Source organism: Streptomyces sp. NPDC031479, assembly GCF_055581065.1.
The window spans coordinates 1-56871 of sequence record NZ_JBVIKC010000026.1 but is presented as its reverse complement, the minus strand read 5'-3'; the positions used below and the strand labels follow the sequence as shown (position 1 = coordinate 56871).

General features: G+C 69.3%; 55 protein-coding genes and 3 pseudogenes (1 of these 58 only partly in view). 37 read left to right on the top strand and 21 right to left on the bottom strand.

The window, feature by feature from the left end; genetic code table 11:
* A protein-coding gene (locus ACZ5D2_RS25820) for a conjugal transfer protein (protein WP_468932373.1) crosses the window boundary here: on the bottom strand, nt 1-123 show its 5' end (the start). It extends 822 nt beyond the left edge of the window; 123 of the gene's 945 nt are visible here — the first part of the coding sequence; its start codon is at nt 121-123; the stop codon falls past the left edge of the window.
* 452 nt (nt 124-575) lie between these two features.
* Between ACZ5D2_RS25820 and ACZ5D2_RS25815 the strand changes: the two genes are divergently transcribed.
* Nucleotides 576-1106 carry a hypothetical protein gene (locus ACZ5D2_RS25815; protein ID WP_468932370.1) on the top strand — a complete coding sequence of 177 codons (531 nt, stop codon included), beginning with the start codon at nt 576-578 and terminating at the stop codon, nt 1104-1106.
* Between the two features lie 328 nt (nt 1107-1434).
* On the opposite strand, the gene ACZ5D2_RS25810 is transcribed toward ACZ5D2_RS25815, so the two are convergent.
* Nucleotides 1435-1914: a hypothetical protein gene (locus tag ACZ5D2_RS25810; protein ID WP_468932367.1), complete on the bottom strand. Its 480-nt coding sequence runs from the start codon at nt 1912-1914 to the stop codon at nt 1435-1437.
* 81 nt (nt 1915-1995) lie between these two features.
* On the opposite strand from ACZ5D2_RS25810, the gene ACZ5D2_RS25805 reads away from it, so the two are divergent.
* From ACZ5D2_RS25805 to ACZ5D2_RS25795, 3 genes are all read left to right on the top strand, one after another.
* Complete coding sequence (locus tag ACZ5D2_RS25805; RefSeq protein WP_468932364.1) at nt 1996-3249, top strand: helix-turn-helix domain-containing protein; 1254 nt, start codon at nt 1996-1998, stop codon at nt 3247-3249.
* Nucleotides 3246-3815, top strand: coding sequence for a flavoprotein (locus ACZ5D2_RS25800; protein ID WP_359929080.1), 570 nt, complete (start codon nt 3246-3248; stop codon nt 3813-3815). The genes ACZ5D2_RS25805 and ACZ5D2_RS25800 overlap by 4 nt, the downstream gene beginning before the upstream one ends.
* Nucleotides 3816-4052: 237 nt before the next feature.
* Nucleotides 4053-4799: an NUDIX hydrolase gene (locus ACZ5D2_RS25795; RefSeq protein ID WP_468932361.1), complete on the top strand. Its 747-nt coding sequence runs from the start codon at nt 4053-4055 to the stop codon at nt 4797-4799.
* A gap of 10 nt (nt 4800-4809) precedes the next feature.
* Here ACZ5D2_RS25795 and ACZ5D2_RS25790 read toward each other — a convergent pair whose 3' ends face one another.
* Nucleotides 4810-6183 (bottom strand): hypothetical protein, encoded by a 1374-nt coding sequence (locus tag ACZ5D2_RS25790; RefSeq protein ID WP_468932359.1) that lies wholly within the window; start codon nt 6181-6183, stop codon nt 4810-4812.
* Nucleotides 6184-6375: 192 nt separating this feature from the next.
* On the opposite strand from ACZ5D2_RS25790, the gene ACZ5D2_RS25785 reads away from it, so the two are divergent.
* From ACZ5D2_RS25785 to ACZ5D2_RS25740, 10 genes and pseudogenes are all read left to right on the top strand, one after another.
* The gene (locus ACZ5D2_RS25785) at nt 6376-7167 is read left to right on the top strand and encodes a 2-keto-4-pentenoate hydratase (RefSeq protein ID WP_468932356.1); all 792 of its coding nucleotides are present in this window, start codon (nt 6376-6378) and stop codon (nt 7165-7167) included.
* A gap of 61 nt (nt 7168-7228) precedes the next feature.
* Entirely contained in the window at nt 7229-8095 is an 867-nt protein-coding gene (locus ACZ5D2_RS25780; RefSeq protein ID WP_468932353.1) for an acetaldehyde dehydrogenase (acetylating), read from the top strand.
* 14 nt (nt 8096-8109) lie between these two features.
* A complete protein-coding gene (gene dmpG / locus ACZ5D2_RS25775) occupies nt 8110-9138 on the top strand; it encodes a 4-hydroxy-2-oxovalerate aldolase (protein ID WP_468932351.1) in 1029 nt (342 codons plus the stop codon).
* Complete coding sequence (locus tag ACZ5D2_RS25770) at nt 9135-10115, top strand: beta-ketoacyl-ACP synthase III (protein WP_468932348.1); 981 nt, start codon at nt 9135-9137, stop codon at nt 10113-10115. The genes dmpG and ACZ5D2_RS25770 overlap by 4 nt, the downstream gene beginning before the upstream one ends.
* A complete protein-coding gene (locus ACZ5D2_RS25765; RefSeq protein ID WP_468932346.1) occupies nt 10112-10342 on the top strand; it encodes an acyl carrier protein in 231 nt (76 codons plus the stop codon). Before ACZ5D2_RS25770 ends, ACZ5D2_RS25765 begins: the two co-directional genes overlap by 4 nt.
* Before the next feature lie 8 nt (nt 10343-10350).
* A complete protein-coding gene (locus ACZ5D2_RS25760) occupies nt 10351-11196 on the top strand; it encodes an HpcH/HpaI aldolase/citrate lyase family protein (RefSeq protein ID WP_468932343.1) in 846 nt (281 codons plus the stop codon).
* Nucleotides 11193-11723 (top strand): MaoC family dehydratase, encoded by a 531-nt coding sequence (locus ACZ5D2_RS25755; RefSeq protein WP_468932340.1) that lies wholly within the window; start codon nt 11193-11195, stop codon nt 11721-11723. The genes ACZ5D2_RS25760 and ACZ5D2_RS25755 overlap by 4 nt, the downstream gene beginning before the upstream one ends.
* A gap of 12 nt (nt 11724-11735) precedes the next feature.
* Nucleotides 11736-12908, top strand: a complete 1173-nt coding sequence (locus ACZ5D2_RS25750; protein ID WP_468932337.1) for a GNAT family N-acetyltransferase — start codon at nt 11736-11738, stop codon at nt 12906-12908.
* A 183-nt stretch (nt 12909-13091) separates the two neighbouring features.
* Nucleotides 13092-13184 (top strand): annotated as a pseudogene (locus ACZ5D2_RS25745) (helicase associated domain-containing protein); the annotation flags it as partial.
* A 46-nt stretch (nt 13185-13230) separates the two neighbouring features.
* Complete coding sequence (locus ACZ5D2_RS25740) at nt 13231-13662, top strand: helicase associated domain-containing protein (RefSeq protein ID WP_468932490.1); 432 nt, start codon at nt 13231-13233, stop codon at nt 13660-13662.
* An 11-nt stretch (nt 13663-13673) separates the two neighbouring features.
* Here ACZ5D2_RS25740 and ACZ5D2_RS25735 read toward each other — a convergent pair whose 3' ends face one another.
* On the bottom strand, nt 13674-14945 hold the full coding sequence (locus ACZ5D2_RS25735; RefSeq protein WP_468932336.1) for an IS256 family transposase: 1272 nt from the start codon (nt 14943-14945) through the stop codon (nt 13674-13676).
* A 195-nt stretch (nt 14946-15140) separates the two neighbouring features.
* On the bottom strand, nt 15141-15485 hold the full coding sequence (locus ACZ5D2_RS25730) for a DUF6233 domain-containing protein (protein ID WP_381523600.1): 345 nt from the start codon (nt 15483-15485) through the stop codon (nt 15141-15143).
* Between the two features lie 751 nt (nt 15486-16236).
* Between ACZ5D2_RS25730 and ACZ5D2_RS25725 the strand changes: the two genes are divergently transcribed.
* Nucleotides 16237-16458, top strand: a complete 222-nt coding sequence (locus ACZ5D2_RS25725; RefSeq protein ID WP_468932333.1) for a cupin domain-containing protein — start codon at nt 16237-16239, stop codon at nt 16456-16458.
* A 191-nt stretch (nt 16459-16649) separates the two neighbouring features.
* On the top strand, nt 16650-17936 hold the full coding sequence (locus ACZ5D2_RS25720) for a flavin monoamine oxidase family protein (protein WP_468932330.1): 1287 nt from the start codon (nt 16650-16652) through the stop codon (nt 17934-17936).
* Between the two features lie 54 nt (nt 17937-17990).
* On the opposite strand, the gene ACZ5D2_RS25715 is transcribed toward ACZ5D2_RS25720, so the two are convergent.
* From ACZ5D2_RS25715 to ACZ5D2_RS25675, 9 genes and pseudogenes are all read right to left on the bottom strand, one after another.
* Nucleotides 17991-18545, bottom strand: coding sequence for a potassium channel family protein (locus ACZ5D2_RS25715; protein WP_468932327.1), 555 nt, complete (start codon nt 18543-18545; stop codon nt 17991-17993).
* A gap of 367 nt (nt 18546-18912) precedes the next feature.
* Nucleotides 18913-19605 (bottom strand): hypothetical protein, encoded by a 693-nt coding sequence (locus ACZ5D2_RS25710; RefSeq protein WP_468932324.1) that lies wholly within the window; start codon nt 19603-19605, stop codon nt 18913-18915.
* 66 nt (nt 19606-19671) lie between these two features.
* Nucleotides 19672-20193: a hypothetical protein gene (locus tag ACZ5D2_RS25705; RefSeq protein ID WP_468932321.1), complete on the bottom strand. Its 522-nt coding sequence runs from the start codon at nt 20191-20193 to the stop codon at nt 19672-19674.
* Nucleotides 20190-22250, bottom strand: a complete 2061-nt coding sequence (locus tag ACZ5D2_RS25700) for a tyrosine-type recombinase/integrase (RefSeq protein ID WP_468932318.1) — start codon at nt 22248-22250, stop codon at nt 20190-20192. Before ACZ5D2_RS25700 ends, ACZ5D2_RS25705 begins: the two co-directional genes overlap by 4 nt.
* 434 nt (nt 22251-22684) lie before the next feature.
* A complete protein-coding gene (locus tag ACZ5D2_RS25695; protein WP_468932315.1) occupies nt 22685-23854 on the bottom strand; it encodes a tyrosine-type recombinase/integrase in 1170 nt (389 codons plus the stop codon).
* A 371-nt stretch (nt 23855-24225) separates the two neighbouring features.
* Nucleotides 24226-24660, bottom strand: a complete 435-nt coding sequence (locus tag ACZ5D2_RS25690) for a LysR family transcriptional regulator (protein ID WP_468932487.1) — start codon at nt 24658-24660, stop codon at nt 24226-24228.
* Nucleotides 24661-25795: 1135 nt separating this feature from the next.
* Nucleotides 25796-26920, bottom strand: a complete 1125-nt coding sequence (locus tag ACZ5D2_RS25685; protein WP_468932312.1) for an NAD(P)/FAD-dependent oxidoreductase — start codon at nt 26918-26920, stop codon at nt 25796-25798.
* Between the two features lie 368 nt (nt 26921-27288).
* Nucleotides 27289-28377 carry a DNA polymerase Y family protein gene (locus ACZ5D2_RS25680; RefSeq protein ID WP_468932310.1) on the bottom strand — a complete coding sequence of 363 codons (1089 nt, stop codon included), beginning with the start codon at nt 28375-28377 and terminating at the stop codon, nt 27289-27291.
* Nucleotides 28378-28382: 5 nt separating this feature from the next.
* Nucleotides 28383-29726: pseudogene (locus tag ACZ5D2_RS25675) on the bottom strand (helix-hairpin-helix domain-containing protein); the annotation flags it as partial.
* A 132-nt stretch (nt 29727-29858) separates the two neighbouring features.
* Between ACZ5D2_RS25675 and ACZ5D2_RS25670 the strand changes: the two are divergent.
* From ACZ5D2_RS25670 to ACZ5D2_RS25650, 5 genes are all read left to right on the top strand, one after another.
* Nucleotides 29859-30146, top strand: coding sequence for a hypothetical protein (locus ACZ5D2_RS25670; RefSeq protein ID WP_468932307.1), 288 nt, complete (start codon nt 29859-29861; stop codon nt 30144-30146).
* Nucleotides 30147-30248: 102 nt separating this feature from the next.
* Nucleotides 30249-31400 carry a tyrosine-type recombinase/integrase gene (locus ACZ5D2_RS25665; RefSeq protein ID WP_468932304.1) on the top strand — a complete coding sequence of 384 codons (1152 nt, stop codon included), beginning with the start codon at nt 30249-30251 and terminating at the stop codon, nt 31398-31400.
* A complete protein-coding gene (locus tag ACZ5D2_RS25660; protein WP_359932727.1) occupies nt 31397-31612 on the top strand; it encodes a hypothetical protein in 216 nt (71 codons plus the stop codon). The genes ACZ5D2_RS25665 and ACZ5D2_RS25660 overlap by 4 nt, the downstream gene beginning before the upstream one ends.
* Nucleotides 31609-32184, top strand: coding sequence for a DUF6262 family protein (locus tag ACZ5D2_RS25655; RefSeq protein WP_359932724.1), 576 nt, complete (start codon nt 31609-31611; stop codon nt 32182-32184). Before ACZ5D2_RS25660 ends, ACZ5D2_RS25655 begins: the two co-directional genes overlap by 4 nt.
* Nucleotides 32185-32255: 71 nt before the next feature.
* Nucleotides 32256-33638, top strand: coding sequence for a Vps62-related protein (locus ACZ5D2_RS25650; RefSeq protein WP_468932484.1), 1383 nt, complete (start codon nt 32256-32258; stop codon nt 33636-33638).
* Between the two features lie 200 nt (nt 33639-33838).
* Here the strand turns inward: ACZ5D2_RS25650 and ACZ5D2_RS25645 are convergent.
* Nucleotides 33839-35953, bottom strand: a pseudogene (locus ACZ5D2_RS25645) (PHP domain-containing protein); the annotation flags it as partial.
* 169 nt (nt 35954-36122) lie between these two features.
* On the opposite strand from ACZ5D2_RS25645, the gene ku reads away from it, so the two are divergent.
* From ku to ACZ5D2_RS25625, 4 genes are all read left to right on the top strand, one after another.
* Nucleotides 36123-37115 (top strand): non-homologous end joining protein Ku, encoded by a 993-nt coding sequence (gene ku / locus ACZ5D2_RS25640; protein ID WP_468932300.1) that lies wholly within the window; start codon nt 36123-36125, stop codon nt 37113-37115.
* Between the two features lie 65 nt (nt 37116-37180).
* Complete coding sequence (locus ACZ5D2_RS25635) at nt 37181-37426, top strand: antitoxin MazE7 (RefSeq protein ID WP_388099855.1); 246 nt, start codon at nt 37181-37183, stop codon at nt 37424-37426.
* Between the two features lie 3 nt (nt 37427-37429).
* Nucleotides 37430-37810, top strand: coding sequence for a toxin Doc (locus ACZ5D2_RS25630; protein ID WP_388099854.1), 381 nt, complete (start codon nt 37430-37432; stop codon nt 37808-37810).
* A 127-nt stretch (nt 37811-37937) separates the two neighbouring features.
* Nucleotides 37938-38453 (top strand): hypothetical protein, encoded by a 516-nt coding sequence (locus tag ACZ5D2_RS25625; protein WP_388099853.1) that lies wholly within the window; start codon nt 37938-37940, stop codon nt 38451-38453.
* Between the two features lie 376 nt (nt 38454-38829).
* On the opposite strand, the gene ACZ5D2_RS25620 is transcribed toward ACZ5D2_RS25625, so the two are convergent.
* Nucleotides 38830-39162 carry a hypothetical protein gene (locus ACZ5D2_RS25620; RefSeq protein ID WP_388099852.1) on the bottom strand — a complete coding sequence of 111 codons (333 nt, stop codon included), beginning with the start codon at nt 39160-39162 and terminating at the stop codon, nt 38830-38832.
* Nucleotides 39163-40102: 940 nt separating this feature from the next.
* The gene (locus tag ACZ5D2_RS25615; RefSeq protein ID WP_468932294.1) at nt 40103-41155 is read right to left on the bottom strand and encodes a C40 family peptidase; all 1053 of its coding nucleotides are present in this window, start codon (nt 41153-41155) and stop codon (nt 40103-40105) included.
* A gap of 185 nt (nt 41156-41340) precedes the next feature.
* On the opposite strand from ACZ5D2_RS25615, the gene ACZ5D2_RS25610 reads away from it, so the two are divergent.
* The 8 genes from ACZ5D2_RS25610 to ACZ5D2_RS25575 are packed head-to-tail and all read left to right on the top strand — an operon-like array spanning nt 41341 to nt 49631.
* Entirely contained in the window at nt 41341-41814 is a 474-nt protein-coding gene (locus ACZ5D2_RS25610; RefSeq protein WP_388099850.1) for a hypothetical protein, read from the top strand.
* 3 nt (nt 41815-41817) lie between these two features.
* Entirely contained in the window at nt 41818-42105 is a 288-nt protein-coding gene (locus ACZ5D2_RS25605; protein WP_388099849.1) for a hypothetical protein, read from the top strand.
* Between the two features lie 3 nt (nt 42106-42108).
* On the top strand, nt 42109-42891 hold the full coding sequence (locus ACZ5D2_RS25600) for a hypothetical protein (RefSeq protein WP_388099848.1): 783 nt from the start codon (nt 42109-42111) through the stop codon (nt 42889-42891).
* A complete protein-coding gene (locus tag ACZ5D2_RS25595; RefSeq protein WP_468932289.1) occupies nt 42888-44372 on the top strand; it encodes a hypothetical protein in 1485 nt (494 codons plus the stop codon). The genes ACZ5D2_RS25600 and ACZ5D2_RS25595 overlap by 4 nt, the downstream gene beginning before the upstream one ends.
* Nucleotides 44369-45817 carry an SCO6880 family protein gene (locus ACZ5D2_RS25590; protein ID WP_388099846.1) on the top strand — a complete coding sequence of 483 codons (1449 nt, stop codon included), beginning with the start codon at nt 44369-44371 and terminating at the stop codon, nt 45815-45817. Before ACZ5D2_RS25595 ends, ACZ5D2_RS25590 begins: the two co-directional genes overlap by 4 nt.
* Before the next feature lie 7 nt (nt 45818-45824).
* Nucleotides 45825-47342, top strand: a complete 1518-nt coding sequence (locus tag ACZ5D2_RS25585; RefSeq protein ID WP_388099845.1) for an ATP-binding protein — start codon at nt 45825-45827, stop codon at nt 47340-47342.
* Complete coding sequence (locus ACZ5D2_RS25580; protein ID WP_468932286.1) at nt 47342-49081, top strand: type IV secretory system conjugative DNA transfer family protein; 1740 nt, start codon at nt 47342-47344, stop codon at nt 49079-49081. The genes ACZ5D2_RS25585 and ACZ5D2_RS25580 overlap by 1 nt, the downstream gene beginning before the upstream one ends.
* Complete coding sequence (locus ACZ5D2_RS25575) at nt 49074-49631, top strand: DUF4913 domain-containing protein (RefSeq protein WP_468932283.1); 558 nt, start codon at nt 49074-49076, stop codon at nt 49629-49631. Before ACZ5D2_RS25580 ends, ACZ5D2_RS25575 begins: the two co-directional genes overlap by 8 nt.
* 40 nt (nt 49632-49671) lie before the next feature.
* On the opposite strand, the gene ACZ5D2_RS25570 is transcribed toward ACZ5D2_RS25575, so the two are convergent.
* Nucleotides 49672-49995: an SH3 domain-containing protein gene (locus ACZ5D2_RS25570; protein ID WP_468932280.1), complete on the bottom strand. Its 324-nt coding sequence runs from the start codon at nt 49993-49995 to the stop codon at nt 49672-49674.
* Between the two features lie 658 nt (nt 49996-50653).
* Between ACZ5D2_RS25570 and ACZ5D2_RS25565 the strand changes: the two genes are divergently transcribed.
* From ACZ5D2_RS25565 to ACZ5D2_RS25550, 4 genes are all read left to right on the top strand, one after another.
* Nucleotides 50654-50998, top strand: coding sequence for a hypothetical protein (locus ACZ5D2_RS25565; RefSeq protein WP_468932277.1), 345 nt, complete (start codon nt 50654-50656; stop codon nt 50996-50998).
* Nucleotides 50995-52422 carry a relaxase family protein gene (locus ACZ5D2_RS25560; RefSeq protein ID WP_468932274.1) on the top strand — a complete coding sequence of 476 codons (1428 nt, stop codon included), beginning with the start codon at nt 50995-50997 and terminating at the stop codon, nt 52420-52422. The genes ACZ5D2_RS25565 and ACZ5D2_RS25560 overlap by 4 nt, the downstream gene beginning before the upstream one ends.
* 25 nt (nt 52423-52447) lie before the next feature.
* A complete protein-coding gene (locus tag ACZ5D2_RS25555; RefSeq protein ID WP_468932272.1) occupies nt 52448-53854 on the top strand; it encodes a hypothetical protein in 1407 nt (468 codons plus the stop codon).
* Nucleotides 53855-54138: 284 nt separating this feature from the next.
* On the top strand, nt 54139-54375 hold the full coding sequence (locus ACZ5D2_RS25550; RefSeq protein WP_351036995.1) for a hypothetical protein: 237 nt from the start codon (nt 54139-54141) through the stop codon (nt 54373-54375).
* Between the two features lie 75 nt (nt 54376-54450).
* On the opposite strand, the gene ACZ5D2_RS25545 is transcribed toward ACZ5D2_RS25550, so the two are convergent.
* The 3 genes from ACZ5D2_RS25545 to ACZ5D2_RS25535 all read right to left on the bottom strand — a co-directional run bounded on the left by ACZ5D2_RS25545 (nt 54451) and on the right by ACZ5D2_RS25535 (nt 56348).
* Entirely contained in the window at nt 54451-54636 is a 186-nt protein-coding gene (locus ACZ5D2_RS25545) for a hypothetical protein (RefSeq protein ID WP_468932269.1), read from the bottom strand.
* 245 nt (nt 54637-54881) lie between these two features.
* The gene (locus ACZ5D2_RS25540) at nt 54882-55262 is read right to left on the bottom strand and encodes an RICIN domain-containing protein (RefSeq protein ID WP_468932481.1); all 381 of its coding nucleotides are present in this window, start codon (nt 55260-55262) and stop codon (nt 54882-54884) included.
* A gap of 480 nt (nt 55263-55742) precedes the next feature.
* Nucleotides 55743-56348, bottom strand: coding sequence for a hypothetical protein (locus ACZ5D2_RS25535; RefSeq protein ID WP_468932266.1), 606 nt, complete (start codon nt 56346-56348; stop codon nt 55743-55745).
* Nucleotides 56349-56871: the final 523 nt, after the last annotated feature.

The window sequence follows — 56871 nt, the reverse complement described above, 5'->3', positions numbered from 1 at the left end:
AGCCTGTACACGGCTACTGCTCGGTGCCGGGGCCGGAGCCGCCTGGGCAGCACTTCCAGCCGGGGCTGCCAGAGCGACGGCCAGCGCGAGGGGGCCGGCCGCGAGCGCAGTCCAGACCCCCATCCGGGCCAGCCGCGGCCCGTAAGAGACGGGTCGGCCGACGGGGATGGTCTCCGGCCGCGAAGCCCGCAGCTGCGGCGAGACCGCGCCCTGGCGGGCGGGCCGCTCCCGTCCAGGCGGGAGAGTACGACGACGGGTCATGGGGGCGCCTTCCGAGGTGGGGATGCTTGCTCCCACACAACGGCGCCCGCTTCACCGCTTCGCTCACCACGGCAACCCCTGCTCCGTCACGGCTGGACCACAACCGTTGTGGTGAGTCCCCGGTGACTCACCACCACCTCCCCACCGCAGGTCACAGCCTCAAAGACGCCGAACTCACCGGCCTAGTGCAAAGTCACCACCCACGAACTCACCGCCTCTCGAACATCCACCGTCGACTGTTCTTCGTGTCCCTCGTGCGGAGTGCCTTTCGGCCGGGCCCGTGCCGTCCGGCCTCTGTCCGGCCTTGACTGAGCATGAACACCACGCACACCCTGCTGGCCGTCGCAGCCGCCCTCGCTGTTGCCACGCCCCCGGCTGCCGCATCCCCGGCCGCCGCCGCGCTCAGCTACCGCTGTTCGACGAGCACGCAGACGATCGACGACGCCGGATACAGCGGCCCTGCCCCCGACAACTGGGACATCAGGATCCAGGTGTGCGCGGCGCGCTCCGGAACTACCGTCTACGCCTACGCCGACATCGGCTGGGACGGGCCCGCCTTCTACGCCAGCAAGGACGCGACGATCTTCGACGGAGCCAAGATCCGGCTCCAGATCATGCAGTCCCGGCAGGGCACCGATCCCGTCGTTGCCGAGCGCGACTTCGAGATCAAAGACCGGCTGGAGAAGGCGACGTCCGGCGGGGACCGTGACGGGAACTACCGCACGCCGACGATCAGCCACCGGGCCGGGAGCGGCGCGTACGGGAACGGGGTCCTCTATGTCGACTGGCACAAGGACGGCCGCGGCTACCAAGGCCACGACTACAAGGGCTCACCGACCGTCTGACGATCCCAGTGGCCGGCACACTGACGGCGGCGCGCGCTCTACTTCACCGACCGCGCGAAGGCCTTCGCACAATGGGGCCGACGAGACGAATGCATCCGCGCCCTCCTCCAAGCCGAGTACTGGGCCCTACAGGAAACCCACGCCCGAAATCCCTCGTCTCCGGCCTGCTGCTCTCCGGACGCACCACACCCGAACTCCGAGGCATTGCCGCCCGCACCGGCGTTCTGCACAGCTAGGACTTGTCCATGGACAGCTGACAGAGGCCCCCGGCCGCTGCCGGTGAGGCGGCGTACGAGGGCCTGGGGGTGGAGGAGTACAGGGCGGGCGCCTACTCGGCGAAGGCGTTCTCGATCTTCTGCGCCTGGGCGAGGTGCCTGCTGTCGACGGCCAGGAGCGCATCCCGGAGCCGGCCGGGGTCAATGAAGTGCTCCGGGTCGTCGTCGTGGGGACCGCTGAGCCAGGCGGCAGCGTAGGTTCCGTAGCGGCCAGCGGGAACCAGCAGGTCGGATCCCCGACCGAGTACCCGCACACCCTGAAGCAGTCCGAGCGCGGCGCCGGATTCACAGGGGATGTAGGTGATCAGTTCCTGGCGGGCGTGGTCGGCGATCACCGTGAACCCGGCGTCGAGGGGCACGGGGAGGGCATCGAGCGCTTCGAGACCTCGCTGCAGAGGTGCGATGGCGACGGCGTCCCACGTCCAGCCGCACGCCGCCCACGAAGAGCTGCCGGTGCGGAGACTGCCGAGGACTTCGGGGGCAGGATCGAGGAGGGCGACCCATGTCCGGGCGCCATTCATGGAGTTGGCCATAAACGGACCGTAAGGGGAGTACAACAGATCGTAGGCACGCAGTGTGCGTGCCAATTTTCGCCGGGCCCGGGAGCCACGCTCATGGACAGTCGTCGTATCGCGGAGAACATCGCCTGCTGGCGCGCAAGGCGCCGCCTGACCCAAACCCAGTTCGGCGCGCTGATGGGCAAGAGCAAACGCTGGGTCCAGGATCTCGAAGCCGGCTCGCGTCAGGCAGATCCCCGCCTGTCCGTCCTCGAAGCGGCCGCCCGCGTTCTTGCCGTCCCTCTCGCCGTACTCCTCGCCGGAACTCCCGACGAAGCTAGCGATCACGCTCACGCTGACGAGATGGATGCGATCAGGGCCGTCCTGCACCGCCACGACATCGTCACCGGAGCCCCAGCCACCCCCGCTGACCCCATCGACGTGGAGACCCTGCGCCGATCCGTCCACCACGCCTGGCGCCTGTTCCAGTCAAGTGCCGCCTTCACCAGCCTTGGTGGCCGCATGCCAGGACTCCTGACCGATGCCACCCAAGCCGCCGCGCTCCACCAGGGCGACGACCAGCTCGCCGCATACCGCGCCCTCTCCATGACCCTCCAGCTCACCGAAGCCCTCGCGATCAAAGCCGGAGCCCCCGACATCGCCTCCCTCGCCGGCCACCGCGCGGTCATCGCCGCCGAGCGCTCCGGCGATCCCGTCATCCAGGCCTCCGCAGCCCGCCATCTCGCTGACGCCCTCACTGCCGACGGGTACCCCCACGCCGCGGCAGCCTTCGCCCAGACAGCCGCCACCCGCCTCACCAACGACCTCTCCACCCGCGGCCCAGCCGGACTGTCCACCCTCGGCATGCTCTACCTCAAAGCCGCCATCGCCCAAGCCACCGCCGCTGCCCTCACCGACCACCGCGCCACCGCCGCCGCCCGCCAGGTTCCCGACCTGCTGGACCAGGCCGACGAACACGCCCACCAGCTTCCCCGCGATGCCGACGGCAACGCCCTGTTCACTGCCTTCAGCCCCACCAACGTTTCCCTCTACCGCCTTGCCACCCACGTCAAGCTGTACGAAGGCGCCGCCGGAGCCGCCGTCGCCCAGACCCTCACCGCCGACCAGCGCGCTGCCCTGCCCCGAGAACGCCGCGCCCACCTCCTGACCGACCTCGCCCACGCCTACACCCAAGCCGGACAGCGGGAGAAGGCCGTCGACACCCTGCTGGACGCCGAGCGCGAAGCCCCCGAAGAGGTCCTCGGCCGCCCCCGTACCCATCAACTTGTCGAAGACCTCCGCCTCCTGGGCGCCGGGACCGCCGAGGGCCGCTTGCGCGCACTCGCCGGACGCTGTGGACTACCCGCGTGACCCAGACCCTGTACGTGATCTCCTGCGCAGCCCCGCCCGCCCGCCGCATCACCACTGGCATCAAAGCCGCCCAGGCCCGCGGATGGGACGTCGCCCTCGTCCTGACCCCCGCCGCCCACCGCTGGTCCATCGAAGAAGCCAACGGCGACAGCGAACTCGACGCCTGGCGAGACCTAACAGGCCACCCCGTCCGCCACACCTACAAACTGCCCTCCCAGAGCGACGTCCTGCCCGACCCCGCCGCCCTCCTCGTTGCCCCCACAACGCTGAACACCACCACCAAATGGGCGGCCGGCCACGCCGATACCCTCGCTCTCGGCCTCATCACCGAGGCCCTCGGCATCCCCGAACGCCCCGTCGTTGCCCTCCCCTACATCAACGCCGCCCAGGCCCAGCACCCCGCCCTCGCCCCCGCGGTCGCCACCCTTCGCAGTGCCGGAGTCCACTACCTGCTCGACGACGGCAACGGGCCCGGCTTCCGCCCCCACCAGCCAAAACAAGGCAACGTCGACGCCTACCCCTGGGACCTGGCCCTCGACACCCTCGACACGCTTCGCTGCTCCTGAGTGCCGCTCGCTCAGTGTCTGCTTTAGAGGGTGCAACAGCAGGTCATCGCCCTTGAGCCGGTGCTCGCCAGGGATCACCGGGTGCCCGCTTCGAGCTGGGCCGGAATGCGGCTGGCCCTCAGCTCCTGCAGGCGCACGCAGCCGCCCCTGAGGGTGAACCTCCAGGGGTTTCCTACATTCGGGGCACGGATGTCAGGAACTGCAACTGGCAAGCTGCCGGGGTTCTACGATGAACAGGTGCCTGAGACGCTGCCCCCTGCGGTTGACCTCTTCCTCGATGTGGAGCGCCTCCAGCTCACGGAAAGGGAGGAGCCGCGCCTCTCACCCGCGGACGAAGCGGCCAGAGATCACGTGTGGGAGAAAGCGGTCCAGGCCAACCCGGACCTCTTTGATGGGCCGGTGGTGGCCTGCGCCGGACTGGAGCACACGGATCCGGGCGTCCTGAGTTTGTCGTGGGTGAGGGTTACGTACCGGCATTACGCCCTGCGTCGTGTCCCTGGCGCCACGGCGCTGCCGTCGCTGTTCGTGAACGTGCTTCAGCCGACCGATGACGGCCGTGTGGTGGTGGCGAGGATGTCGTCCTCCACGGCTGCGCCTGGCCGTTGGCAGTTGCCGGGGGGCTCCGTGGAACCGCCGCGGGCGGGTGAGGGGCTTGTGGAGGCAGATCTGGCAGGCCAGGCCGCGCGGGAGCTGTTCGAGGAACTCGGGCTCGATGCCGGCGCGGAGGTGTTGAAGCTGTGGGCTGTGGCCCGGGGGGAGAACGGGAGCGTCGGTCTGACGTACCGTGCTCCGGTTCTGCCGGAACCGGCGGTACGGGCTGCCTTTGCCGCTGTTGCTGCCGCCGAGCGGGCTCAAGGGCGGGAGCCGGAGCTGGACGACATCGCCCTGGTGAGTTCGCCGCGGGAACTGGAGTTCCTGTCTGGTCCCCACGCGGACTACCTGGAGCCGCTGGTCCGGCGTTTCACCGCCCAGCTCGAACGCTGACGCACCGAGTTCAGGCGCCGGCGAGAAACTCGCGGCCGCGTTCGTCGAGCTCGGCCACGCACCGCAGTCCGCGGGCCCGGAACCGGGCGAGGTCGCCGCGCATCCTGGAGACGGCCTTGCGGGTCCGTACGGAGTGGACGCCGTCCATGTGGTCGATGGCTCGGTGCCAGGTGGCGCACGCCTGCTCGATGCTGCCTCTCTTGAGGTGCATCTCGGCGCCCGCGACCAGGTCCAGGGCGACGATCCGCGCGTAGGTGGAGGACGGGCGGGCCGTGGCGGCCAGCGCGTACTGCTCGGCGGCGGCGCGGTGGTCGCCGATGGTCTCGTGGACCTTGGCGGTGCGGGAGTACACGGATGCGGCTGGCGGCCCCCAGGCCAGCGCCCAGAACGGCACCTCGTCCCCGGGTGCGCCGGTCAGCAGGGTGCGGGCGTGGTCGGCGGCGGCCAGGGCGGCGCGGTGTTTGCCGCTCTTGGCGAGGGTGTGGGCGTGGACGACGCGGAAGAGGGCTTCGGTCTGGGCGTCGACGTGGCCCTTGGCCCGGTTCAAGCCGGTCTCGGCCAGGCCCAGGCAGTGCTCGGGGCGGTGGAGTTTGAGGCCCTGCATGGCCATGGTGCGCATCACGAAGCCGTCGTGCCCGCGAAGGCTCGATTCGGTGGCCAGGGCGTAGGACTGGAGGTAGTAGCGCTGGGCGAGGCCTTGCTGGCCGGCGTCGTAGCTCTTCCAGCCGAGCAGGTGCACGCCGCGGCTGGCGGCGGAGAGCATGTGCTGGCGGATCTCGTCGGTGCGGAATCGTGCCCGGCACAGTGGGGCGACGTCGTCGCGGAGGTAGGTGACGAGGGCGCTGCGGCCGTGCTGTCCGCCGTGGCGTTCGTCCATTTCGGAGAACGCGTTGATCATGTCGCGGACGGCGGCGACCTCGGCCATGCCGACGGTGTGGCCGGTGCGTGCTGCGGCTGTGCGGGCGGCGATGTCCTGGACGTGGTGGAGTGGCAGGGCGGCGGCGGCCGCGGAGTAGGCGGAGGCCGTCAGGAAGCGGCGGCGGTCCAACTCGTACCTCCACATGGGCAGCAGGGCGTCCAGCGGGTCGATCCCAAGGGACAGTCCGATGGTGTCACTTTCGGCCTCGGCTGTGGAGGGCAGTCCGAGGTCGGCGGGGGTCAGCAGGCGGCCAAGGCGCCGGGAGAGGGCGACCGCGAGGAAGCGGGGGGTGTCGCCGCGGGGTGCGGAGCCGCCGATCCAGTGCTCGATGTTCGACTTGTTGGTGCGTAAGCGTGTGCCGCACTCGGCCGCGACGGCGCAGACCGCCTTGGCCAGCGCCTCGTAGGTGAGGCCGGATTCCGCGACGAGGGCTCTGAGCTGGTCGTTCGGCGTGCGCGTGGTCATGGCACCTGCCTGGGATATACGCGATATACCGCTTGGCCTGCCCGTCACCGTACCGCTGCGCGGCGCCCGGCGGTTGACTCTTCATCAGGCCCGAGCCCGGCGGTCGGCATCCGTATCGACGCCGCCCCGGATCTGCTCCCGTGCCCACGTCTGCGAGCCCTACGGATGCCCCATGCCCTGGGAGGGATCTTCATGGATGAGCCTGATGACCGCTGGATCGCCGCCACCGCGGCGGCGCTGCTGACTGCGGAGTACGAAAACGTGCCGGTCGAGCCGCTGACCCGGCGCTGGCCCGGCCTGCCGCTGGAGTCCGCCTACCGCATCCAGGCGGCAACCGTGGCCCGGCACGTGGCGGCCGGTGCCCGCGTCGTCGGGTACAAGGCCGGCGCCACCTCCAAGGCCATCCAGGAGCAGGCGGGCGTCGACGAGCCGGACTCCGGTGTCCTCCTGGACGACATGGTGCTGCCCACCGGCAGCACCATGCACCGCTCCGTGCTGATGCAGCCGCGGGTGGAGGCGGAACTGGCCTTCCGGCTCGGCAGCGACCTGTACGGGCCCGGCGTCGCCCTGGAAGAGGCGCGGGCGGCGGTGAAGGAGGTGTTCCTCGCCCTGGAGGTGATCGACACCCGGTTCACCGGCTGGCAGATCACCATCGCGGACAGCATCGCCGACAACGCCTCCTGCGGGCGGGTTGTCACCGGCCCCATGGTGCCCATGGACGCGGACATGGATCTGGCGGCCGAGCCGCTCGTCGTGAGCGTCAACGGCACCGCCGTCGCCACGGGCGAGGGCCGGGCGGTCCTGGGCGACCCGCTGCTCGTCCTGGTCTGGCTCGCCGGACGGCTGCACCGCTTCGGCGAAGGCCTGCGGGCCGGTCAGCTGGTCCTGGCCGGCGCCGTGCACGCGAGCCTCCCGCTGGAGGCCGGGAGCACGGTCCGCGCCCAGTCGCCGCACCTGCCGCCGGTCGAGCTGCGCGTCCGGTAACAGCCGAGCGGCACCACTGCTCGACGCATCCTCCCTTCTCCTCTGAACGAAGGAGCGGCCGATGGCTGCTGAAGAACGACGGCGCGTCGCCGTACTCGGCGCGGGTCTGATCGGGGTCGACCTCGCGGGCAAGATCGCCCGGTCGTCGAAACTGGAGCTGGCCCTGGTGGCAGGACGCAACCGCGACAGTCTGGGCCTGCGCCGGGCAGAACAGATGGGCCATCCCACGGCCGCGGGCGGTGTCCGCGCCGTGGTGGACGCGGGGACGTTTGATGTCGTCTTCGACGCCACCAATGCCGACAGCCACGCCGAGCACTGGGCGGCGCTGCGGCCGACCGGTACCACCTTGATCGACTTGACCCCCACGGGCCTGGGAACGGTCACCGTGCCGGGGGTCACGGGGCACCGCTCGGCGGCTCACCGGCACCTCAACCTCGTCAGCTGTGGCGGGCAGGCCTCCATCCCGATCCTCCACGCCATCGCCCAACGCTGCACCCCCTCCTACATCGAGGTGGTCTCCACGGGAGCGAGCGCGAGCGCCGGTCCGGCCACCCGCCTCAACCTCGACCAGTACATCGCCACCACCTCGGCCGCGATCCGGACCTGCACCGGCACCCGGGAGGCGAAGGTGATGGTGAACATCAGCCCCGCCCGGCCCGCCCCGCCGTTCCGGGTGGCCATGACCGTTCTCGCCGACAACTTCCGCCCGGCGCCGGTGCGGACGAGCATCGCGGCCGCCGCCGACTCCGTCCGCGCGTACGTGCCCGGATTCAAGGTGACCTCCGTCGCGGTGGACCCCGGCCGGATCCAGGTCGTGGTGGAAGTGACCCCCTCCGGCCGCCACCTGCCCAGCCACGCCGGAAGCGTCGACATCATCAACGCCGCTGCCGTCCTGCTCGCCGAGCAGTCCGCTGCCGCCTCCCGATGAAGGGAACCACGCCCGTGAACAGCACGCCGAACGATCCCCGGCCCCCCGTTCTGATCCACGACCCGACCCTGCGCGACGGGCACCACGCGGTCGGCCACCAGCTCGACACCGACCAGCTCCGCGCCTACGCCACCGCCGCGAACGCCGCCCGGGTGCCGGTCGTGGAAGTCGGCCACGGCAACGGCCTGGGCGCCTCCAGCCTCCAGATCGGCCGCGCCCTCCTCGACGACACCACGATGCTCACCACCGTCCGCGAAGCCCTCACCTCCTCGAAGATGGGCGTCTTCATGGCCCCCGGCTGGGGCACCTCCGACGACCTGACGGCCGCCGTCCACCTCGGCGCCGACGTCGTACGCATCGCCGCGCACTGCACCGAGGCCAACGTCACCGAACGCCACCTCGGAACTGCCCGCGACATCGGCGCCGAAGCCCAGGGCGTCCTGCTCATGAGCCACATGGCCAGCCCCGAACGCCTCGCTGAGCAGTGCGCCCTCATGGTGAAGTACGGCGCGCAGGCCGTCGGCATCATGGACTCCGCCGGCAACTACCTCCCCGGCGACGTCGCCGAGCGGATCCACGCCATCGCCTCGGCTGTGGACGTCCCGGTGATCTTCCACGGCCACAACAACCTGGGCCTGGCCGTGGCGAACTCGCTGACCGCCGTGGACGCGGGGGCATCCGTCATCGACGCGACCGCCCGCGGGTTCGGTGCCGGAGCAGGCAACACCCAGCTCGAAGCCCTCGTGGCCGTCCTCGACCGGCGCGGCTTCGACACCGGGATCGGCCTGCGCGAGATCCTGTCCGCCGCCGATGTCGCCGCCGACCACCTGATGAAGGCCCCGCCCTCCATCGACTCCATCGCGGTGGCCGGCGGACTGGCCGGGGTGTTCTCCGGGTTCAAGCGCCCCGTCCTGGAAGCCGCTCGCGCCGAAGGCGTCGACGCCATCGACCTGTTCCTCGCCCTCGGGGAGCGACAGATCGTCGCCGGGCAGGAAGACCTGATCGGTGATGTCGCCCGGCAGATCAAGGCGGGCACCCGATGACCCGGGCCGCCGTGGTGGCCGCGGCCGGCGCCGCGCTCCCTGCGTCCGTCGTCTCCAACGAGGACCTGACCGTGCGCCTGGACACCACCGACGAGTGGATCCGGTCCCGGACCGGCATCACCCGCAGGCACGTCGCCGGAGCGGAGCAGTCCACCGCTGACCTCGCCGTCCGGGCCGCCACCCAGGCCCTGACCAGCAACGAGCCGGAGAGCGTAGACGCCCTGGTCCTCGCCACGACCACGCCGGACCGCTGCTGCCCGGCCACCGCGCCCACCGTCGCCACGCGCCTGGGCCTCACCGGGATCCCCGCCTTCGACCTGGCCGCCGGCTGCACCGGCTTCCTCTACGCCCTGGCCACCGGCGCCGGACTCATCGCCGCCGGAACCGCGCGGACGGTCCTCGTCATCGGGGCGGACCGCCTGGCCAGCCTCCCCCGCCCCGACGACCGCACCACCGTCCCCCTGTTCGGCGACGGCGCCGGCGCCCTGCTCCTGCGGCGCGGCACCAGCGACGAGCCGGGGGCGCTCGGCCCGGTCGTGCTGGGCAGCGACGGCACCGGCGCGGACCTGATCCGCGCCGACCACCCCGGCGCCCTCCACATGGACGGAGCCGACGTCTTCCGCCACGCCGTCGACCGCATGGCCACCGCCTCCCGGCAGGCCGCCAACGCCGCCGGATGGGACCTCGGTGACGTCGACCGGCTGGTCCCGCACCAGGCCAACAGCCGCATCACGGGCTTCGTCGCCCGCCAGCTCGGCGTCCCCTCCGACCGACAGCTCGGCAACGTGGGCGAGGTCGGCAACACCGGCGCGGCCTCCATCCCCCTGCTGCTGGAGCGCGCCTCGTCCGACGGACACCTCACGCCCGGACACCGCACCTTGCTCACCGCGTTCGGCGCCGGACTGACCTGGGGCGCCCTCACCCTCACCTGGCCCGACCTCTCCCGCACCCGCCGCCTGGAAGGAGTCCCGGCATGACCGGTGACCTCGCCCGCATCCTGACCGACGATCTGGGGCTGCCCGCCGACCGGCTGGCCGACGACGCCAGCCTCGACCACGCCGGTTTCGACTCCCTCGCCGTCGTCGAGCTGTCCGTCCTGCTCACCGACCGGTACGGCATCGACTTCACCGACAGCGACATCAAGACCGCCGCCAACCTCGGCCAGCTCGACCTCCTCATCACCACCAAGCGCACCGGAAGGTAGACCACCCCATGACCCACACCAGCCGCCGGCCCGGACGGGCCTGGATCATCACCCCCGGCCTGCGTACCGACCGCTTCGAGAGCGCCCGCTCCTCCGGGGCCTCGGTCGCCGTCGTCGACATCGAGGACTCCGTCGCCCTGGCCGACAAGGAGACCGCCCGCACCGCCTCCGAAGCCTTCTTCGCCCTCCCCGACCCGCCGTGCACGCTCGGGATCCGCATGAACAGCCTCACCACCCGCGACGGCATCAAGGACCTCGTCGCCCTCGCCACCTACGCCTCCCGCCCCGACCTGATCGTGGTCCCCAAGGTGGAATCCGCCCGCGACGTCGAACTCGTGGCCGCCGCCCTGGACACCGACGGCTACACCCCCGACATCTGGGCCCTGATCGAAACCCCCCGCGCCCTGAACGCGCTCCCCGAGATCACGCACGCACCCCGCCTCGGCGGCGTCATCTTCGGCTCAGCCGACTACGCCGCCTCCGTCCGCTGCGGCCTGGACTGGGACTCCCTGCGCTACGCCCGCTCGGCCCTCATCAACGCCGCCACCGCCGCAAACATCCCCGCCATCGACGCCCCCACCTGGGAAATCGACGACCCCAACGCCCTGCGCCGCGACGCCGAACGCGCCAAGGAACTCGGCTTCTACGGCAAGGGCTGCGTCCACCCCCGCCACGTAAAGGTGATCGACGACGTCTTCACCCCCACCGCCCAGGAAATCGCCGAGGCCCGCGCCATCGTCGCAGCCGCCGACGCCAGCGGAGGCTCGGTCACCACCGTCGACGGACACATGCGCGGCACCCCCTTCTTCAACGCAGCCCGCGCGCTCGTCGCCGAAGCGGACCGGACATCATGAACACCGCGCTGCCCCACGGATACCGCGCCATCGACGACGACCGGATCCGGGAGAGCGTCGGCCTCTCCTACGCCGAACTCACCCCCGGCCTGGTCATCGAGCACCGGCCCGGCCGGACCGTCACCGAACTCGACAGCCTCCTCGGCGCCGCCCTGAGCGGCAACGTCGCCCCCATCCACACCGACGCCCACTACAGCAGCCAGACCCAGTGGGGCCAGATCCTGGTCTGCTCCGGCGTCACCCTCAACCTCGTCGCCGGCATGACCGTCCGCAGCATCAGCGGCCTGACCACCGCCAACCTCGCCGTCGACCGCGTCCGCTTCACCGCCCCTGTCCACATCGGCGACACCCTCTACGCCGAAACCAGGATCCTCACCCGCCGCCCCTCGGAAAGCAGCCCCGGCAACGGCGTCATCACCTGCCACACCACCGCGCACAACCAGACGGACACCGACGTCATGGCCTTCAACCGGACCTTCCTGGTCCCCCTGGACGCCGACACCGTCCGCAACGCCACCAACTACTAAAAGGGCGGGCCCATGAACCAGCAGCTGACCTTCACCGCGGCCGACGGCGGCCTGTGGGAGCAGTACGACCAGCTCGCCGCCCGCGCCTACGGACACCCGATCTCCGACGTCACCCACCTGCGCGAGCACGCCGACCTCCAGGTCGCCCTCCGCGGCGGCCGCGTCGTCGCGGGCGGCCTCGGCCTCCTCGTCGACCAGTTCTTCGGCGGCGCCCCCGTACCCAGCGCCTGCCTCGGCGACGGCTGCGTGGCCCCGGAAGAACGCGGCGAGCACCTGGCCACCGACATGGCCACCGAGCGGCTGCGGCCCCTCATCGACCGCGGGGCGGTGATCTCCACCATCGTCACCTCCTCCACCGGCTACGCCCGGCGCCTCGGCTGGGAGGCCCCGGTCGACGTCCTCGCCTGGGCCGTGGCCACCGACGACCTCAAGAAGTCCTTCACCGGCGAGGACTTCGAAGTCGAACACGGACTCAGCGACGAAGCGACCGCCCTCCAGCACCAGCTCGCCCGGCAGTGGAACGGCCCCGTCCACCGCCCCGCCTGGTGGACCCGGTGGAAGCAGGAGAAGAGCAACCTCACCACCTACCGCTTCGCCCGCCCCGGCCTCCCCACCGGCGGCCTGCTCACCCTGACGACCAAACGTCACGAACGCCACGGCATGAGCTTGGTCGTCCACGACTTCTGGGCCGCCAGCCAGCCCACCGCCGCTGCGATGCTCGCCTTCCTCGGCCGCCACAACACCCGGGCCCGCACCATCACCTTCCGCCGCGGCGCCCTCCCGCCCTACCCGACCCTTCTCCACGGCCTTCGCCACCACCGCACCACTGCAGAGTCCTGGCACCCCTGGATGCTCCGCATCCTCGATGCACCTGAAGCCCTCCGGCTGCGCGGCTGGCCCGTCGACCTCACCGCCACGGTCCACATCGAGATTGAGAACGCGACGGGCGACGGCTGGGACCGCTGGCAGCTCCACATCAAGAACGGGTCCGCGGAACTCGCCCCCACCTCCGTTCCGGGACAGGTGACCCTGAGCCGGAGGCAGCTCGCGGTCTGGTACGCCGGCGGGTACCGCACGGCCACCAGCGCCCGCATGGCCGGAGTCCAAGCCGTCTCCGAACGAGCTCTTACGAGCATGATCCGAAGTGCAACGGATCACGAACCCTGGCTCCCCGACCACTTCTAGCAGTTGGCGGGGCCCTCCGACCTGTTGGGTCGGAGGGCCCCGCAGGCTATGTGGTGCTGCCTTGAGTCACGATGTACAGGTGGCTTCCGGGAACCTCAGTGCGGGGGCTGACGACGAAGCCGTAATGCCGCAGGATCTGGGCAACGGCGTCTCCCATCGCCCGGCACGAACAGACCATGATCAATCGACGGCTACCGGCTCGGTATGCGGATCAACACGCTGCGCCGCGCCTACGCCGCAGGACGCCTGACCCCCGAGCGGATCACGGCCCTGGAACAGCTCGGCATGACCTGGAACACCCGGGCAAGCCAACCAGGAACTCATCGCCCGTGCCCGCGCCTTCCACGCTGCCCACGGTCACCTGCGCGTGCCCCACACCCACGTCACCGACGACGGCTACCCGCTCGGCAGCGCCCTCAAGACGCGCCGCAACCGCTACGCGCACGATGACGTCGACTCCAGCGTTGTGAGCGCGCTGGACGAGCTGGGCATGATCTGGGACGTACGCGAGGCCCGCTTCGCGGACGGGCTCACCGCGTGCCGCCGCTACCGCGACCACCACGGCGACCTCGCCGTCCCCGTCAACCACGTCGATGCCGAGGGATACAACCTCGGTGACTTCATCGCCTACCAGCGGGCCTTGGCCGCAGGCAGCGTTCGCGACCCCTCCGGCCGACCCCGCACCCTGGATCCCGAGCGCCGTACCGCCCTGGACGAACTGGGCATGGTGGGGCGTGTCAGCGATCTTGTGTAAGTCGTCTGGTGTCATTGGATGCTGAGCCGGTCCTCGAAGAACAGTGAGAACTGGTTCAGTGCCTCTTTCCAGTGTGCGGCGACGTGGTTCGCGTCGCGCGCTTTGGGGTTGATCTGCTCGCGGACGGCGAGGTAGAGGACCTTCAACGCGGCCTGCTCCGAGGGGAAATGGCCGCGGTTGCGGGTCGCTTTGCGGAGTCGTGAGTTGATCGATTCGACCATGTTCGTGGAGTAGACCACCGTCCTTATGGCCGGCGGGAACGCCAGGTAGGGCGTGAACTCCGGCCAGGCCGACCGCCAGGTCCGCACGATCGCCGGATAGCGTTCGCCCAGCTCAGAGGCTGCGAACAGGTCGAGGGCCTGCTCGGCCGCCGTCTCGGTCGGGGCCGTGTAGATGGATTTCAGGGCCGGCACCAGTTTCGGGTGGTCCTTCACCGACGACAGTCGGAGTGAGGCTCTGGTCAGGTGGATCACGCAGGTCTGGACGGTGGCTTTGGGCCAGGTTGCTGTGACCGCGTCGGGCAGGCCTTTCAGCCCGTCGCAGGCGACGATGCAGACGTCCTCGATGCCGCGGTTCCGCAGCTCGGAGAGGACGGCCATCCAGGTGGTGGCGCCCTCGCCCTCGGAGCCGATCCACAGACCGAGGACGTCTTTTCGGCCGTCCATGTCGACGCCGACGGCCAGGTAGACGGGCTTCGACGTCACCGAACCCGAGCGGATCTTCACCCACAGTGCGTCGATGTAGATGATCGGCCAGACCGCGTCCAGGGGCCTGTTCTGCCAGGTCACGAGCTCGTCGACCACCGCGTCGGTGACCTTGCTGATCAGGTCCGGGCTGACCTCGACCCCGTAGATCTGAGCCAGGTGGGAGCGGATGTCGCGCACGCTCATCCCGCGCGCGTAGAGCGAGAGGATCCGGTCGTTGAACCCGGCAAGGCGGCGGGCGTTCTTCGGGACCAGCCTCGGTTCGAAGTCGCCGTTGCGGTCCCGTGGCACGGCGAGAGTGACCGCGCCGGCATCGGTCAGGACCGTCTTGGGTGAGGTCCCGTTGCGGGAGTTCCCAGACCCGTGACCTGCCGGATCTCCGCGTTCGTAGCCGAGATGTTCGCTCATCTCAGCTTCCAGGGCTCGCTCGAGGACCGCTTTGGTGATCTCCGTCAGCAGCCCGCCCTCACCGAGCAGGGCCGTCCCCGAGGCGTCAGCCTTGTCGAGCAGCCGCTCGACCACCTCGTCGACCGTCTTGTCCCCGGCCACGGACGTGGCCGCTTCGTCTTTGTCTGCCATGACTCGTCCGATCCGCCTGGCCCACAGGCCCGAGGCCGAGCCCCGGGCCAGGCTTCCACATCACGGACTTACACGATCTTTCAGACACGCTCGGCATGGTCTGGGCCGCCGCCACCCCGAAGCCGGTCGGCGCTCAGACGGCTGCGCGTTCCGCTTGGGCGCGGGTGGTGCGAGGCGATAGGAGTCGGCCACGGCTCATTCCAGCACTCCGAGGGCGGTGTCGGGCCGGCAGTGCGGGCACGCGGAGACACCCTCGGCCAGCGCCCGCCGCGCCTGGTCGGCGGTGGCGGGCTTGCAGCGGGTGCGGGTGTCCCAGCACTGGCCGGTGTGGACGCGGGCGGGCAGCCGGCCGGTGCCGATGCCGTGCTCGATGAGCCACTCGGGCGGGGGAGGGGCGGGCCGGCGTTCGCCCTGGGCGGCGATGAGCTGCTCTTCGGTGGCTATCCAGTCGCGGGTGCGCTGGAGGTCCTGGACCTGGACGCGTTCGAGGAAGCGCAGGAGGTCAAGGCGCGGGGTGCTGGCCGGTGGTGGTGCGGACATGCTGCTACTTCCCGTATTGTGCCGCCCGCGCTTGCCTGCACGCCGCGCACAGGGGCTTCTCTGGGGCTGATTGTGTGGCGTTAGCACAATGAAGCGGGTTCGCGCAGCTCAGCGCAGGTGTGGCTGACGGTACCGGGTGCAACAGGTGTGGTGCCATCGCTGGATCGGGCGACAACAGCGCATGGGTGCGATCGCGGGCGGGTCGTCGACGAGCTTCCGGCCCCCACGGCCCACGCTGCGGTCGTGATCGCCCAGGGGCAAGGACGTACTGGGCGCAACGGCGCTGCAAGACTCGACGGGCTTCGGGCGGCGCTCGCCATCCTCGCTGTCGCCGCCCTTCTTCCCGACGGGGCGGCCCTGATGTTCTCGGCGCAGCCGTCGCGGGCGCGCCCTTGGGGCGTGGCAGGTCGGAAACCTTGCAATCCGGCTACCGTGGGTGTGTGGGTCGCGTGCGTATGGCCCGAGGACCCATTCAGCATCTGCGATTCATTCGCTCTGGGTGATGCGCTCAATGCCCCGTGTGTCTGGGGGAACACCGTCCGATGTCGGCGGTGGTATCGGACGATGGCCGCCCACGCCGTCGTTGCCGACGGGCCGAAGATTGCCTGCCAGTCTCTCTGCGGAGGGAAAAGTGATGAACGCTGCGGGTTTTTCGAGCTCCTCGGTAACGGCCGCGTCGTGGGAACCCTATTTTGAGGACGGCCGGGAGACGGGGGAGATTCATTGGCTCGTCAAGGCGGAAGAGGGTCAGATGTCGGGGCTGTGGAGGATCGGCCCCGCGGAGGGTGCGGAGTTCCCCTACAAGCCCGCGGCCACCGACACGTTCCACGTGATCGAGGGCGAGGCCGAGCTGGAGACCCCTGACGGCGAGAAGATCGAGCTCGTCGCCGGGGGCATCTATTCCTTCCCGGCCGGATTCGCGGCCACCTGGAGAACCCGCTCGCCGTTCATGAAGTTCTTCGTCGTGGGCTGAGGACCAGCCATGCACGCAGCGTGACACTTGCGTCGGTGTACCCACAGGAGAACAACCGAGAAGACACGAGATTTAAGGCAGAGCGTGGCATGCGACCGGCTGCCGTCCATTCCCGGATAGTGGCTCGCGAGTCAGGCCGGACGACAGTAAGGGAGCAGAACGTGGCGACGTCAGATTCTGAAGTGGATGTCGTGATCGTAGGCGGCGGTTTCGCCGGCGTGACGGCCGCGCGTGAATTGTCCGCGCGCGGACGCCGGGCGGTCCTGGTCGAGGCGCGCGACCGACTGGGCGGCCGGACCTGGACGAAGGACCACGACGGGCATCCGATGGAGTTCGGCGGCACGTGGGTCCACCCTCTGCAGCCGCACGTGTGGTCCGAGATCCACCGCTACGACGTCGAGACCGAGACCTTCCCGGTCCTGGAGGGGCTCCGGCAGGCGGTCGTCTCCGACGGCCGCCTCGTGGACCTGTCCGACGAAGATGCCGTACGGGCACTGGAAGCGCTCGACGAGTTCTGTGCCCCGGCCACGGCCCTGTTCCCGGAGCCGTTCGCGGAAACGCTGGGCCCGGACCCGGAGGGCCTCGCTGACCGGTCGCTGCGTGAGCAGCTCGACGCCCTCAAGGCCGATCCGGCGCTGCGTGACTGGGTAGAGGGGATGTGCTGCACCATCGCGTTCGGCCCTCTCGACCAGTCCGGCGCGACCGAGGTCTACCGGATCTACGCCCTGTCGGGACACGACGCGGAACAGACGATCGCCTCGCTGTCGGCGACGAAGCTGGTGAAGGGGACACGTGAGCTGATCAACTCCATCGCCGGACAGGCCACACTCACCGATATCCGCCTCAACTCGCCCGTGCGGCGCGTCGCCCAGACCGATGACGGGGTGCGGGTCGAGCTGGAGAGCGGCGAGACCGTCAGCGCGCCGACCGCGCTGATCGCGCTGCCGATGAATGTCCTGAACAGCGTGGAGTTCGAGCCTGCCCTGTCGGAGATCAAGCGGACCGCGTCGGCCGACCGGCACGCGGGCATCGGCATGAAGTGCTTCGTCCGCGTCAAGGGCGACATCGGCAACGTGAGTATCGTGGGCCCCGAGTCCCAGCCGATCAACTGGTTGGTTACCTACGCCCACGGGCCGGAGGGCTCGTGGCTGATCGCGTTCGCCTCCAACCCGAAGACGCTGGAGCTGACCGCGTTCGACGACGTCCAGGGCATGCAGAGCGCCCTGCAACCGTTCCTGCCGGGCGTCGAGGTGGAGAGCATCGTCGGCTGGGACTGGACCAACGACCCGCTCGCACTCGGCACGTGGTGCATCTACCGGCCGGGACAGCTGACACAGGTGCTGCCGGACCTGCGCACCACCGAAGGACGCCTGTTCTTCGCGGGCAGCGACTCGTCGAACACGTGGCGCGGTTTCATCGACGGGGCGATCGAGAGCGGCTACCGCTCCGCCCGCGACATCGACAACTACCTGGCCTGAGGCGGTACCGGCCCGGAGCTGTGACGGCAGACCCCAAATGGGTTCAAGGCGGGGTCACCTGGCGGCCGGTGGGGCATCGTCCCCACCGGCCGCCGACCGGTCCCGATGCCGCCTGCCTTCCTGGACCGCGTTGAGCAGGAGCCGGGCCGCCACGCCGACAAGCAGGAAGTTGACCGCCATCTGCCCCGTGGTGAGCAGCCGGGCGGTTTGGCTGCGCGCGGTGATGTCGCCGAACCCGACCGTGCTGAACACGGTCATCGAGAAATACAGCGCATCGGTCCGCGAGAGCTCTTCGCTGAAGCTGCCCGAGACACCGCGCTCCATCAGCCAATAGGTCGTTGCGAACAGCAGCACGACGAGAGGGACGGTCACCGCCAATGCCTCCATGGCGCGCAGCCCGGGCCACGGGGACAGTGTGATCCTGCGGATCTGCCAGGCCAGAAGCAGGGCCAGCACCGCGATGCCGCCGACCAGCGCAAGGACGGGACCGGCGGTGAAAGCCGAACCCAGCGGCAACAGGTAGTAGCCGGCGACGAGTGCGCCGGCTGTCACCAGCGCACGCAGCGAGGCGAACAGCGCCTGTCTGCGACCGCTACCCGTCCTGTTCAAGGGTTCCTTCCCGATCGCACCGGATGGCCTGACCGCTCCGCTGGACCTGCTCCGCCGCCAGCCTCTCGGCTGAACCGGTTCCCGCGCAGCAGGCACACCACGGGGTCACCGGCATGGCGGCGCCGGTGTGGACGGCACGTGGGCCGACTCCCCGCACTGCTGGGTCATCCTCACCGTGTACGAGATGAAGCGACGCCGCCGAACTCACCGCCGCCGACCACCTCACACCCCACGGCCTGGTCCTGGAGATGCCGGGGATGCACGGTCCGTCCGGCCGGCAGACTGCTGTTGCCGCGACATCGACAACTACCTGACCAGCTGATCACCGGCGGCGGGGCCTGCCACAGACCCCACCGCCGTGATCCGGCTACGGGTCCTCGGGCAACGGGGTCAGGGCGGCGGGAGCGAGCACCCACAGCAGGGCCCGGCCGGTCAGCGGCGTGGTGGCGATGAGGGAGAGGTAGACCTCCGCCACCGATCCGTCGCCCCGCAGGACGTCGAGGTCGCCGGACAGCCGCGACAACAGGAGCAGGGCGATGTCGACGATGAGCCATGAGGCCAGGTTGGCGCCGATCCACCACGCCCAGCGTCTGGTGACCTTGCGCAGGACCACCGACTGCGACAGGCCGAGCAGGGGACCCAGCGCCAGGCTCTGGCTGGCGGCCAGGAGATAGGCCATCGACACGTCCTGGTCCGATTTCTGGGCGCCGATCACCGCGGGCATGATCACCAGCAGCCAGGCCAGCAGCGCCGGTCCGATGTTGGCGGTCACCCACGCCTTGCGGGGAACGGCCACCCGCTCCCGCACGATCAGCCACTGCAGCGTTCCCAGGACACCCCCGAACAGCACGGCTCCCAGTGTCGCGATCACCAGAGCCACCAGTGCGTGGCGGCTGGCGAGGCTCAGGTGCAGGACGTCGCTGCCCAGCAGTGCCAGCGCGACACCCACGCTCAGGACGATGACGAACGCGATCGAGTTGTACGCGATCCAGCGCCAGTACAGGCGGGGCTCCCACCCACTCGACGCCGGCACCTCACGGGCAGAACCAGAAGCGGTCATCACCCACTCCTACCGTGCCAAGCCCCGCCCGCAGCGCAGACCCACTGATACCCCCCGCCGACCATCTCAGCCTCGCTGGTTGAGAGCGCGGGTCAGGTCGCGGTTGGCGGCTCGGGCGGCGTCGAGTTCGGCCTGCCGTTCTTCCAGAGCGCGGGTCAGCTCGACGTTTCGTTGCTCGATCTGGGTGAGGCGGCTGTTCAGTTCGGCGACGTCAGCGGGTGCACCGAGGCCGGAGGTCCTCCAGACTTCTTCACCGAGCGCTCTCGACAGGCGTTCTTCGAGTTGCTGGACGCGAGCGGCCAGGCGTGCACTTCGTGCCGCCGCGTTGGCCAGGTCGGTTTGCAGCGATGCCCGGGTGACCGCCGGCCCGCCCGCGGTCGCTTTGGCCGGTTCGTGGGCGGCAGTGTGGAGTACGTCGAGTAGGTCGCGGTGGCGGTAGAGGAAGGTGCGGTCGACACGCGCGGCGCGGGCGATGGCCGATGCGGTCAGCGGTGTCCCGTCGTGATGGGCAGCGGTGATGGCGCTCTGCACGCGACTGCGGCGGCGCGCGGTGTCGGCCTGGCGTCCGTCGTTCCTGGCAGTGGTCACGGCTGGTGGATCCTTGGGGGTCGGACGTCGGGAAGCGGTTGGCCGACGCGGGGCATGCCGAGGTGCACGGTGCGGGAGCGGCGCACGAGGGTGACGGCCTGCTCGATCTGCGCGCGGTCCTCGGCGGTCAGCTGGTCGAGGTCGGTGGTGACGCGGTCGATGAGCCGGCGGACCCGGCTGATTTCCTCGCTGCTGGGCATGGCCTGCGTACGGGCCCACTCGTCGGCCTCGAACGCGGGCATCAGCCGTTCCCGGCTGCGCAGCAGGTCGGCGAGGTGGGCCTTCAGGTCGGGGAGGTAGGAGACATCGGTGGAGAAGTGTTCGCAGCCCAGGCAGCGGAACCGCAGCGGGCAGGCGTGGCCGCCGGCGGCGACGTTGGACGGTTCGCGGCAGACCCCGTACGGGGTGGCGACCTCCCCGATCGCTCGGCGGACGTGCTCGGAGTCCAGCAGGCTCTGCGCCGCGCGCCAGACCCGGTTGCCGTGCCGGTCGAACTGGAGCGCGGTGACCCGGTCGACGGCTTCGCGGCGCCGCTCGGCGCCGATGCGGTAGTAGCCCTGGGTGGTGGTGATGGCCCGATGGTCCATCAGCTCCTTGAGGACGTCCGGCGGCACCCCGGCGTCGGCGTGCCGCTGGGCGTAGCAGTGCCGGTAGGCGTAGGTGAAGATGCGGGCCTTGTCGAACGGCACCAGGTGCGTCACCTGGGTGCCGGCCTCCACGGTGATGACCGGAACGGCGAGGTCGGGAAGGGAGTCCACCCACTTGCGGTGCCTGCTGGCGATGTCGCTGACCGGCTTGGTGCCCTCAGGGTTGGTCTTCGGCCGCGGCAACAGCCTCAGGCGGGCCGGTGCGACGTCGGGGAAGCGGGCCCGGACACGTTTCTGCTGGCGTCGGATCACCTCCGCGGTCTCGCCGCCGATAGGCAGGCGGCGGCCGAGCCGGTACGCCTTGTGGTTGTCGTAGATCAGGACGGGCGACCCGTCGGGATCGGTTTCCAGGCAGTCCAGCGTGAGGGTGTAGATCTCGTCGGGGCGGCGGCCGGTGTCAATGAGGAGTTCGGTCGCCACACGGACCTCGGTGGTGCTCATCTCCTCCAGTAGGTCGAGGTTCGCGCACAGGACACGCATCACCTCCTCGGGCAGGTCACGGCCCGCCTCGGTGTCCTCCGGCTCGTCGGGCATGTCCTCGGGCCAGAGCGCGAAGTCGACCGGCATGCCCTCCAGCAGGCCGCCCGGCCCGGCCAGGCCCAGGGTGCGAAACCGCAGCAGGACCCGGCGGACGAACCGGGTGAACGCCAGACGCCGGGACGCACTCAGCTTCCCACTCGCTGTCAGGTGCCCCATGCGGTTGGTGAACGCGACGATGTCGCCCCGCCCCCACCCGGACGGATCTTCACCACGATCTCGGCGATGCAGACGCAGGCTCTCGGACAGCATCGCCACCGCGGCCACGACCGCGCGGGCGTGGTGGACGGCGTTCTTGTTCCGCCGCCGCGGCAGATCGTCGTAGACCCAGACCTTCATCGCCTCACGCAGCGCCGACTGCGTGATCGCGGTGAACGGCACCGTGCTCGTGCGCCCGAACACGGCCATGTCCCACACGTCCTTGACCCGCTCCGTCTCCGGCGTGCTGTTCAACCGGACGAGCGCCACCTGCGCGGCACGGATCATTGTGGCGTGCTCACGGCCGAACCCCACCGCCTCCGGGGCGGTCAACTGCTCCAACGTGGTCACCTGCAGGGTGCGCATCCGGTCGTAGAGCGGCCGCAGGATCTCCGGCCGCAGCTTGTACCCGTTCTCGATCCGGGACCACAACGCGTACAGCGCCTCGGCGACCAGAAGGTCCGGCAGCCCCCGCAGGCTCACCTCCCGGGTGGAACACACCGCCCTCTCCACTCGCCGCCACCGGGCCTCGTCGAAACCGGCCTCCTCGCGGACCACCCGCAGTCGCTGCGTGTGGGTCTTGCAGTAGGGGTACTTGCTGCCGACTCGGTCCAGGTAGCAGGCGGCGATCCGGCACGGGCCGAACCCGGCCAAGCCCACCACCTTCGGATGCACCAAGAACTCCTCCAGACCGATCCCGCCCAACATCTGCGTCCGCTGCAGGCGATGCGTCGCGCACAGCATCGCGGCGGGAGTGTCCCGCGGCCGCTCGCACCGCGCCACCGTGCACGGAAGCTGCCCCACGCCCGTGGAGAAAGCCTTCGGATGCACCAAGAACTCCTCCAGCGGAAGGTCGGTCTTGCTCCACCGCTCCATGCAGCCCCGGCACATCGGATGCGTGAACACCGTGATGGCCAGCGGGCAGTTCGGCACAGGGCAGTCCGGCAAGCCGATCACTGGATGCACCCGGGGAAAGGTGATCACCCGGCGCTGCCAGCACCAGCCCAACATCTCCAGGAACGTCGAATCGAGAACCTCAACGATCTCCTCAAAGCGCGCATCCCCCGCCGGTGCCTCGACCGCCGGCCGCATGGTCACCGTCTCGGCCGTCACAGGCTCTCCTCCTGCTGGACGGTGGCGCGCGGAGTCGGGACCCGCTCCACAGCCGCCCGCACCCGCCCCGGATCGGGAAAGCGGTACGGACCGGACGAGTCCGGGCTGCGGTGGCCCAGCAGGGCCTGCACCTCGTCCGGGGTACCGCCCGCGTCCGTGACGTTCGACCCGAACGCCCGCCGGGCCATGTGCGGACCCACCCGCCGGCCCAGCCCCGCCCGCTCACCGAGCCGCTCGAAGAGCTCCCCGATCGCCTCCGGCGACATCGGTGCCCCCAGCGGAGCACGGAACAGGTTCACGAGGAGGAAGTCGCTGCCCCCGTCCCCCTGCAGACGGTGCCGCTCCTCGTAGTAGAGGTCGAACGCGGACACCGTCAGGAAGTCCAGCGGCGCCACCCACGAGTGCCGCGACTTCGACCAGGCACCGTTGGAGTTCTCCCGCCGCCGCACATGCACGTGCGCCCCCGGATACTCGCAGCCCAGCGCCCGCGAGTCCGGCAGCAGATGCACATCACTGCGCCGCAGCCCGGCGGCCTGCCCGCGCCGCAGCCCCACCCGCCCGAGCAGCAGCACGACCAGGCGGTCCCGCGCGCTGCGGCACGCGACGAACATCGCCACCAGCTCGGCGTCGGCCGCCCGGTCCACCTCCGCGACCGGCTCCCTCAGGCGGTGAACCGGCCGCAGCCGATAGAACAGGCCTCCGTCCTCGCCGGTGGCCTCCGCCGGCAGATCACGGCTGTCTGCAAGCTCGTAGATCTGCCCCAGCACCCCGCGCGGCGCCTCCCCCGCGGTGACCGCGTACGACAGCAGCCCCCGCACCGCCACCAGCACCCGATTGATCCGCCGCTCACCCCGCACCGGCGCCGCCCCCGGGCCGGGCTGCACCACCGGCACCACCCCGTGAACGGCGGCCGGGGTGTACTTCAGCCAGACCATGAACAGGCCCAGATCTCGGCCCGCCGCGGGCCACTGCCGGCCCGTCGACCTGCACCACCTCAGGTACAGGGCGACCCCGCAGGCGTACGACTTCGTCGTCAGCTCGGCCCGGTCCCGCCCGAACCGAAGGTTCCGCAGCCAGCGATCGGCCACGCAGACGACCTCCAGGTCGTCATCAAGGACCGTCCAGTACCTCTGCCCGGACGGCATCACCACGGGAAACGCCCGCATCCGCAACTCCTGCTTCGAGTCGTGCAACAACCCGCCGCAGAGCCACACCCCCCGAGAACGAGTCCCAAGAGAGCAACGAACCGACCTCACCCCACGTCACACCACAGCTGATCCACCCCAAGAGAAAGCGAGTTCGCTCCGACGCCGTAGCGGCAACAGGGCTGACGGCACTTCGCACAGGGGCCGATCTGGGACGGGGCGCAGCTCAGGGCGGGCACTCTGGCTGAGGTCTGGGGGGTGGTCATTGGCGGTTCCCTTCGGATGGCGGCAGTGCTGGCAAGAACGTTGTAGGGGGTCCCTCCAGACTGGCATGACGACCTGCGACGTTCTTGTGGTTCAGCAGACACATCAGGGTCGCTGTCGCACCTAGTTCAGCAGTCTGGGGTTGGCGCTGAGGACGGCAGCCCGTCACTCTCGGTTGCCTCCAGCTGTTGAAGTACCTTCACCGCAGAGCGTCTGAGGTTCTCGCCGGCCAGCGTCAGAGCGGTCGTTCGGCGCCCTTGGCCGTCTCGGTCGACGAGTTGGAATTCAGTCGCCTTCTCCAAATGGCCGATGATGACGCCAAGAATGGCATGAGTAGTCCCGAGTTCCCTGGCCGCCTCAGTCAGGCTGCCGTAGCTAGCGAGCGCGACAGATCTTTCGACTCGCTGCCGGCCGTAGCGACCAGTGAATGCTTGCCACACCCCCGATGTATAGTCACCTGGATTTCCGTAAGTAGCGAGCAGATGCTTCGCTTCGGACCTTGACCTGAGGGGGATACCGAACGCAACAGCCTGGCGGTGGATGGTATTTGGACTCACCTTCATTTCGTCGGCAATATCCGAAATAGACCGTTGCTTGACCAGATACTCATGTCGAAACCAGGAAGGATCAATCTCGCGAGAGTACTGCCGCCCAGGATGATTAACCGACACCCCTTCAATCTTGCACAATCTCCTGATGACGCCTCTGCTGTAGCCGAAGGTTTCGGAGATCTCCCGTAACCTGGCACCACTTGCGTAGCTCCTCCTGATCTGATCTGCGCTTGGTAGGTCCGACAAGGGAAACTTTGACCGATGCGGACGACTGGAAGTGTCTGGAACGGGATGCAGATCCACGAATACCCGAACATGTTCAATGCTGGTTCCATACTCTCGCGCAAGCGTCCTGGCCGGCGAGCCATTTCGGACCCGCTCCCAGAGAGGCTCATGAGGGAGCGAAGAGATTTCCGGCCCGGGAAGCTCATTTCCCGTCATCCATGAGGCAGGGGGCTCCCATTGAAGTGGCTCATGGATGCCAGCTGCGTCGAGATGTCGCTGAGCCTGTTCTTGGAGATGGACTGCATAGGGCTCCGGGAGTTGGAGAACCAGACGTCCATAAGGTCCCTGCAGGCTCACATCAAGCCTGGAGGGTGGCTGCAGATACCTCGGATGAGTCCCGGTTAGAAGTTCGATCATCCGGAGACGGCAACCGTGCTGTCGTCCAACGCCCGCAGCGAGACCAGTGCGTTCCCGACCTCATCACGTGACGTCGGCACCCTCCGAGCTGGAGCACAGCCCGGACCGATCGTCTGGACACCCACAAGGTCCCCTCTCCGTAGAAGCTCTGGGAACTTCCACGGCAGGAGAACTGCACCACAAGGACCGTGTCCATGCGACGGTTGAACTCGGTCCACCAAGTCGAGTGGCAGCAGTCCACCGAGGTTTCAGACTGCTGAACTACCTGACATTGCTGATGTACCGCTGAGATAGGGGCTCGATCGCTGAACTAAGAACTCCTAACGAAATGATCTTCGATACGGTCGGATGGCTCCGCGACCAAGGATCTGGGCGTAGCAACACGAAATCGTCCCCCATCACCCGCTCCGCGTGGCGTCGCAACGGCACCGTGGCCGGATGATCGGACATTATCGTGATCAGCGGTTTGCAAGGCAGTGGGCCGGCCCAGCGCTGGCCCGGGCCGTCACAGGAAGAACCGCTCCGGGCGGAAGCCCGCAAGCATCTCATCTCTCTTCCCGCTCAGGATCTCCGCGGCGAGCAGCCCGCCGATGACCGGCCCGAGCGTGATCCCGCTGTGGGTAACGGCCTCGTAGTATCCCGGCATAGACGGTACGGCTCCCACCGAGGGGAATCCGTCGGCTGGGATGGGCCGGTTGGATACCCGTGTCTGGGTGATGCGGGAGTTGCCGAGCTCGGGAACGACGCATCGCGCCGATTCGTGGAGTAGCCGCGCGAGTTCCGCTGGATCTTCGCCGGTGTCGATGAGTGCGTCGATCTCGCGGCTGTGGAGAGCCACCGAAGCGTCTCCGTCAGGACGGATCTCAATGTGAGGCGCATGCATGGGGCGGTGAACCGGGACCTGAGCACACTCGATCCGCGTGACAGCGCCGGGTTCCCAGCGCATCGGCAGATGCCGTCCGACGAGCCCGGCGACGTGGGAGGCGCTGGGGCCCGCTGCGTTCACGACGACGTCGACGTCCAGATGGCTCCCATCGGACAGAATGACTGTCCGAATGGCCCCGTCGGCACGGGTACCGATGTCACGGACCGCAGTGCCGAATCGGTGCTCGGCGCCGGCTGCGACAGCCAGGTCGACCAGGCGGCCGACGAGATGACGTCCGTGCACCCAGGCTTCGTCGGGATAGAACACGACCGGAACCTCATCGGGCACGGCGAGAGCAGGTTCGAGGCGGCGGCGTACCTCGGCCCCCGTGCGCACCTCGACCCGGTAGTCCCAGCTGGTCAGCAGCTCGGCTGTTTCCAGGAGCTTCGCCTCCGCCGCCGGATCGTCTGCCCAGCGCAGGTGGCCGCGGGGATACCACCACGAGTCCGGCCCGATGGTTCTGGCGAGCTCTTGGTAAGCCGCCATGCTCGCGACGTTCAGGTCGAAGTAGGACTTGCGCACAGTCTTGTTGCTGGCGTTGACCCACGAGAAAGACCAGTTGGTGACGCCTTCGCCCGGCTGACCCGCGTCGATGAACACCACCTTGACGCCGTGCCGAGTCAGGTTCCAGCCCACACTGGATCCGAGGATGCCCACTCCAATGACAGCAACACGTTCAGGCCGCTTCATGGATCCGATCCGCACGAACACCCCCTCCCCAGATCACGGGCATTGCAAACTCCCACCGCCAGCACGCGGCGCCCGACGGAACCCACTACGTGAGGCTGACCTTGTGGAACATCCTGTCTTACCCCCAGGAAGCCCGCGTGCTGAACCTGCTGGACGTGCTTCCCGACGGCTTCATCCCACTGTCGAGGGTGACCTCACGCAAAGATGGGGAGGCAAGCCAGCCAGCTCCTTGACCGTGCTTCTCGGTCAGGTAACGAGGCGATCCGGCACGGCACACGCGAGCAGCTGGCCGGAGCGATCGTCGCGGATGCCGAACGCCTGCTCGCCGGTCCCTGGCCGCCGCTGGACTGATCTTCCAGAGAGTCGGGGTTCGGACTGCTGAACTACCCAACATTGCTGATGTACTGCTGAGATACGAGCTCGATAGCTGAACTACATCGGGCCCCTACAAACGTCTTCGCGCCGGGTATTCCCTTGCTGGCGCGTTTGGTGCTGGTGGCGAGAGCGGCGGGGCGGAGGGTGCCTGGGCCGTAGCGGGCGCGGGCACGGTCGGTGACCGCCTCGATGGCCAGAGCGCGGTCGTCGCCGGGACCGAGGGTGAGCTGCTGGGTGGCCTCGCCGGCCGGGCGGAGGTCCTGTGCGCGGAGGCTGATGCTGCGGACCCGGGCGCGCTGCAAGGCGAGCAGGTCGTACAGCCCGTACGCGGAGGTGGCGATGGCCCGGGTGTGGGCGGTGGCTTCGGTGAGGGTGCGGCTGCGGGTGCTGGAGCTGCGGTCGGCGTAGCGCACGGACAGGGCCAGGCCGCCGGCGGCCTGCCGCCGGTCGCGGAGGCGGGCGGCGACTTCCTCGGCGAGGGAAAGCAGGGCTCGACGGTGTTCGCCCGGGTCCAGCACGTCATGCTCGAAGGCCCGCTCCGCGCCCAGCGACTTCGCGAGCGGCTGGGTCTGGACGGTGCGCGGGTCCTGGCCGTGGGCGTGGGCGTGCAGGGCGCGGCCGGCGGCGGCGCCGAAGAGGCGGATGAGGGTGGGCAGGGGGGTATCGGCGAGGTCGCCGATGGTGTGCAGGCCGTAGGTGCGCAGCTTGCCCGCGGTTGCCGGACCGACGCCGTGGAGCGATGCCACCGGGCGCGGACGCAGCCACCGTTCGGTGTCCGCCGTTTCGATCACGGTGGTCATGCCGGGCGGGGTGGCCGCGGCTGCCATGGTGGCGAGCATGCGGTTGGGGGCGACGGCGCAGGTCGTCTGCACGCCGTGCAGGGCCAGGGTGCGTAGCCGCAGGAGCGCGGCGACGTCGGCGGGGTCGCGGTCCCAGTAGCGCAGTGCCCCGGTGATGTCGAGGTGTGCGGCGTCCGGCGCGAGCGCCTGGACGCGGGGGGTGATCCCTTCCGCGAGGTCCAGGAGCTGGGCGTACAGGTCGGTGTCGCCGGGGTGGGGGAGGTGGAAGTGGGCGTGGAGAATGCGGCGTTGGTCCATGGTGCTCACCCCGGACTTCCGGGGCTGCTGTACCCGAGGCTCTTGAGGACGGCGGCGCGGCTGCCGGCGGGCTGGAGATCGGCGTACGGATGGAGTTTCGCGCCCGTGGTCCCGTTCGCCAGGGTTCGCGCGGGCGCGCCGCTCTGCGCGGGCGTGGGGGCGAGCCGGTCCTGGCCGAGGAGGGTGAGGACGGCTTCGGGTCCGTGGTCGCGGCGGGCGGCGGCGAGTTCTTCCAAGTCCCAGACCATCTGTCCGACGACGGTGCGGCGCGGGCCGCGGGCTTCGACGGTGCCCCGTACGAGCAGCAGGGCGGAGTGGAAGACGGTGTGGGCTACGGCATCGTGGCTGTCCTCGAAGAACGCGATGTCGACCAGCCCGGCGCCGTCTTCCAGGGTCACGAAGATGACGCGCTTGCCCGAGGGGATCGGCGGGGTCTGCGTGGAGGCGCGGACGCCCGCGACCAAGACCTTCTGCCCGGGGTACATGGTCTTGAGGTGGGCGGCGTCGGTGGCACCGATCTCCCGCAGCAGCCGGTGGTGGTGGGTCATCAGGTGCTGGGACACGTCGATGGACAGCACGCTGATCTCCGCGTTCAGGGCCTCGCGGCTGGTCATCTCCGGCAGCCCGGAGGGGGCGGCGGTGACGAGTTCTCCGCCGAGGGGGAGCTGGCCGTCGGCGGGCCGGGCGCGGGTGTGGGCGTGGAGCTCGGCAGCCTGCAGGAGGAGGTCGCGGCGGGTGAGCCGGCCGCGCAGTCCGTCGAGGGCGCCGATCTGGATGAGGCGCTCGGCGATCGGAAGGGCCGGCCGGGCGCGCTGCCAGAAGTCCTGGAGGCCGTTGTAGGGCTGCCCGGCCGCGATCCGGGCAACCTGGTCCTTGCTGATCCCCTTCACCGACGACAGCGACAGCCGCACCCCCCACACCCCCGCGCCGGTCTCCTCGATCCGGTAGTCGGCGGCGGAGCGGTTCACGTCGACCTGGAGAACGGGCACGCCATGGCGGCGGGCGTCGGAGACGATGACCCGGGCGGGCCACATGCCCGGGTCGTGCTCCAGCAGCCCCGCGTACAGGGCGGCCGGATGGTGGGCCTTGAGCCAGGCGGACTGGAGGGCGGGGACGGCGAAGGCGACCGCGTGCGCGCGGCAGAACCCGTACGCCCCGAAGCCCTTGATGATCTCCCACACCTCGTCCAGGACCGCGGGCGCGTAGCCGCGGCCGGCGGCCTCCCGCTTGAACCAGCCCTCCACTTGGGGCAGGCGCTCCTTATCCGCGAGCGCGCGCCTGGCGATCTCGGCGAGCGCCCGGTCGCAGCCGGTCAACACGGAAAACATGTCGATGATCTGCTCATGCCATTTACCGAGCACGTCATTCATGACTGGTACGGCTGCTTAGGTGATCTTTTCTATCCTTACGTAGTCATTTACCGATCGGCGTAAGGCTCTTCGGCACCCTCTTCGTCACGTGGTGTGTGAGAGGAGGTGTTGGTGCGAAGCGTGATGGTTCTGGGGGACCTGCGGGTTCAGGCGTTGAAGCGGGCTGGTGGTGGCCGGTCGTACACGATCGTGTGGCCGGACGGGTCGGTGGACGAGGAGTCCGACAGCTTCTTGCGGACGTACGAGGGCAGGGGCACTCAGAAGACGTACGCGTACTACTTGGTTGATCATCTGCGGTGGCGGGTGCGCGAGGGCCTGGTCACGGAGTCGGTGTCGCTGCTGGACCTGCACCGGTATCTGGGGGCGGTGGGAGCCCGGGTGCCGATGCCCTGGGGGTAGCCGTGGCGGTTGCCGCCGAAGCGCCCGTACAGCTCGTCCGCTCTTGAGGTGCTGGCGTCGTGCCTAAAGGGCTTCTACCTGCACCAATGCGCTCTTCGGGGAGTGAACAGCGAACTGAAGGCAGCGCTGGATGTGCGGCGGCTGCCGACCCAGGTGGACCGGGACCGCACGCTGCTGGGCCACGTGATGACGTCGATGCCGGCCAACCCTCTGTCGCCGCGGCGGCCCGCGCGGCGGCGGCACCCGAAGATGCTGCCGGAGGGCACACGGGGAGACCTGCTGCCTGTGGTGAACACCGCCCGCGACGAGATGGTGGTGACCTGGCTGTCCGACACCAGCATGCGGATCGGCGGCCTGACAGGGCTTCACCTGGTGGATCTGCATCTGCGGCCCGATGCTCGCTGCGGCGAGTGCAAGAGCCCGCACGTCCATGTCTGCCACCGGTGGGGAAACGCGAACCAGGCGGCCGCGAAGATCAAGCCGGACTGGCAGCTGATCGACGGCGTCATCACCGGCGGGGAGATCTACCGCGCCAGCCCGGCGATGGTCAGCAGCTGCGTCCTCCACCAGGCCCGTCACACCCTGGCCACCAATCTCCTGCGCAACGGGGCGGACCTCACCCACGTCAAGCGCTACCTCGGCCACGTCTCCAACACCATGGCCGAGCACTACGTCCACCTTGCGAACACCGACCCGAAACTCAACGACGCCCTCAACGCCGTCTGGGTCGGCGGCCCCGGCTCATCCGAACCCGGGATTCTGCTCTCCGGCGGCGAACCAATGACCCGTGAGGAAGCCGAGGCCTTGGCCATCGATCTCACCCGCAGGTCCACCCCGGCCGAGGGCGGCTTCTGCACCTTCCAGCCCGTCGTCAACGGGGACGCCTGCCCCTGGAACCTGGACTGCCACAACTGCGACAAATTTGTCCTCTCCGGCGCCGACCTCCTCTACTGGCATCGCAAACGCGAGCAATGGCGCATGCTCGCCGAACGCGCCCCCGACGACGCCACCCGCGACTACCTCCACGACGTCTTCGAGCCCACCGCCCGCGCGATCGACGGGCTGGAGAAAGCCCTCGCAGCCGTCGGCCTCCTCGATGAGGCCCTCGCTCTCGACCTCCGCCGGCCGCAGGACTACTTCGGACACGTCTGGGCCACCGCGTTCCGGGCCCAGGAACTCGCGCGCCGCGAGAGCCATGACGAAATCGATGACGAGTACGAAACCGACACAGACCAAGACGAGGAGACACCATGAACTCCCGCGAACGCCAACAGCTGGCGGCAGACCTTCTGGCCGCCCCGACATCCCTCACCGGGACCCAGGCTCGCCTCGGCCACGTCCCCACCACGGCCACCGAGCAATACGCCCGGAGCGCGAGCGCTGGAGGTGGAGCCTTCACCGAGGCCGTCAGCGCCATTGAGCCAGCCCATGATGAGCCGGTTGGCGAGGACGATCAGAAACCGTGACCTCCGGCCCCACATCGACTGCGGCCGCCATCGCCGCCCGCCGCCGGCAGACCGAACAGAAGCTCACGGCAGTCGAGAAGGCCATTGGACAGCTCCGGCGCGAACGCGGCCGCCTGACCGTCCGGGCGATCGCCGAGCGGGCCGGGGTGTCGGCCACCTTCCTCTACGAGAACACCGACGCCCGGACCCTGGTGAAGAACGCGGTCGCCGACAGCCACAGCCGCCACGACCGCTATGGCCAGACCGAGCACGAGCGAATCGAAGCAACCTGGCGCGAGCGGGCGCTCAACGCCGAGGCCGAGCTCACCCGCACCCAGAAGGAGATCTTCGCTCAGCGGCAGCGGATCGGTGAGCTCATGGGCCACATCCGCGACTTCGACCAGATGGTCCCCGGCGAGTCCGTCCAAGCCCTCACCGTCGAGAACACCACCCTCAAGCGACGAGTCCAGCAGCTGGCCCAGGAACACCGGGCGCTGCAGGAACGGCTCGAGGGCGCTCGGTCCAACCTGCGCTTCGCCGAGAGGCGCATCGCCGACCTCGAAGCGCGCGTCCTCGAGGAGGGTCGCACATGATTTCCCCCCAGGCCGTTACGCCGGTATTCGGACAAGCTTGAGGAAGTCGTGCCGAATTTTCGCGGACCTACATAGCCTCGCTTTGCCGCGCGGCGTGGGCCTGCGCGGCGGGAAGGACTTTCGTGACTAGCTTCATGCGTTACGGAGAGCTTGAGATCGCCGTAACGTCCAGTTACCAGCAGGTATGGCATGACACCGGGTCAGGAGCTAGCAAGGACGGGAAGTTCTTCGGCCCAGGGTCTATGGCTCAGGTATTTCAGGGCTGGAGGGTGCTGGCCCACGTCGGACACAGGAGCCATACCGACCTCTCAGGCAAGAGGGCGGCGATCCTGGCGCGGGAGGTCAACCCGTCCAGTGCCCTCCTCCGGGAGCCGGTGGACTACCAGCCGGTCGCGAAGTGCACGGCGGGCGGCGTCGTGGTCCTCGGGACTGCCTGGCGGCCGGTCCCGCCGCCGGGCTACGTATCGCTCGGCGACATCATCACGCCCGGCACCCAGAAGCCGGGCCTGGGCCCCTGGACTCCCTACTGCGTCCGCAAAGACGCGGTGGGCAACCGCAGCTACGTCCGGGAGGCCGAGATCGGCGACGTGATCTGGGACGACCGCGGCTCCGGGGCGAAAACCGACATCGCGCTGTGGGCGATCAAGACCCCGGGATACCCGGCGGACAGCACTGAACGGCTCCTGCTGGGAGTGGACGGGTTCGTCGCGAACAACGCCTACTCCAAGCCGTCCCGCTCCGTCTATGTCCTCGATCTCCCGCCGATCATCAGCAAGCAGTATCCGCCCGCGGCGCCGGTGCTCACCTCGCACCAGATGCCCGAGCCGAGGGAGACCCTGAAGGTCACGGACCGGGCCGTGCTGGTCCCCTGCACGCTGGTCGCTGACCCCAGCAAGACCGCCTCCTGGCAGGTCTCGAACTCGCCGTTCTACACGCTGGAGCGACGGGTGAACTTCTACTGCCAGATGCACTACGACAACTCGCAAGGCAACTCGGAACAGGAGCCCACCGACTCGGTGACCACCGGGGTGAGCAAGGAGAAGAGCGAGGAGTTCAGCAAGCGCACCAGCGTCACCGTCACCGCCTCGGCCGGCATCGAGATCAAGGCGTTCTCGGCCTCCCTCGACGTGAGCGTGACCACCGAACTCGGCTACTCCAGCCGCTACGGTGTTACCCAGTTCGAAGAGCGCACCCAGACCTGGCCCTTGAAGGTGCCGCCTCGCCACTCGGCCGCCCTATGGTCCCCCCGCCACGAGATCATCGCGCTCCGCAACGACGGTGACCCCGTCGGAGGTCAGGGCGGCCTGTCATTCGACGTGGACTCACGCATCTACACCCAGCACCCTCTGCCCCCGGACGAGGAAGAGCCCCAGTCCCTGTCCAAGGCCATCATCGCCGGCGACCCCCAGCCCTTCGGCGAACCTCAGTCCCAAGTCCCCGGATACACCGGCTGACCACCCCGCACACCGGACGACGACCAGAACTTCCATAGCCAGCCGCAGGGGCCGCACGACACCAGGCCACCGACAAAGAGCCCGCCAGCTACTCGGCGGGCTCTTTGTCGGTACGGTGCCTGCCACTCCAGCGTCCCGGACACAACCGCGACGCCTTACCCCAGGTCAACACCGAAACGGACACATCAAAGACTGGAAAAGTGCCAGATCGTCACGCCGTACGTCGAGGCGAGCACTGGCACGAGGTCCGGGTGGGGGTAGCGGGGGGCGGCGCCGTGGCGGGCGGCGATGTAGAGCGCGGGCATGCCGCCCTTCACCGGGCCCGGCCGAAACAACGAGATGTCGGCGATGACGTCCTGGACGTCGCGCGGCTGGAGCCGGCCCACGAGGTCCTGCTGACCGGGAGACTCCAGCTGGAACATCCCCACCGTGTCGGACGCCCTGATCAAGTCGAAGGCGCCCGGGTCGCCGAGGGGGACGTGGTCCGGATTGTCGAGGTCGATCTGCCGGCCTGTCGTCCGCTGGACCTCTTTGACGGCGTGGGCCATCGCGGACTGCATCCGCACCCCGAGCACATCAAGCTTGAGCAGCCCGAGGTCCTCGACGTCCTCCTTGTCGGCCTGGACCATCGGGTACCCGCCCGGGGTCGGCTGGATCGGCAGCCGGGCCAGCAACGTCGCGTTGGAGAGGATCACCCCGCAGGGGTGCATCGCGATCCCCCGCGGCAGCGCGTCCAGGCCCTCGGCCAGCTCCCACAGCGGCCCGAACGAGGCGGCCTCCGCCGCGAGCTGCTTCAACTCCGGCAGCTCGGCGAGCGCGCCACGGATATCGCAGGCCCGAATATGCGGGAACGACTTCGCGATCCGGTCGATCACCTGCGGCGCGATCCCCAGCGCGAGTCCTGTGTCCCTGAGGGCATGCCGGGCCCGGTAGGTTTCCGGCATGCCCGTCACCGCGACCCGGTCGGTGCCGAAACGCTCGATGATCCGGTCGTAGACCTCCAGCCGGCGCGCGGACTCCACATCCACGTCGATGTCCGGCAGCGAGCGGCGCCGCACCGACAGGAAGCGCTCGAAGAGCAGATCGTGGTCGAGCGGGTTCGCCGTGGCTACGAAAAGGCTGTGGTTGACCATCGACCCGGCGCCCGACCCCCGGGCCGCGACCCGGATCCCCATCGCGCGGACATCCGCGACGACCTGGGCGACAGCCAGGAAGTACGCCTCGTACTCCAGCTTCCCGATCACCCCGAGCTCGTACTCCAGCTGCTCGACCGCCCGCCGGTCCCGGTCCAGACCGCGCGCGAACATGCCCGCCTCGCACCGCTGCCGCAGCAGCCGCATCGCCCCATCCGGCCCCGCCTCGGCGCCGACGACCTCGGGCTCGGGGAAGTGCGCCCGCCCCAGACCCAGATCGGCCACCGGATCCAGCACGCACTCCTCCCCGACCCGCACCGTCTCCTCCAGCAGTGCGGCCGCGCGCCCCGGACCGGTCCCGGACGCCTGCGCGATCCGCTCCGCATCGGCCCGCATCGTGGCAGGGTCCTTCAGCCAGCGCTCCCCGCAGTCCAGCCTCCGCCGGTCGATCGGCCGCAGCAGCCGCCCCGCATCCAGCACGTCCGCGACCCGGTGCTGGCCGGGGTCGGCGTACCGCACCGCGTTCGTCAGCACCGCGGGAACCCCGAGCTGATCGGCGAGACCGAGCGTGCGCGCGGCCAGCCGCAGCGAACCCGGCCCCGTACCGGGCACACCCCAGCACACCGTCTCCAGCCGCAGGTTCGCACCGACCAGCTCCCGCCAGGGCGCGAGCAGTTGCTCGGCCAGGTCCGGCCGCCCCACCGACAGGGCGCGTACCGGCTCGGAAACCGGCCCGAGCACGACCAACAGCTCCGCGTCCGCGTACTGCCCGAGCGTCTCCCAGGACGCCACCGGCGGACCGTCCCCGGCACCCGCGTGCGAGGCCGACACCAGCCGGCACAACCGCGCCCACCCCGCGGCGCTCCGCGCCAGCAGGGTGACCCGCAGCGGCGGCTCCAGCACGTGCGCGCCACCGCGCACCGGCGTACGCGGCCCTTCTGTGGAGCCGGGGCGGGGCGGGGTGTGGGGTGCCACGGCGACGTCGACGCCAAATACGGGCCGGATCCCGGCGGCGACTGCGGCCTTCGCGAAGCGCACCACGCCGGTCACCGTGTCCCGGTCGGTCAGCGCCAGTACCCCGATCCCGCGTTCGGCGGCCCGTTGAACCAGGTCACGGGGGTGGGAGGCGCCGTAGCGGGCCGAGTAACCGCTCGCCACGTGGAGGTGAACGCCGTAACGCATGCCCACCTCCTACGGACGAACAGTTTCGGTCGACATGGCCGGAACTTCTCCCTCCACGGTATCGAACTAAAATCGAACAGCGCGAATCCGTTACTCCGAAGTAGGGATGCGATCACCGGGCGGAAGTCGTCAGCTGGAAAGACGAGGCGTCCCGGAGGAGGTGGCGATCATGGCTCGTCCCGTATGGGCCGGAAACCTGTCATTCGGGCTGGTCAGCCTGCCTGTAGGCCTCTACACAGCCGCCGACAGCCACACCATCCACTTCCACCAGCTCCAGCGCGGCACCGCCGACCGGATCCGCAACCGGCGGGTCAACGAGCGCACCGGCGACGAGGTCGAGCTAAGCGACATCGTCAAGGGCTACGACACGGGTGGCGAGTACGTCCTGGTCGAGCCGAAGGAACTGGACGAGATCGCTCCGGGCCGCTCCCGGTCGCTGGAGATCGCAGGATTCGTCGACCTCGCCGAGGTGAACCCGATCTTCTTCGACAAGACGTACTACCTCGGCCCGCGCGGCGCCGAATACGGCAAGGTCTACAGCCTGCTGGAGCAGGCCCTCGCGAAGGCCGGCAAAGCCGGGATCGCCACGTTCGTCATGCGCCAGCACGAGTACCTGGTCGCCCTCAAGGCCGAGAACGGCATCCTCACCCTCCACACCCTCCACTGGGCGGATGAGCTCCGAGACCCGAAGAAGGAGATCGACAACCTTCCCGGCAGGGCCAGGGCCTCGGACAAGGAGCTGAAAATGGCCGAGCAGCTCATCGACGCCCTGAGCATGACCTGGGACCCCGGAGAGTTCCATGACACGTTCCAGGAGAAGGTCGCCGCTCTGATCCAGGCCAAGCAGTCCGGCGGAAGCGTCGAGAAGGCCGAGGCGCCCGCGGAGCCGACCGGGGTGGTTGACCTCATGGAAGCTCTGCGCGCCAGCGTCGAGCGAGCCGGAAGTCCCAAAGCGACCAGTGGCAAGGCCACCGCATCCGGGAAGACCAAGGCCGCCGTGAAGCCGGCGGCGAAAAAGCGGATCCGCTCCGCAACGAAGAGGGATCTGAGCGGCCTCTCGAAGGCCGACCTCTACAAGGAGGCAGCCGCGGCGAACCTCCCCGGCCGCTCCCAGATGAACCGCCACGACCTGGTGAAGGCGCTGACCTCCGCCCGGCGGTGAACACCCAGCATGCCGCCGGCTCAGGGGGTATTCGCGAAGGTATACATGGGTGCATACTCGAAGGCATGGCAGACACCACCGTGAAGGTCGACTCCGAAACCCGAGACCGCTTCGCCGCCGTCGCCGCCGCCCACGGCAAGAGCGTGCGCGCCTACCTGGCCGAACTGGCCATCGAGGAGGAGAACCAACTCGCCCTCGGCCGGGCCACCTCCGTCTTCCGCGAGGTAGTTGGCCGACCCGGTATCGCCGAGGCCTTCGACACCGAGTTCGGCGGACTCCCCGCCCCCGTGAGCACGCACCGGGCGGCCTGACCCTTGGAACTGCACATCGACATCCGGTGGCTCCTGGATCGGCAGGAAGAACTCCTCGGCAAGGAGCTGGGAGTCCTGGACTACTCAGGCCTGGTCGCCGCGGTCGCCCGCCACCGCGTGAACACCCCCGCCCTGGCTACCGACGCACCTGACGCCTACTGGCGAGCCGCAGCCCTTCTGGAGCAGATCGTCCTCCTGCGCCCCCTACCGGCCCGCAACGAATACTTCGGCTATGGCGTCGCCATCGCCTACATCCGGGCCTCCGGCAAGACCGTGGACGACACCTTCGAACCCTGGCGCGACCTCATCAACGACATCCGCGCCCTCCGCCTGAACGTCTACGACATCGCAGACCGCCTGCGCTCGCTGCGCCCCGCGTCCTGATCACAGCTTCAGCAACCAGGCGCGAGGCTTAGCCGAGCTGTGCGATGCTGCTGCAGCTGGTAGGACTTTGGGCTGGTGGCGAGTGTCGGATCGGCCGAGGGCCGGATCCTCGACAGACTCTGAGCCCATGACGCTTACCCTCGGGGCTGAAACGACACCGCCCACGGTGGATACACCCGACCTCACACTCCGGGCCCGGGTGAACGAACTTCTCCACCACCGTGGCTGGAGCCCCCGCGGCTCCGACACCGCCCGCCTGCTTCAGCAGATTGAGCACATCAGGCTCGGCAGCATGCCGGTGCTTCCCGACTGGCGCCAGATTGACCCCGCTTGGTACTGGAAACATTCGCTCGCCGGCTCGGAACGTCACGAGAGCGCCGCGGTCGCCCCGACCTACGTTACGGTCCACGAGGACAAGGGCCTGATCGAAGTCGCTTACGCTTTCCCTGCCACCGTCGCAGTCGACACCTGGTGTGACGACCACCGCCCCGTGGAGATGAACCTCCCTCTCACCAAGGTCGGCGTCGCCGCCCTGGCCCAGCTGGCGCCCGTGATCGAGGCATACGCGCTCGACAGCCAGCTGGTGGCGGCGTGCGTAGCCGGCGGTACAGGCTGCGGCACCTTCAACCTCTTCGCACCGTAGCGGGCGGCGGAGGAGCAATGACGGCGGCGAGGTAGAGGAGCGGACATCTCCGACCCTGGGCCTGCCTCTGCTGCTTCCCCACCCTCGCCTGGCCTGGAGCCCGCAGCGTCTGAACGCGCATCAGCCACAGCCGGACGGTGCGCTCGCCTCGCGCAACGAAGATCGACGGCGGGGGTACGGTCGCAGCCCTCGACCGGGTCGGCGGACGCGTGGTCTGGTCCACCCGCCGCCCTTCGCCGCCGCTGGTGGTTTCGCCCAGCCCTGTCGTTCCGCAGACGGGGGCGGTGCGGGCCACACATGCTCACCGCGGGATGTCGGCCTGAACCGCCCTCGGCCCAACCTGCTGCGCGGAACAGAGGGTGGGTGAACGGGGACGTCAGGCGTTGACGGTGGGGTTCTGGGAGGGGATCTCTGTGCCGGTTTCCGGTTCCGACGTCGGGGCCTGCTGCCTGCTCGGACGGGTCCGGCGTGCCCGCGGTCGTTGAGTCGGCTCGGTGGCGCCGAGTGCGGCGAGCTCCGCAGCCGACCAGCCTGCGGCCTCGGCCTCGACGTACGCCTTGCCGTATGGGACTTCGCTCTCGGACAACTCGCTTTGGAGCTGGATTCGCCGGGCCAGGATCGCCGCGAGGGGTTCGACCGCGGCCTGCTTGGCGGCCAGCTGGGCGGCCTGGAGTGCCTGCGCCTTCTTGAGGATCTCGTCTGCCTTCATGCCGGGCATCATGCCCGTCCCTCGTGCCGTCTGGCTTCAACCCCGCGTGCTCGTGGACTGCCTGTTGCGCAGAAGGAGACGTGGCGGGGGCAGCGGTGTCCCGTTCTTGGGGCTGCGGGCAGGGTGGCGGCTGTGGGACCGAGGAGTGGCGGGGGAGGGGCGACGGCGATCGACGGATGGACTCCGGGGGACTCATACGAGCAGGATCGGGTCCCCATCAGCAGAAGCGCGGCTGAAAGCTGGAAATCCCTGCGCTGGTATCCCGGAAATAGTGCCGGATAGTAGCCGGGAAGTGTGGGTGTGCATCACTGACCGGTACACAACGTGCGGGATATCCCGCAGACTATGCGGGTCTGGGAGTTGGTTCAATAAACGTGAATCTGTGGGATGCTGGGGGTGCGGTCTCTGTACCGCCCGGATGTGAGACGGGGCCTCCGGCGCTCGTAACGCCGAAGGCCCCGGCCGCGCTTCACGCGGGGTGCCGGACCTGCTCAGTGACAGGGAGCAGGTCTGGCCTCACAGGTTGGGGAAGAAGTCCCTGACCGTGCGGACCACGTAGTAGCCGGCCGTCGACGCCGGGCCCAGCCACAGACGGATCCGGCGAAACCTCCGCCGACTCCTCCTGCATGCCGCGCACGATGTCGCCGTCTCAGTGGGTGCATCCATGCTGACCTCCATCTGGAGACCCCGGCTGTCCGGAACCTCCAGCTGGAAGGCTCCGGCCCAGTCCGCTGCGTTTCGCGCGGGCGACCCGAGGACAACAATAGGGCCTCGGTGCCCACTATTTCGGCGCCGTCAAAGAGGATGATGCAGTTCCGGCGCTAATTGGGCGCACGCCTACCAAGAAATCCTGGAGGGCGATCATGGAATGATCCTGGATGAAACGGGTCGTTCGATTCATTTTCGGTTCTCTTGGAATTCTGAAAAATTCTTTTCTCCGTCAGGCCCTGGTCGCGCCGCGGTAGTCGCCCGTGGGCATGGCGGAGTCGAGCGGGACCACTTCGACCTGTCGGCCGGTGCGCGGAGCGTGAAGGACCCGGCCGTCGCCCGCGTAGAGGCCGACGTGGTAGATGGACCCGTCCCGGTGGGCCCAGAAGAGCAGGTCGCCCGGACGGAGTTCGCCGCGGGTGACGGGCCGGTGGGAGGTGGCCTGGTACTGGGCGGCGGCGGTGCGGGGGAGCTGGGTGTGGGGCCAGTAGGCGTACTGGACCAGGCTGCTGCAGTCGAATCCGCTGGTTGCGGAGGCCGTACAGCGTCCGTCCGTGAAGCCGTTGCCGCCCTCGCAGTATCCGCGGCTGGGTCCTCCGGGTCCTCCGCCTCCGTACGCGTACGGCGTGCCGATCCGTGCGGCGGCCCGGCGCAGCGCCTGCGAGCCGGCCCCGCTGCCGCCCACGCTCAGCCGTGGTGCGCCCTCGAAGTCCTTCATCATGTTCATGATGTTGGTGACGTACCAGTAGGTCTGCCCCCCTGACCAGGATTTGGGCGGGACGCCGTGGAACCGGAGGACGGCGCCCCAGCCGGCGTTGTAGCCGGCCAGCGCGAGGCGGCGGACGTCTCCGCCGATGCCGGATGCCTTGGCGTCTGTGAGGAGCGAGCACATGTAGCGGCCTTGGGCGGTCACCGCGTCGCCGACGTCGAACGGGTCCGCCCTGCCGTTGCCGTCGGCGTCGTTGCGGTACGTCGCCCATGTCCCGTCGACGAACTGCGCCGGGCCCCGCGCGCTGGCGTACGAGACGGTTTTGCGGGAGGTGCTGAACCCGGACTCCTGCTGGAGCTGGGCGGCCATCAGCGCGGGGGTCAGCTCGGGGTTGTCCTTGCACTCGGCGACGGCCTTGAGGATCCACGGCTCGAACTCCGGTGGTACGCCCCGCAAGGTGGTGCTTGCGGCGGCTGCCGAGTCGGCCCCCACGCCGGTGATCAGTGCGGCGATCAGGGCCAGAGCGATTGCGGGGAGTGCAAGTAGCGCCAGGACGGCACCGGATAAGACCTTCACCGTGTCCCCCTTTCGGCTGACCCGGTCACCGGTGGATTCCGTCGCACGATTTTGCGAAGTGCCTGATCAGCGGACTGTCCGTTGACTCTGTGTCAGCTCTGCCGATCAATGGAGCTACTCTCCGTAGCTTATTGACTGCGTAGTGCCACATCAGCAACGGGTGACGAAGGGGGGAAGTTGCGTTGGTGACCGATCTTGTGACTCCTGAGACCGAGCGGCCCCAGGAGAGAGGGCTGCGCTACGCCCTCTTCGGCGCGCACGGCTGCACAGTGGCGATGGCCGCCGTGCCCCACCTGCTCGCCGACAGAGATGCCGAGGCCGCCCGGTTCCTCGCGGCGGGTGAGCCGCTGCCGATGGGCGTGCAGCCGGTGGTGGTGGCCGACACCACCGTGTACGGCGCGGCCAGCGTCGAGCGCCTGATGCGGTTTTGGGCACCGAACCTGCCGCGGCCGTGGGTGGTCCTGACCTCCGACGCGCCCATCCCGTCGCCGCCCGCAGCCCGTTTCCGGATCCGCGCCTTGGGGGCCCGGCTCGCAGGGACCGTGACCCTCCCGTACCTGCCGGTGCTCAGGACGGTCGCGGACCCAGCCGAGGCCTTGGACCACAAGGCCGTGCAGGCCGCCGCCGCGCGACTGCGCCGCCACCTCGAAGGGAATTGACCGATGTCCAAGTTCACCGTGATCGCCGCCCCGGGCCCGATCCTGCCCGGTGCGAGGCCGACACCGATTCCCGGCATGGCGCCCATCGTCACCGAGCTGTTCGGCTACGGCCTCTACATCCTCGTGCTCGCCGGTGTCGGTGCGGCCGGGTTCGGCGTCTTCAAGCTCGCGACGGCGGACAAATCCCGCAACGGCGGCGGCTCCGAACCCTTCAAGTGGATGGGCGGCGGCGTGCTCGCGATCCTGCTCGCCGGCACGCTGATCAGCATCCTCAACGGGATCATGGCCTGACACGTGGCACGCGACGGACGCCTCAACCGCTACATGGTGCCCACCGCCTTAGCCCTGGTCCTTGCTGTGGTGGGCCTGACGGGCTACTCGATGCTCTCCGGCAGCGGCTCCGACCCGGACTCCGCCAAGCCCGGTACGGCAGCAACCGCACCGTCATCACCCGTGCCGACGTACGAACCGCCGCGGGCCTGGACCGACCCGGAGCGCTGGGCCACCCTTCCCCGCGGGGCCCGCTCCGACGCCCACGGCAAAGACATCGGATTCCCGCAAACCCTCGAAGGTGCCCTGGGCATGCTCGTGGCCTCGTCCAGCACCCTCGTCCAACCTGGCCACACCAACAAGGCCGAACAGCTGGCCCTGTACGAGAGCTACTTCAGCGCGGCCGACCGCAGCACCCGACTCCGCGACGGTCTGGAGCTGGCCGGCGGCGAGAGCGATGCCCAGCTCCGCAAAGAATGGGGGTTGCCCGCCGGCAGCGAGCTGCCCCAGGGGTCATACGTCCGCGCACGCGTCATCGCCTACAAGGTCATCACACACTCACCCACCGAGGTCGGCGTCTGGCTGCTGACGCGCGTGACGACGAAGGCAAGCGAGACCGAGGCCGAGCGCGGCTCCTACACCCGCAGCCTGGCCGCCGTGCGGTGGGAGCAGGACTGGAAGCTCTCCGTCGCCGCGTACGAGCAGACGAGCCGGGCCGCGCAGGAACAGGACGAGCCCGCGATCGTCGCTCCTGGTGATCCGGCGTTCAGCCCGGCGGGCTGGACGGCGATTCGGGAGGCGTCGTGAAACGGCTCGTCTCGGTTCTGATGGCGGCCGCCGCCATCCTGGCTCTGGTCCTCGCGCCGCAGGCCGCCGCCGACGACCCGAAGCCCAAGAAGGACGGCGCGGTCAGCCAAGGAGTGGAAGCCGGGTGCCGGGCCGTCACCGCCTCCAGCAGCCTCGCCACCGCCGCCCGGCTCATCGGCACGGCCGTGGCGGGCCGCGAAGCGTGCGATGTCGTCGGCGACAAGGCCGAGGAGAAGGTGGAGGCATACTGGCAGAGCGTCTGGGACTCCGTCATCGGCGACATCCTGCGCTCTGCCCAGGACGTCGTGGAGTGGCTGCTGCGCACGGTATTCACGATGGCCCTGGTGGGCCCCAGCCTCGATCTCGCGGACACCGGGCTCTTCGACAAGGGCGCGAAGTTCAGCGGCATGCTGGTCTGGCTGGGCTGGGTGATCGCCGCTTTCGGCACCATGTGGAACATCGGCAAGGCCGCGGTGTCGGGCAAGGCGCAGGACTGGGGACGGGTCCTCATCGGCTACGCCCAGAACGCTCTGCTCAGCGGGCTGGGACTGACTGCCGTGGTGCTGTTGCTGAGACTCAGTGACGCGCTGACCACCGGAATCGTCAACGCCACCTTCAAGGACCAGACGTTCACCCGCCTCGTTGAGGTGATGATGCCGGCGGCCGTCCTCAACCCGATGATGGTGCTCGGCATCGTCGTGATCCTCCTGCTCATCGGCATTGTGCAGCTGGTCCTGATCTTCCTGCGGGAGTCCGCGATCCCCATCCAGTGTCTGCTGCTGCCGATCGCGGGAGCCGGCCTGATGGGCGGGGAGTCCACGCGCAGCTGGACGCCGAAACTGGTGACATCCATCTGCACCGTCATCGCCTACAAGCCCATCGTCGCCGTGATCATCTGCACGGGGTTCGGCGAGGTCGGCCGTGCCCACTCCTTCGTGGAGTGGCTGCGGGGCGTCGCGACCCTCGCCCTGGCGGTGATCGCACCCGGCCCGCTGACCAAGCTCTTCACCCCGATCGGGGCAGAGATCGGAGCGGGCCTGAACGGCGGCGGCGCCCTGGGCGCCGCCGCCAACCTGGCCGCCTCCTATGGCAGGGGCGGCAACGGCGGCGGCCCCGACGCTGGAGGCGGCGGCGGCGGCGGCGGTGGTGGCGGTGGAGGCGATGGCGACGGCGGGACGGATGTCGTCTCGCAGGCCCAGTACGTGGAGAAGTCCATGGGCCCCCAGAACCAGGGAGATCGCGGAGAGCCGGGACAAGAAGCCCTTGCCCAGACGTCACGCACTGGCGCGCAAGTGCCCGCTCAGGGCGGTCCCGGAGCGGAAGGCGAAGCCGGGATCGCAGCAGAAGCCGGCCTGGCCGCCACGAGCACGGCGGCGGTCGCCACTGGCGGGGTCGCTTTGGGACTGCAGGTCCTCGACGGCGTCAACCAGACAATCCAGGGCGCCGCATCGACCATGGGAGACGGGGGCACCACCACATGACCACCACAGAGACACCGAACGGGCTGAGGGTCGAGGGCTTCCGAACGCGCCGTTCCCACGGCGCGGGGAGCCTGTCGAAGAACGCCACCATGCTCGGTACGGCGATCCTGGTCTTCGACGGACTGCTGGCCACGAACTGGCCGGTGAGCCTGTGGATGACCCTGCCGGTTACCGTCGTCGGCTTCGGGCTCACCGTGGTCCGCCGCCACGGCATGCCCGCCCTCTCCTACTACCGGGCCAAAGCGGCATGGAAGCTCGCCGCCCGCGCTGAGGCAACGAACTACCGCAAGGTCCTGCTCGAACTTCCCTATTCGCTGGACCTGCCGGGAGTGGCCGCCTCCACCACCCTGATCCAGGCACACGACCCCACCACCGGCCGTGAAGTCGGAGTCGTCCACAACCGCCGCAGCGGCTACATGACGGTCTCCACCCTCTTGGCCCCCGGCGGCAGCCTCATGGCCCAAACCGCATCCGTGCGCTCCCACCTGCGGAACTGGGGCTCCGTCCTGGACTCCATGAGCACCGACGAACAGATCAAGGGCGCCTCGATCACCATCCAGATCACCCCCGGCGCCGGCGAGGCTCTCGGCGACGACATCGCCGCCCGCCGCGACCCGGACGCCCCCGCCGTCGCCCAGGCCCTCATCGACGAACTGGTGAAGACCGCACCGCGCGCCACTGCCTCGGTCGCCCCATGGATGAGCGTCGTCGTCGACCCCAACGCGACCACCACCCCTCCGGCAGACCTCGCCGAGCAGGTCGCCGAGACCCTGCGCGTCGTCGACTCCCTGGACCTGTCCGGCACCGGCACCGACGTCATCCGCAGGGCGACCGCCACCGACCTGCGCCGCCTCGTCCGCTCCGCCTACGACCCCGCCTCCTTCTTCGCCCGCGAGCAGGACTTCGCCGACCTCTCCTGGGGCGAATGCGGGCCGATGGCCGCCGACGAGGGATTCGAGGAGTACGCCCACGACGGCGCCGTGTCCGTCTCCTGGGTCCTGAGGGAAATGCCCAAACGCCCCATCTCCTACAGCACCCTCCTTCCCCTGCTCTCCCCGGGAAAGTTCCAGCGCCGTGTCACCCTCGCCTACCGCGTCCTGGACCCCCACGAGGGCGAAGCCGTCCTGGAGCGCGAGATCAGCAACGCGCAACAGGCCGCCGAGACCACCGCACAGGTCAAGGGCCGCGCCCGCTGGTCACAGAAGGCCGACTACGCCAAGGCGGAGAAGGCCGCCGCCCAGGCCGCAGCGGGTGCGCAAGTCGTCGACTGGACCCTGATGGCCACCGTCACCGCCCGCACCGCCGCCGACCTGCCCGCAGCACGTCAGGAACTGGACCGGGCCGTGAAGGCAACCCGGGCCTTGCGGATGCGCACGGCCTACGGGGCCCAAGGCTCGATCTTCGCGGCCGGCCTCCCCATCGGCTACAACCCCCTGGTCAAGTGAGGCGATCATGGCCAAGCCCACCAAGATCCTGACTCCCCGCCAGGTCACAGCGCCCCACGCCGACCCCGCGCAACGCCGTGCGGAAGCGGCCGAACAGCAACGCCAACGACGCCTGCACGCGCCCCGGCTCGGCTGGGGCGGCCGGTTCTCAGGCCGCGCCCCAGCGGAGGACACCGGAACCGTCTACACCGGCCCCTCCACGCAGGCAGCCGGCCTCTACCCGTTCCTCCTCGGCGCCGGACTCCCCGCCCGTGGGGTCCCCCTCGGACGGGACATGCTCACCGGCGAACTGGTGTGCATTGACCCCGCCGACTGGGTCGGCAAGCTCACCACCAACCCCAACGTCTGGGTCATGTCGCAGCCCGGCGCGGGCAAGTCCGCACTGGTCAAACGCATGCTCATGGTCTACGCGGCCCTCGGATTCATGCCCGTCATCCCCGGAGACGTCAAGAACGAGTACACCCAACTCGTCCAGCAGCTCGGCGGCAGCGTCGTACGCATCGGCGACGGCTCAGGCCGACTCAACCCCCTCGACTCCGGCCCCCTCAAGAACACCGTCCGCTCCCTGCCGACGGAACGGCGCAACATCCTGCTGGACGTCCTCAACGCGCGCAGACTCGAAACCCTCGGCGCCCTCCTCGCCACCAAACACGGCCTGGGCAGGGCAGCCGACGAGATCCAGCGCTCCGCCCTTACCTGCGCCGTCCAACTCGCCGCCGATGCCTGCCCCGGCGAAGACCCGATCGTCCCGGACGTCATCACCGTCCTGCGCCAAGCTCCCGAACCGCTGCAGAACAGGCTCGCCGCCCACGGCTCCACCTACCAGGACCTCACCCGGTCGGTCATCGCCGGCCTGGACAACCTCTGCGGCGGCCCCCTCAAGGGCCTCTTCGACGGCCCGACCACCGTCACCCTCGACCTCAACAGCCCCGCCGTCTCGGTCGACATCTCCGCCCTCCGAGCCCGAGGCGCGGACATCCTCTCCGCAGGCATGATCGCCACCTGGGCCTACACCTACTCCAGCATCGACTCCGCCCGCTCCACCGGCCTCATGCAGCGCCGCCTCGTCCTCGACATGGACGAAATGTGGAAGGCCCTGCGCGCGGGCCCCGGCCTGGTCGACGCCATGGACTCCATCGGTCGCCTCTCCCGCGGCGACGGCGACGTCACCATCTACGTCACCCACTCCACCCAGGACCTCGAATCCCTGCCCACCGAAGAGGACCGAGCCAAAGCCCGCGGGCTCATGGACCGGTGCGATGTCTGGGTCCTCGGTGCCTCGACCGACCAGGAACTCCAGCGCGTCACCGGCAAGCGCCAGCTGACCGAACAGGAGCGAGCCATCATCAGCTCCTGGTCCTCCGCCACCAGCACCGGCCTCGATGCCGGGGACACGGTGCACCCTGGCCGCGGCAAGTACCTCCTGAAGATCGGCAGCCGGCCAGGCATCGCGGTCGCGATGGAGCTGACGGCCACCGAATCCCGGCTCTATCACACCGACTACCAGAAGAGGCCCGCGCGCTGATGATGACCGACTCCGACCGCAACTGGCTCGCCGGAGCATGCCTGGTGGGGGGCGTGGTCGTCCTCTCCGCCGCGACGTGGACCGGCGCCGCGCTCGGTACGCTCGCTACGATCGAGCCCGTCGGCCCCGACCTCACCCCGTACAACGTGCTGCGCATGGTCCGGGACTGGTCGTCCGTCTGGGCACCGTCGCCCGTCGCGGCGGGCATCGGCGCGTTCCTCTTCGACCTGGTCGTCGTCGCCGCCATGGTGTGGGGAATCAAGCTCGGGCTGCGCTGGTTCTACCACCCGCGCGACATGGCCACCCTCCACCAGGTCCGCGACCTCGCCCCCATGGAGGCCGCCCGCACCGCCACGCGGTTGCGGGCCTCCCTCAAGGGAGTCCCGCCGAAGGAGGTCGCTCCGGCTGACCGGGGCGTCCTGCTCGGCGATCACACACCCAGCGGCATTGAGCTGCGTGGTTCCGATGAGGACACGTTCGTCGCGATCATGGCCCCGCGTGCGGGCAAGTCCACCTCGCTGGCCATCCCCGTGGCTGAAGAGGCGCCCGCCGCCCTGCTGATGACCTCCAACAAGGCGGACGTGTACGCGGCCACCCTCACCTCACGGGGCCGCGTCGGCGACATCTGGGCCCTGGACACGCAAGGCGTCGCCCGTATCGAGCGCGCCATGTGGTGGGACATGCTGGCCGAAGCCGAGACGCCCGAGCGCGCCGAGCGCCTCGCGTCCCACTTCATCGCCCAGGTCAGCAGCGAAGGCGCCGACCCGTTCTGGTCCCAATCCGCCAACGATCTCTTGGTCGGGTTGTTCCGTGCCGCGTACCACGACGGGGCCAGCATCAAAGATGTCCTGTCCTGGGTGGCCAACCCGGCGGAGAAGGCGCCGCTGCGGATCCTCTATCGGCACGAACCCGTGCTCGCCGAGCAGGTCGATGCCAGCATCAACATCGCGGAAGAGACGCAATCGGGCATTTTCCAGAACGCTCGTACTGCGCTGTCGGGCCTGCGCGACGAGAAGGTTCTCGCGTGGGTGACCCCCGACAAGACGCGCCCCCGGTTCGACCCAGAGGAGTTCGCGCTCTCCCGTGACACCCTCTACCTGCTGTCGAAGAAGGGAGGTCCGGCGTCCTCCGTCGTCGCAGCCCTCGCCGACGCGGTGTTCACCGCGGCCGCCGAAGCGGGGGAGCGCCACGGCGGCCGGCTCCCCGAGCCGATGCGGGCGGTACTGGACGAAGCCGCGAACATTTGCAAAATCGGCGACTTGCCCGACTTGTTCAGCCACCTCGGCTCCCGGGGCATCAACCCGTACGTGATCCTCCAGTCGTACAGGCAGGGAGTGAAAGCCTGGGGCGAGGTCGGCATGGACGCCATGTGGTCCGCCGCCACCAAGAAGGTCATCGGCGCCGGAGTCGACGACCCCAAGTTCGTCGCCGACATCGCCACCCTCGTCGGCCAGCACACCGTTCACCGCGGCTCCTACTCCAAGAGCAAGGACGGCGGCTCCACATCCGTCGGGGAACAGCGCGAGCAGATCCTCGAACCCGCCGAGATCCGCGCCATGCCCAAGGGCAGCGCGCTCCTCCTGGCCACGGGTATGCCGATCGCGCAAATCCAGCTCCGCCCCTGGTACCAGGAGGAATCCATGACGCACATCGGCCCGCAGAAGAGCGCGGAGGAAGCCCTCATCACGAAGCGGGCGGTCGCCGCGTACGAAGAGCAGAAGGCCGGCCGCCGTGCCTGAGACCCCAGACACCCTCCCGGGCACCGTGACCGAGGACATCGAAGACCTGAAAGCCCAGGTGAGGTCACTTGCGGCGCAGCTGAAGGGACTATCCGCGACTCCCGCCGAAACGACCGAGGCAACTCCGGGAGGAGAAGTAGAGGAAGGCGAAGAGTCCGAGGAGGACGGGTGGCAGTTCCCGCCCTTCATCCTCCTCCTCGACCAGCCGGACTACGACGAAGAACTGCGGGCCCTGGCCGAGTGGGTCGAAGGGGTACTCGTACCCGGCTACCTCGGCGAACCCTCTGCTGACGCCCGCTGGTGTCACCTGTGGACCGAACACCCCGTCGCCATCGCCCGACTCCACGCCCTCTGGCTCGCCTGGCAAGAACTCACCGACCCCGCCACCTGCGGATACAGCGGCCCCAGCACCTGGCACCGAGACCACTACGACCCATGTATCCGCGAGCTGCGCGAGCCCGGGGGGCCCTTCCAAGGCTGCACCAAGGGCGAACACCAGGTAGCGCACCGCCAGCCGAGCCTCGTGCCCAGCGCGTGGAGCCATGAGTAGTGGCGGTTCCGGACGTCCGGAACCGCCCATCACCTGGACGTCAGTTCGGGACGCTCAGTCGCATGCACACGTGAGGCGTCAGGTTCTTGGTCACCCAGCCCTTGGTACCCGCCTTGAGCCCGGTCTCTGAGTCCTGGTCGAGCGACACCTGGTACAGGCCACCCTGTTCCTTCAGGACGTGCACGGTGTCGTTGGGAGTGAGAAGGCCGATCGCACCCTGCCTGGTGTTCGGGCCCGGCCGCAGCTTCAGGTTGGTCGACGGGTGGTACCCGCAGGAGTTCCATTCCGCCACTGCCATCGTCCTGGCCACTGGAGCAGCAGCAGCGGGCAGGGACGCGGTGGCGAGCGAAGCGAGAGCCAGCATGGAAGCCGAGAGAATTCGTTTCATGAAACAGGTAAACCCTGATTAAGCGTCAATGTTACGGCTCGCGAATGTATTTCACTCTGGGGTGTCGAAGTGCTTGCGCGGAGGTGAATGGAGATAGCGTCAAGTGGCGATATTTTCGAACGGGTGAAGAATTCTTGCCTCGGAGCCTTTGACGAAAATTCCAGCGGCGGCGCGCATGACAGCGGAGGTGGAGTCGCCTTTGTGGTGCTCGGTGGGTGTGGGGTGGTTGGGGGGTGGTGCGGGGTTGGGGGTGTGGGTGTGCTGGTGGTGGTGGGTGGCGGCGTGTTGGTGGCGGCCGGGCGGCGTGGTGGCGTGGTGGTGTGGCGGCGGCGGTGGCTTGGGTCCGGTGGTGGCGGTGCGGGTGCGGGGTTGTTGGCGGGGCGGTGGTCCGGTGGCGGCGCGCGTGGTTTCCCGGCTTCCGGGCGCACGGTCCTGCAACCCTTTTTCAGGCATTAGAAATTGGCAGCCAGTTAGTACGTACTGGAACAGTACGGGCTGACTGGGATCCGAAGGACCCGGCGTATCCGGCGGGCTTTCGGGCGTTATCCGGGAGCGGTTAGCGATGGGTATTGAGGGGCCTTCCGGCGGCAGCCGACGACGCGAGCGGCTGACGTCCGCGCCGCGTGGCCGGCGGGTGAATCTGTCGTTCAACGACGCGGAGCTGGAGGTCGTCCGGCTGGCCGCGGGGCGGGAGGGGATGTCCCCCGCGTCGTGGGCGGGGCGTCAGGTGATGGCGGTCGCGCAGCATGTGCTGGTGCCGGTCTCCCGGGATGCCGGGGACGTCCTTCGGGAGTTGATCCAGGCCCGGGTCGAGTTGCGGGAGACCGTGGCCGTGCTCCGCGCGCTGGCCGCCACCGGTGTGCCCGGGGCCGGGGCTCCGGTGTCGGCCGACACTGTCGTGGAGGAGGCCCTCAAAGTGGTGGCCCGCCTCGATGCGGCGACGGTCGCGGTGATGCGGGAGAGGCGCCCGAGGTCGTGATGCCGAAGAAGGGGGAGTCGGGTTCGACGACGATCGACCTCCTCGCCTATCTCTTCGGTCCGGGCGAGCGTGACGAGCACACCGACCCCCACCTCGTCGCCTCCTGGGACCCGGATCTGCCGTGCCCGGCCCGCACCCCGGAGCGGATGACGCTCGCCGATCTGGCTCTGCTCCTGGACGCCCCGGTGGAGGCGCTGCGCGGCCCGAGACCGGAGGAGCACGTGTGGCACGTCTCGGTCCGCAACGCCCCCGGCGACCGCCGCCTGTCGGACGCCGAGTGGGCGGAGGTCGCCGCCGAGATGGTGCACGCCGCGGGCATCGCGGAACACGGCGACGAACAGGCCTGCCGGTGGGTTGCCGTACGGCACGCGGACGACCACATCCACATCGCGGCGACCCTGGCCCGGCAGGACGGCCGGCACCCCCGCGTGCGTGGTGACATTGTCGCGATGCACACCGCCGCCCGCGCCTTCGAAGCCCGCTGGGGCCTGATCCCGATGTCTCCCCTGGACCGGACCGCGCGCCGCCGCCCGGTCACCGGGGAGGCCGAGAAAGCCGCCCGCCGCGGCCTGGCCGAGACCGCGCGGGAGTCCCTGCAGCGCACGGTCCGTACCGCGGCCGCGCTCGCCCACGGCGACACCGATTTCCTCGACCGGCTCCGCGACGCCGGCGTGCGCGTGCGCGAGCGCCGGGACGACGACGGGACGCTGCTCGGGTATGCGGTTGCGCTGCCCGGGGACCGCGCCGACCGCGGCAGCCGGCCCGTCTGGTTCGCCGGATCCACGCTCGCCTACGACCTGTCCCTGCCCCGCGTCCGGGAACGCTACGAACCCCTCGTCACCGACGCCGACTGGGCGCTCGCCGAACACCGCATCCGGGAAGCATCCGAACTCCTGGGCCGGGCCGGGCAGGACGAAGGCGCCGGTGACGTCGCGGCCCTCGGCGACCTCCTGGCCGTCGCCGCCGCCCACGCCCCGGCACTGGTGCGCGACCGCCTCCAGCGGGCGGCCGACGCCTTCGAGCAGGCCGCCCGCGCCCCCGGCGCCCGCTCCCTGGAAGGCCGCGCCCGAGCCGGCTGGCGCGCCTCGTCCCGTGCTCTGGAACGGGCGCCGCGCGCGGCCCGGGGCGGGGGCGCCGCGGTCGTCCTCACCCTGCTGATCGCGCTCGTGGAGGCGGTGGAGGCCGCCGCCGACTGGCACCGTGCGCAGGCCTTCCGGGCGCAGGCGAAAGCCGCGGCAGACGCGGCGGTCCTGCTGCGGGAGGCAGCCGGCCTGACCGGCGCCCCGCCCCCGACTGCGAAGCCGCGTGCCAGTCGGGTGGTGCGCACACCGGCCCGTGGCCTGCCGACCGCCACGCCCGTTACCGGTGTACCGGTCCGGCCGCGCCCGGATCCCGGCCGGCCGGGTCCGTCCCGTACGCGCTGACCCACCCTGAGGGAGCCCTGCACTGATGTCGACTTCCGGATACCCGCCGCTGCCCGAGCCGTTCGCCGAGGCTCTCGGGGAGACGGCGCAGACCGCGGCGATGGCCTACCGGCTGATGATGGCCATCACCGACGCGGTCCGCCGCGCCACCCAAAAACGCCTCACGGGCAAGGAGGAGGAACTCAGCGAGGACGCGGCCAAGATGGCCCCGGGCTGGTCGGCCGACCAGCTGCGCGGCGTCCTCGGCGAGGACATCCTGGCCGTACTGATGGCCGGGGCGGACTGGCCGGTGATGGCCCGCCAGCTCGTCGGTCTCCAGCAGGCCGGTGTCGACCTCTCCACGTTTCTGCCGCAGATGGGCCGCATGACCGCCGCAGTCCACCAGGCCGTCGCCGCGAACATCGCGCGGACGAAGGCGGAGGGCACCGACCGGTGGGCCGACCTCCTGAAGGCGGCGATGCCCGAGGGCGTGGTCCGCGATGCGATCCTCGCCTCCCCGGCCTGGCCGGACATCGCGGCCGCGATGGGCCGGCTCGACGCCGCCGGTGTCGACGTCGCCCGGATCCTCCTCGACGCGCACGCGGCCGGGGCGGGCGTGGACCAGGCCGTCGCCGCCGTCACCACCGCGGCCGCCGCCAAGGCACCCGCGTCCGTATCGGCGGCGACCGCCGCTCCTGCCCCCACCTCCACCCCCACCTCCACCCCGGCTCCGGCTTCGGCGGGTGCCCGAGTTCCCGCACCCGCCCCTGCTCCGGGCACCGCGCCCGCTGCCGCGGCGCGGGTGCGAGAGGACATCGACCCGTGGGCGCCGCCCGCCCCCGCCCCCGCCCCGGTTCCGGCCGCTGCCGCCCCGGTTCCGGCCGCTCCGGCTTCGGCGCCTGCTCCAGCCCCGGCGGTGGCGGTGAGTGAGGACGCGCGCCGTTCCTGGGGACCCCTGACCGAGGGCTTGAAGGTTCCCCTGGACCTGAACCTGGGGGACAGGGCGAAAGCGCTGGAACAGCTCGGCGTGGAGCCGGCCGCGCACGCGGCGATGGTGTCGTTGGTCAAGGACGTGCTGCCCGAGCACGAGGCGGGCCTCCTGATCGGTGCCCGCCAGTGGCCGCTGCTGGCCGCCCGGATGCAGCAGCTCGGCGACAGCCAGGGCCAGAAGGTCCTCGGCGCGCACCTGGCCCGTCTGGGCACGGACACCTCCTGGAAGCAAGGTCCGGCCTCCGCGCTGGCGGGGCGCCTGGTCGAGCAGGCCCACCATGCCCTGACCGCGCCGCCGGGACCGGTTTCCCGGGTACGGGGAGTGTCACCGGGCGCGGCCCGTTCCCGCTCCGCCACCACCCCGGCGGCCGCGGCCCCCAAAGAGCAGGCCCCGGCGGAGGCCGCGGTCCCCGCGCACCGGCAGCCGGCCGTACCGGCCAGGGGCGCGGGGCGTACGCGGTGACGGTGAGTCGGCTGCCTGTTCGCCGGGTCGTCGCCCGGCCCGGTAGGCCGGCTGTTTCGCTGTAGAGTTGCGGGGCTGATTCCTTGCCCGCGGTCATGCCGTGGCATGAGAGTCCAAGGCCCCCGAGCCCGGGGCCGGGACGGTTAAAAAAAAACCTCGAATCTGATCACAAACGTTCTGTGGGTGCCCAGTTTCTAGGATCCGTCTCGTAGGGACCCCCGCGTCGTGTATGCGGCGCGGGCCCATGGACTCAAAGGGCTTCGGTGAATCTGCATATCTCTGCGGTGAACGCGATGATCGTCGTGTTCGCCTGCATCGCTGCGTATGTCGTGTACGGGCTCTCCAAGCGTCAGTCGAGCGCCGTGTCGGCTGGTCAGGCCCGTGGAGACCTGGCGGTGGCACTGACCGCCGCCGCAACGGTCCTGCTCATGCTGGCCTTCCTCTTCGGCGCCGGGGACGGGTCCTCCACCCCGGCTGAGGACAGCCCCCGGCCTCCCGCACGGACTGCTCTGCCCGGCTAGACAATCGGCGACTGGCTGACAACACCCAGCGCTTGAAACGACGGGAGGAAGGCCTGAGGCCTTCCTCCCGTCCGGCTATGCCCAGTCCACGCCGAGTTCGGCGAGCGCCGCGAGCTGCGCCTGGTCGAGCCGGTCGCGGCGGGCCTTCATGTTCCCGACCCAGATCCCCGTACGGTGCTCCACCCCGTCCGGCAGGACCTCGACCACGCCGCGCCCCGGCAGCCGGCCCTCCCGCGCGACGTACTGCGCCAGGGCCTCCAACCCCTTCTGGAGGCAGGCCGGGCATCACCGCACGGGCGCCGCCCGGTGGTGGGAGTGTGTGGGGGTGGATGGTTCTTCTGGGGGCAGTACCACCGGGCCGCCTACAGCGGACGGCGCGGTCCAGGGCGGCGCGGACGACGTCGCCGGTTGTTGTGATGTGGGTGGCGCTGCGGAGCGTCCGTCGGCGGGGCCGAGATTGCAGCTGGGTTTTCTTGCTCAGGTCTCAGGCTGTGCCTGATTGGTATTCAGAGATCCACTTGCCAAGTCTGGTTGCCAATGAACGCAGAAGCAGAGTTGGCACAGCTCCATAGTTGTAGGCGGGCTCCTGCGTGAGGTGGATTCGGGAATGCGGAGTTATCGGCGTCGAGGCATCCGCCGCCGTTTCCGTTAATGAAAAGATAATTTCCCGGCGAGATTTTTGCCGGGAACCAGAGTTGGCCGAAGCTCCCATTGCAGTCATTAACGACTACCGATGTGCCGTTTTCCGTTCCCCCGTTCAGAACGTCAACACATTTGTCTGAAGTCCAATGGAACTGTACAAGGCCGGCGGCATTTCTGGTGGTGTAGAACCTGGAGAAGTCACTTCCGCTGCCTAGTTTGAACGGAGCCCCATTGAGGCATGCCATGTTGTGACAGTTGGGTGGCGAAACAAGGAAGGCAGTCAAGCCGGACTGGGCGTTGACGATATACGTCGGCGGACCCACCGCATTTGCAATACTCGGGGAAAGCACGCTGGATGCAGCGAAGATTGCTCCGAATGTCGACAGGAGAACCATGCGCCTTCTTCTCATCGAGCACTCCCTTCGGAAAGGGCATTCGACGGACGGCTGTGGAATCATCAACTTCTGTCACTACCAATGAAGATTCCCCCACCATTTTGGCATGAACTCCGCTTAATCGCGACTTGTAGAAAAAATAGACGAAGGTACTGAATTTTAGAATCTGCGACGGGCCAAATGCGATCTCTTGGTTCCGTGTCAGTGAGGTGAGTGACAGTGGCGATTCTGCTGATGGACTGAGGCGCTTGTCAGGGGTGTTGCTCTGTTGTGTTCTTTCACTGTCACTGATGAAAGCGAGAGATCTCATACGGGATCTCCTTCGGTAGCTCAGCGGCCGTTGACGGTCCGTGTGAGGGCGGTGCGGAGGATGTTGCCGGTGGTGGTGATGTGGGCGGCGATGCGTTTGCGTTCGGTGAGTGCGTCGGGTGTCGCGGCCGTCCGGCCGGCGGCGGGTCCGGGGCCCCATGTGTCCTTCCAGACTTCGAGGGCTTGGACGTGGGGCAGGTTGGTCCAGTAGACGCCCCGGTGGAGGGGTGTCCAGAGGTTGTCTGTGAGGCTGACGACGAGTCTGGCGGTGAGTCCGGTACCCCTGTTGGGTCCGGTGCCTCCGAGGGTCTGTCCGGCCTGTTGAGCGCCTTCGGGGATGGGGTCCCAGTCTCGTAGCAGTCCGCGGTGGTCCAGTTCGGCACGGAGGGCGGGGGTGAGCGCGCGGAGCCTGCTGACCCGGTGGGTTCCGTTCTCGCGGAGCCGGTCCCGTTCGGCGCGGATCCGTGCGCGGGCCGCGCGCAGGTCGGGCCCCCGCAGCCTCAGGACGTCGGCGTCCTCCTCGGCGCTGGCCTGCCACCGCGTCTCGGCGGTCTGCTGCTCCTGGACCAGGGCGTCAAGCCGCATCAGTTCGTCGGGGGGTACGGCAATGACCATGGTGTGTGGCATGCCCCCATCCTCGCCGGAGAGCGGCCCGAAGCGGGCACGGATCCGCCCCTCTCAGGGTCCGCGCTAGCCGGATCTGTGTATCTATATAGATACTTGCGAAGCACTCTGACACCCTTCAAGAACCTGCGACGGATAGAATTTGACGGATCGTCAGATTCATTCTTTGGGGGGTTGACACCGCCATGCCCACACTGCCATGCTGACTGTCCGTTACCAACTGCACAGCGGAGAAGGTCACCACGCACCTCAACCGGCCCCCTCGTAGCCAGCCGCCCGCGAAGCGGGCTCACGGGGCCGGGGAGCGAAGCGGACCGGCCCGACTAGCCGCACAGCGGCTAGAGTTGAGACGCGAAGCGGATCAACCAAAGGGGTCTGGAGCGAAGCGGAAGACCCCGAGCCGAAGCCCGCGAAGCGGGCGCAGGCCCACCCCACGCGAAGCGTGGGGCCTCACACTCCGTCACCGGCCGCGCAGCGGCCGGCCGTCCCTCCCCAGCGCGCAGCGCTGGGGGTCCCGCTCCGCGGG

Bases quoted from the DNA above. Each gene is read 5' to 3' on its own strand.
- ACZ5D2_RS25815 (WP_468932370.1), top strand. From the start codon at position 576: ATGAACACCACGCACACCCTGCTGGCCGTCGCAGCCGCCCTCGCTGTT.
- ACZ5D2_RS25810 (WP_468932367.1), bottom strand. From the start codon at position 1,914: ATGGCCAACTCCATGAATGGCGCCCGGACATGGGTCGCCCTCCTCGAT.
- ACZ5D2_RS25805 (WP_468932364.1), top strand. From the start codon at position 1,996: ATGGACAGTCGTCGTATCGCGGAGAACATCGCCTGCTGGCGCGCAAGG.
- ACZ5D2_RS25790 (WP_468932359.1), bottom strand. From the start codon at position 6,183: ATGACCACGCGCACGCCGAACGACCAGCTCAGAGCCCTCGTCGCGGAA.
- ACZ5D2_RS25785 (WP_468932356.1), top strand. From the start codon at position 6,376: ATGGATGAGCCTGATGACCGCTGGATCGCCGCCACCGCGGCGGCGCTG.
- ACZ5D2_RS25780 (WP_468932353.1), top strand. From the start codon at position 7,229: ATGGCTGCTGAAGAACGACGGCGCGTCGCCGTACTCGGCGCGGGTCTG.
- ACZ5D2_RS25770 (WP_468932348.1), top strand. From the start codon at position 9,135: ATGACCCGGGCCGCCGTGGTGGCCGCGGCCGGCGCCGCGCTCCCTGCG.
- ACZ5D2_RS25765 (WP_468932346.1), top strand. From the start codon at position 10,112: ATGACCGGTGACCTCGCCCGCATCCTGACCGACGATCTGGGGCTGCCC.
- ACZ5D2_RS25760 (WP_468932343.1), top strand. From the start codon at position 10,351: ATGACCCACACCAGCCGCCGGCCCGGACGGGCCTGGATCATCACCCCC.
- ACZ5D2_RS25755 (WP_468932340.1), top strand. From the start codon at position 11,193: ATGAACACCGCGCTGCCCCACGGATACCGCGCCATCGACGACGACCGG.
- ACZ5D2_RS25750 (WP_468932337.1), top strand. From the start codon at position 11,736: ATGAACCAGCAGCTGACCTTCACCGCGGCCGACGGCGGCCTGTGGGAG.
- ACZ5D2_RS25735 (WP_468932336.1), bottom strand. From the start codon at position 14,945: ATGGCAGACAAAGACGAAGCGGCCACGTCCGTGGCCGGGGACAAGACG.
- ACZ5D2_RS25730 (WP_381523600.1), bottom strand. From the start codon at position 15,485: ATGTCCGCACCACCACCGGCCAGCACCCCGCGCCTTGACCTCCTGCGC.
- ACZ5D2_RS25725 (WP_468932333.1), top strand. From the start codon at position 16,237: ATGTCGGGGCTGTGGAGGATCGGCCCCGCGGAGGGTGCGGAGTTCCCC.
- ACZ5D2_RS25710 (WP_468932324.1), bottom strand. From the start codon at position 19,605: ATGACCGCTTCTGGTTCTGCCCGTGAGGTGCCGGCGTCGAGTGGGTGG.
- ACZ5D2_RS25695 (WP_468932315.1), bottom strand. From the start codon at position 23,854: ATGCGGGCGTTTCCCGTGGTGATGCCGTCCGGGCAGAGGTACTGGACG.
- ACZ5D2_RS25690 (WP_468932487.1), bottom strand. From the start codon at position 24,660: ATGAAGGTGAGTCCAAATACCATCCACCGCCAGGCTGTTGCGTTCGGT.
- ACZ5D2_RS25680 (WP_468932310.1), bottom strand. From the start codon at position 28,377: ATGGACCAACGCCGCATTCTCCACGCCCACTTCCACCTCCCCCACCCC.
- ACZ5D2_RS25660 (WP_359932727.1), top strand. From the start codon at position 31,397: ATGAACTCCCGCGAACGCCAACAGCTGGCGGCAGACCTTCTGGCCGCC.
- ku (WP_468932300.1), top strand. From the start codon at position 36,123: ATGGCTCGTCCCGTATGGGCCGGAAACCTGTCATTCGGGCTGGTCAGC.
- ACZ5D2_RS25635 (WP_388099855.1), top strand. From the start codon at position 37,181: ATGGCAGACACCACCGTGAAGGTCGACTCCGAAACCCGAGACCGCTTC.
- ACZ5D2_RS25625 (WP_388099853.1), top strand. From the start codon at position 37,938: ATGACGCTTACCCTCGGGGCTGAAACGACACCGCCCACGGTGGATACA.
- ACZ5D2_RS25620 (WP_388099852.1), bottom strand. From the start codon at position 39,162: ATGAAGGCAGACGAGATCCTCAAGAAGGCGCAGGCACTCCAGGCCGCC.
- ACZ5D2_RS25605 (WP_388099849.1), top strand. From the start codon at position 41,818: ATGTCCAAGTTCACCGTGATCGCCGCCCCGGGCCCGATCCTGCCCGGT.
- ACZ5D2_RS25590 (WP_388099846.1), top strand. From the start codon at position 44,369: ATGACCACCACAGAGACACCGAACGGGCTGAGGGTCGAGGGCTTCCGA.
- ACZ5D2_RS25585 (WP_388099845.1), top strand. From the start codon at position 45,825: ATGGCCAAGCCCACCAAGATCCTGACTCCCCGCCAGGTCACAGCGCCC.
- ACZ5D2_RS25580 (WP_468932286.1), top strand. From the start codon at position 47,342: ATGATGACCGACTCCGACCGCAACTGGCTCGCCGGAGCATGCCTGGTG.
- ACZ5D2_RS25570 (WP_468932280.1), bottom strand. From the start codon at position 49,995: ATGCTGGCTCTCGCTTCGCTCGCCACCGCGTCCCTGCCCGCTGCTGCT.
- ACZ5D2_RS25555 (WP_468932272.1), top strand. From the start codon at position 52,448: ATGTCGACTTCCGGATACCCGCCGCTGCCCGAGCCGTTCGCCGAGGCT.
- ACZ5D2_RS25540 (WP_468932481.1), bottom strand. From the start codon at position 55,262: ATGGCATGCCTCAATGGGGCTCCGTTCAAACTAGGCAGCGGAAGTGAC.
- ACZ5D2_RS25535 (WP_468932266.1), bottom strand. From the start codon at position 56,348: ATGCCACACACCATGGTCATTGCCGTACCCCCCGACGAACTGATGCGG.